Annotated in this window: 49 protein-coding genes (2 of these 49 only partly in view); 21 read left to right on the top strand and 28 right to left on the bottom strand. The window is 72.5% G+C overall.

Annotation, left to right across the window (positions count from 1 at the left end; translation table 11 throughout):
• From AMK11_RS26490 to AMK11_RS26480, 3 genes are all read right to left on the bottom strand, one after another.
• A protein-coding gene (locus AMK11_RS26490; RefSeq protein ID WP_073730572.1) for an ATP-binding SpoIIE family protein phosphatase crosses the window boundary here: on the bottom strand, positions 1-2330 show its 5' portion. The gene continues 169 nt to the left of window position 1, outside the view; only the first 2330 of its 2499 coding nucleotides appear in the window; the start codon lies at positions 2328-2330; its stop codon lies beyond the left edge, outside the window.
• Positions 2331-2468: 138 nt separating this feature from the next.
• Positions 2469-4877, bottom strand: coding sequence for an MFS transporter (locus AMK11_RS26485; RefSeq protein ID WP_073730571.1), 2409 nt, complete (start codon positions 4875-4877; stop codon positions 2469-2471).
• 159 nt (positions 4878-5036) lie between these two features.
• Complete coding sequence (locus tag AMK11_RS26480) at positions 5037-5480, bottom strand: SRPBCC family protein (RefSeq protein WP_073730570.1); 444 nt, start codon at positions 5478-5480, stop codon at positions 5037-5039.
• 184 nt (positions 5481-5664) lie between these two features.
• Between AMK11_RS26480 and AMK11_RS26475 the strand changes: the two genes are divergently transcribed.
• The 4 genes from AMK11_RS26475 to AMK11_RS26460 all read left to right on the top strand — a co-directional run bounded on the left by AMK11_RS26475 (position 5665) and on the right by AMK11_RS26460 (position 9330).
• A complete protein-coding gene (locus AMK11_RS26475) occupies positions 5665-6699 on the top strand; it encodes an Rv2578c family radical SAM protein (protein ID WP_073730569.1) in 1035 nt (344 codons plus the stop codon).
• A gap of 79 nt (positions 6700-6778) precedes the next feature.
• Positions 6779-8362 carry an alpha/beta hydrolase gene (locus tag AMK11_RS26470; RefSeq protein WP_073730568.1) on the top strand — a complete coding sequence of 528 codons (1584 nt, stop codon included), beginning with the start codon at positions 6779-6781 and terminating at the stop codon, positions 8360-8362.
• A gap of 39 nt (positions 8363-8401) precedes the next feature.
• Complete coding sequence (locus AMK11_RS26465; protein WP_073730567.1) at positions 8402-8800, top strand: RidA family protein; 399 nt, start codon at positions 8402-8404, stop codon at positions 8798-8800.
• Between the two features lie 26 nt (positions 8801-8826).
• Positions 8827-9330, top strand: a complete 504-nt coding sequence (locus tag AMK11_RS26460; protein WP_107429750.1) for a GNAT family N-acetyltransferase — start codon at positions 8827-8829, stop codon at positions 9328-9330.
• A gap of 4 nt (positions 9331-9334) precedes the next feature.
• On the opposite strand, the gene AMK11_RS26455 is transcribed toward AMK11_RS26460, so the two are convergent.
• Positions 9335-9928, bottom strand: coding sequence for an adenylosuccinate lyase (locus tag AMK11_RS26455; protein ID WP_073730565.1), 594 nt, complete (start codon positions 9926-9928; stop codon positions 9335-9337).
• A 388-nt stretch (positions 9929-10316) separates the two neighbouring features.
• On the opposite strand from AMK11_RS26455, the gene AMK11_RS26450 reads away from it, so the two are divergent.
• The 9 genes from AMK11_RS26450 to pssA all read left to right on the top strand — a co-directional run bounded on the left by AMK11_RS26450 (position 10317) and on the right by pssA (position 21190).
• On the top strand, positions 10317-12122 hold the full coding sequence (locus AMK11_RS26450; protein ID WP_073730564.1) for a 3-hydroxyacyl-CoA dehydrogenase family protein: 1806 nt from the start codon (positions 10317-10319) through the stop codon (positions 12120-12122).
• Between the two features lie 184 nt (positions 12123-12306).
• Positions 12307-13122, top strand: a complete 816-nt coding sequence (locus tag AMK11_RS26445) for a TetR family transcriptional regulator (RefSeq protein WP_079187711.1) — start codon at positions 12307-12309, stop codon at positions 13120-13122.
• A 333-nt stretch (positions 13123-13455) separates the two neighbouring features.
• Positions 13456-14793: a crotonyl-CoA carboxylase/reductase gene (gene ccrA, locus AMK11_RS26440; RefSeq protein WP_198941473.1), complete on the top strand. Its 1338-nt coding sequence runs from the start codon at positions 13456-13458 to the stop codon at positions 14791-14793.
• Between the two features lie 18 nt (positions 14794-14811).
• Positions 14812-16839, top strand: a complete 2028-nt coding sequence (locus tag AMK11_RS26435; RefSeq protein WP_073730561.1) for a protein meaA — start codon at positions 14812-14814, stop codon at positions 16837-16839.
• Entirely contained in the window at positions 16836-17798 is a 963-nt protein-coding gene (locus tag AMK11_RS26430) for an HpcH/HpaI aldolase/citrate lyase family protein (RefSeq protein ID WP_073730560.1), read from the top strand. Before AMK11_RS26435 ends, AMK11_RS26430 begins: the two co-directional genes overlap by 4 nt.
• Positions 17799-17803: 5 nt before the next feature.
• Entirely contained in the window at positions 17804-18316 is a 513-nt protein-coding gene (locus AMK11_RS26425; protein ID WP_073730559.1) for a MaoC family dehydratase, read from the top strand.
• Positions 18317-19522, top strand: a complete 1206-nt coding sequence (locus AMK11_RS26420; RefSeq protein ID WP_073730558.1) for an acyl-CoA dehydrogenase family protein — start codon at positions 18317-18319, stop codon at positions 19520-19522.
• Positions 19523-19692: 170 nt separating this feature from the next.
• Positions 19693-20349: a phosphatidylserine decarboxylase gene (locus AMK11_RS26415; protein WP_073730557.1), complete on the top strand. Its 657-nt coding sequence runs from the start codon at positions 19693-19695 to the stop codon at positions 20347-20349.
• A gap of 22 nt (positions 20350-20371) precedes the next feature.
• The gene (gene pssA, locus AMK11_RS26410; RefSeq protein WP_019328620.1) at positions 20372-21190 is read left to right on the top strand and encodes a CDP-diacylglycerol--serine O-phosphatidyltransferase; all 819 of its coding nucleotides are present in this window, start codon (positions 20372-20374) and stop codon (positions 21188-21190) included.
• 269 nt (positions 21191-21459) lie between these two features.
• Here the strand turns inward: pssA and AMK11_RS26405 are convergent, their stop codons facing one another.
• Entirely contained in the window at positions 21460-22584 is a 1125-nt protein-coding gene (locus AMK11_RS26405) for a glycerate kinase (RefSeq protein ID WP_073730703.1), read from the bottom strand.
• A gap of 160 nt (positions 22585-22744) precedes the next feature.
• Here AMK11_RS26405 and AMK11_RS26400 point away from each other — a divergent pair, with 160 nt between their 5' ends.
• From AMK11_RS26400 to AMK11_RS26385, 4 genes are all read left to right on the top strand, one after another.
• Positions 22745-23239: an NUDIX domain-containing protein gene (locus AMK11_RS26400; protein WP_073730556.1), complete on the top strand. Its 495-nt coding sequence runs from the start codon at positions 22745-22747 to the stop codon at positions 23237-23239.
• Positions 23240-23303: 64 nt separating this feature from the next.
• The gene (locus AMK11_RS26395) at positions 23304-24071 is read left to right on the top strand and encodes an SIR2 family NAD-dependent protein deacylase (protein ID WP_073730555.1); all 768 of its coding nucleotides are present in this window, start codon (positions 23304-23306) and stop codon (positions 24069-24071) included.
• 4 nt (positions 24072-24075) lie between these two features.
• On the top strand, positions 24076-24408 hold the full coding sequence (locus AMK11_RS26390; RefSeq protein ID WP_073730554.1) for a glyoxalase superfamily protein: 333 nt from the start codon (positions 24076-24078) through the stop codon (positions 24406-24408).
• 11 nt (positions 24409-24419) lie between these two features.
• Positions 24420-24863 carry an SAM-dependent methyltransferase gene (locus AMK11_RS26385; RefSeq protein ID WP_073730553.1) on the top strand — a complete coding sequence of 148 codons (444 nt, stop codon included), beginning with the start codon at positions 24420-24422 and terminating at the stop codon, positions 24861-24863.
• A 30-nt stretch (positions 24864-24893) separates the two neighbouring features.
• Here AMK11_RS26385 and AMK11_RS26380 read toward each other — a convergent pair whose 3' ends face one another.
• The 3 genes from AMK11_RS26380 to AMK11_RS26370 are packed head-to-tail and all read right to left on the bottom strand — an operon-like array spanning position 24894 to position 28880.
• Positions 24894-25376 (bottom strand): methylated-DNA--[protein]-cysteine S-methyltransferase, encoded by a 483-nt coding sequence (locus AMK11_RS26380; protein ID WP_073730552.1) that lies wholly within the window; start codon positions 25374-25376, stop codon positions 24894-24896.
• Between the two features lie 29 nt (positions 25377-25405).
• On the bottom strand, positions 25406-26890 hold the full coding sequence (locus tag AMK11_RS26375; RefSeq protein ID WP_274535685.1) for an AlkA N-terminal domain-containing protein: 1485 nt from the start codon (positions 26888-26890) through the stop codon (positions 25406-25408).
• Between the two features lie 55 nt (positions 26891-26945).
• Positions 26946-28880, bottom strand: a complete 1935-nt coding sequence (locus AMK11_RS26370) for a heavy metal translocating P-type ATPase (protein ID WP_198941465.1) — start codon at positions 28878-28880, stop codon at positions 26946-26948.
• Positions 28881-28936: 56 nt separating this feature from the next.
• Here AMK11_RS26370 and AMK11_RS26365 point away from each other — a divergent pair, with 56 nt between their 5' ends.
• Positions 28937-29299 (top strand): ArsR/SmtB family transcription factor, encoded by a 363-nt coding sequence (locus tag AMK11_RS26365; protein WP_019328613.1) that lies wholly within the window; start codon positions 28937-28939, stop codon positions 29297-29299.
• Here AMK11_RS26365 and AMK11_RS26360 read toward each other — a convergent pair.
• From AMK11_RS26360 to AMK11_RS26320, 9 genes are all read right to left on the bottom strand, one after another.
• Positions 29280-30158 carry a DUF72 domain-containing protein gene (locus tag AMK11_RS26360; protein ID WP_073730550.1) on the bottom strand — a complete coding sequence of 293 codons (879 nt, stop codon included), beginning with the start codon at positions 30156-30158 and terminating at the stop codon, positions 29280-29282. The two genes, AMK11_RS26365 and AMK11_RS26360, sit on opposite strands and share 20 nt — an antisense overlap.
• Before the next feature lie 38 nt (positions 30159-30196).
• Positions 30197-34114 (bottom strand): glycoside hydrolase family 2 TIM barrel-domain containing protein, encoded by a 3918-nt coding sequence (locus AMK11_RS26355; protein WP_073730549.1) that lies wholly within the window; start codon positions 34112-34114, stop codon positions 30197-30199.
• A gap of 184 nt (positions 34115-34298) precedes the next feature.
• Positions 34299-35894 (bottom strand): alkaline phosphatase D family protein, encoded by a 1596-nt coding sequence (locus AMK11_RS26350; protein ID WP_073730548.1) that lies wholly within the window; start codon positions 35892-35894, stop codon positions 34299-34301.
• A gap of 161 nt (positions 35895-36055) precedes the next feature.
• The gene (locus tag AMK11_RS26345) at positions 36056-36715 is read right to left on the bottom strand and encodes an ABC transporter ATP-binding protein (RefSeq protein WP_073730547.1); all 660 of its coding nucleotides are present in this window, start codon (positions 36713-36715) and stop codon (positions 36056-36058) included.
• Positions 36708-37694 (bottom strand): ABC transporter ATP-binding protein, encoded by a 987-nt coding sequence (locus AMK11_RS26340; RefSeq protein WP_073730546.1) that lies wholly within the window; start codon positions 37692-37694, stop codon positions 36708-36710. The genes AMK11_RS26345 and AMK11_RS26340 overlap by 8 nt, the downstream gene beginning before the upstream one ends.
• Entirely contained in the window at positions 37691-38614 is a 924-nt protein-coding gene (locus tag AMK11_RS26335; protein WP_073730545.1) for an ABC transporter permease, read from the bottom strand. Before AMK11_RS26335 ends, AMK11_RS26340 begins: the two co-directional genes overlap by 4 nt.
• Positions 38615-38619: 5 nt before the next feature.
• Positions 38620-39588, bottom strand: coding sequence for an ABC transporter permease (locus tag AMK11_RS26330; RefSeq protein ID WP_073730544.1), 969 nt, complete (start codon positions 39586-39588; stop codon positions 38620-38622).
• Between the two features lie 32 nt (positions 39589-39620).
• Complete coding sequence (locus AMK11_RS26325; RefSeq protein ID WP_073730543.1) at positions 39621-41249, bottom strand: ABC transporter substrate-binding protein; 1629 nt, start codon at positions 41247-41249, stop codon at positions 39621-39623.
• 163 nt (positions 41250-41412) lie between these two features.
• On the bottom strand, positions 41413-42387 hold the full coding sequence (locus tag AMK11_RS26320; protein ID WP_073730542.1) for an NAD(P)-dependent alcohol dehydrogenase: 975 nt from the start codon (positions 42385-42387) through the stop codon (positions 41413-41415).
• Positions 42388-42476: 89 nt separating this feature from the next.
• On the opposite strand from AMK11_RS26320, the gene AMK11_RS26315 reads away from it, so the two are divergent.
• The gene (locus AMK11_RS26315) at positions 42477-43130 is read left to right on the top strand and encodes a TetR/AcrR family transcriptional regulator (protein WP_338012659.1); all 654 of its coding nucleotides are present in this window, start codon (positions 42477-42479) and stop codon (positions 43128-43130) included.
• The gene (locus tag AMK11_RS26310) at positions 43127-43573 is read left to right on the top strand and encodes a glutaredoxin domain-containing protein (protein WP_073730540.1); all 447 of its coding nucleotides are present in this window, start codon (positions 43127-43129) and stop codon (positions 43571-43573) included. Before AMK11_RS26315 ends, AMK11_RS26310 begins: the two co-directional genes overlap by 4 nt.
• Here the strand turns inward: AMK11_RS26310 and AMK11_RS26305 are convergent.
• The 3 genes from AMK11_RS26305 to AMK11_RS26295 form a co-directional block, all read right to left on the bottom strand.
• A complete protein-coding gene (locus AMK11_RS26305; RefSeq protein WP_073730539.1) occupies positions 43564-44070 on the bottom strand; it encodes an O-acetyl-ADP-ribose deacetylase in 507 nt (168 codons plus the stop codon). The two genes, AMK11_RS26310 and AMK11_RS26305, sit on opposite strands and share 10 nt — an antisense overlap.
• A gap of 47 nt (positions 44071-44117) precedes the next feature.
• The gene (locus AMK11_RS26300) at positions 44118-45527 is read right to left on the bottom strand and encodes a phytoene desaturase family protein (protein WP_073730538.1); all 1410 of its coding nucleotides are present in this window, start codon (positions 45525-45527) and stop codon (positions 44118-44120) included.
• An 89-nt stretch (positions 45528-45616) separates the two neighbouring features.
• The gene (locus AMK11_RS26295; RefSeq protein WP_443333931.1) at positions 45617-46549 is read right to left on the bottom strand and encodes an AraC family transcriptional regulator; all 933 of its coding nucleotides are present in this window, start codon (positions 46547-46549) and stop codon (positions 45617-45619) included.
• A 143-nt stretch (positions 46550-46692) separates the two neighbouring features.
• On the opposite strand from AMK11_RS26295, the gene AMK11_RS26290 reads away from it, so the two are divergent.
• Positions 46693-47373, top strand: coding sequence for an NAD(P)H oxidoreductase (locus AMK11_RS26290; RefSeq protein ID WP_073730536.1), 681 nt, complete (start codon positions 46693-46695; stop codon positions 47371-47373).
• 46 nt (positions 47374-47419) lie between these two features.
• Here the strand turns inward: AMK11_RS26290 and AMK11_RS26285 are convergent, their stop codons facing one another.
• The 8 genes from AMK11_RS26285 to AMK11_RS26250 all read right to left on the bottom strand — a co-directional run.
• Positions 47420-48310 (bottom strand): GNAT family N-acetyltransferase, encoded by an 891-nt coding sequence (locus tag AMK11_RS26285; RefSeq protein WP_073730535.1) that lies wholly within the window; start codon positions 48308-48310, stop codon positions 47420-47422.
• Between the two features lie 124 nt (positions 48311-48434).
• Positions 48435-49280 (bottom strand): inositol monophosphatase family protein, encoded by an 846-nt coding sequence (locus AMK11_RS26280; RefSeq protein ID WP_073730534.1) that lies wholly within the window; start codon positions 49278-49280, stop codon positions 48435-48437.
• Positions 49281-49364: 84 nt separating this feature from the next.
• Entirely contained in the window at positions 49365-51200 is a 1836-nt protein-coding gene (locus AMK11_RS26275; RefSeq protein WP_073730533.1) for a gamma-glutamyltransferase family protein, read from the bottom strand.
• Between the two features lie 244 nt (positions 51201-51444).
• Positions 51445-52803, bottom strand: coding sequence for an MFS transporter (locus AMK11_RS26270; RefSeq protein WP_073730532.1), 1359 nt, complete (start codon positions 52801-52803; stop codon positions 51445-51447).
• A 4-nt stretch (positions 52804-52807) separates the two neighbouring features.
• Positions 52808-53743: an alpha/beta hydrolase gene (locus AMK11_RS26265; protein WP_073730531.1), complete on the bottom strand. Its 936-nt coding sequence runs from the start codon at positions 53741-53743 to the stop codon at positions 52808-52810.
• A 21-nt stretch (positions 53744-53764) separates the two neighbouring features.
• Positions 53765-54745, bottom strand: coding sequence for a carbohydrate kinase family protein (locus tag AMK11_RS26260; RefSeq protein WP_073730530.1), 981 nt, complete (start codon positions 54743-54745; stop codon positions 53765-53767).
• 19 nt (positions 54746-54764) lie between these two features.
• Positions 54765-55988, bottom strand: coding sequence for a methionine adenosyltransferase (metK, locus tag AMK11_RS26255; RefSeq protein WP_073730529.1), 1224 nt, complete (start codon positions 55986-55988; stop codon positions 54765-54767).
• A 58-nt stretch (positions 55989-56046) separates the two neighbouring features.
• On the bottom strand, positions 56047-56889 hold the end of the coding sequence (locus AMK11_RS26250) for an acetyl/propionyl/methylcrotonyl-CoA carboxylase subunit alpha (protein WP_073730528.1). 915 nt of this gene lie beyond the right edge of the window; only the last 843 of its 1758 coding nucleotides appear in the window; its start codon lies off the right edge, out of view; it ends in the stop codon at positions 56047-56049.

The raw sequence follows: 56889 nt of genomic DNA, 5'->3' as shown, positions 1-56889 counted from the left end.
CACAGCAGCGTGTCGGCGCGCACCAGGCGCAGTTCCACGGGCCGGGCGTGGGCGTGCCGCACGGCGTTGGTGACGAGTTCGCCGGCCATCAGCCCGGCGGCGTCGGCCAGTTCGGCCAGGCCCCAGTCGTGGAGCTGCTCGCGGACGGCCGCGCGGGCCCGGCTCACCTCGGCGGGGTCGCGGGCGAGGCGCCACTCGGCGACGGCGTCGGTGTCGATGCCGCCGAGCCTGGCCATCAGCAGGGCCACGTCGTCCTTGCGGCCGCCGCGGGTGCCCAGCGCGCGGATGATGGTGTCGCAGGCGTCGTCCATGGAGGCGGCCGGGTGGGCGGCGGACTCGCACAGGGCCGCCAGGCCGGTGCCGATGTCCTCGCCGCGCACCTCGACCAGGCCGTCGGTGCACATCACCAGCCGGTCGCCGGGCGCCACCGGCACCCGCACCGCCTCGAAGGGCACCCCGCCCACGCCGATGGGCGCCCCCGTGGGCAGCTCGATCAGCTCGCTGCCGCCGTCGGCCGCGCGGACCAGGACGGGCGGGATGTGGCCCGCGTTGGCGAGGTGCAGTTCACCGGCGACGGGGTCGTGGACGACGTACAGGCAGGTCGCCAGGTAGGTGTCGCCGAGCCGCTGGGCGAGGTCGTCGAGGTTGCGCAGGAGCTGGGCGGGAGGCAGGTCGAGCCCGGCCATGGTCTGCACGGCGGTCCGCAGCTGTCCCATCATGGCGGCGGAGTTCAGTCCGTGTCCCATGACGTCGCCGACGACGAGGGCGGTGCGGGCGCCGGGCAGTTTCACCGCGTCGAACCAGTCGCCGCCGACGCGGCCGAGCAGCGTGCCCGGCAGGTAGCGGGTGGCGATGTCACAGCCGGCCATGCGCGCGGGGATGTGCGGCAGCATGCTGTCCTGGAGCGTCTCCGCGACGTTCTCCTGGTACGTGTACATGCGCGCGTTGTCCAGCACGAGCCCCGCGCGGGCGGCGAGTTCGGCGCCGGTGACGCGGTCCATGTCGTTGAAGACGGGCCGCTCCGGGTGGCGCAGCAGGATCATGAAGCCGAGGACGACGTTGCGCGCCTTCAGCGGCACCAGGAGCATGGAGCGGCCGGTGATGAGCGGTCTGATGTCCCGCTTCTCGAACTGCGAGGCGATGGCGTGGCCCATCTCCTCGGTGATGCGCGGCACCAGGACGGGTTCACCGCTGGTCATGCACTGGAAGAAGGGGGTGTGCGCCGGAAAGGGCATGGCCTCGCCGACCGGTACGACGTCGTCCCAGCGGCCGGGTTCGTCGGTGTGTTCCAGGGCGACCCGGTGCCACATCGTGGTGGTGTCCGGCACGCCGTCGTCGAAGCCCTCACCGGCGACGATCTGTTCGCGCAGGTAGGTGCCGGCGACGTCGGTGAAGCGGGGGACGACGGCCCGGCTCACCTCCACGATGGTCCGCGAGAGGTCCAGGGAGGTGCCGATCCGCCCGCTGACCTCGTTGAGGAACTCCAGGCGTTCGCGGACGGCGGCGTACTCGAGGTCCTCGGCCTCCTCGCGCACGTCCTCCGGGACCGGTTCACCGGCCGCGAGGGCCCGTGCCGCCCGCTCCCGGCGCGCCCTGCGCCCGGCTCGCCGGGGCACGCCCCAGTCGGGGGTGACGGGCACCCGGTCGTGCCGGCTGAACTCCAGGACGGGGTAGCCGAGTTCCAGGACCTGGGCGACGATGCGGGCGCTCTCGCCGACGCTCATGCTGGGCATGATCTCGGGGAGGCGGCGGGCGAGTTCGTCGGCTCCGGGGAAGTCGGTGTGCAGGGCGAAGCCGGGGGCGATCCGCTCGACGGCCGCCGCGGCGGCGGTCCCGTACGGGTCCTCGCCGGGCTCGCCGGTGACGTGGTCCCGGCGCAGCGCGTCCGCGTCGGCCGCCAGTACGAGCAGGCGCTCGGGGCCGGGGCCGACCAGGGGGTAGGCCCACCAGAGCACGTCGACCCGGTCGTCGTCCGGCACGGTCAGGCGGGCGCGGCCCGCCGCCGGGTAGGACAGCCGTCCGTCGAGGGAGGACTCCAGTCCCGGTCCGAGACCGTCGTACGCCGCCCAGGAGTCGTAGGCGTCACCGGCGTCCTCGGTCCCGGGCAGCACGCCGGAGACGGGGAGCAGGTCGGGGGCGGGCCGTCCGATCGCCTGTTCCTTGCGCAGGGCGAACAGCCGCCGTGCGCCCCGGCTCCAGTGGGAGACCAGCCCGTCGCGGTCCACCACGACCACGGCCAGCGGGACACGGCCCGCCACGGGGTCGGCCCGTACGGCGCCGGGTCCGGCGCCGCGGCCGGGGGGTGTGTCCCGCTCGGTGCCATGGCTCATGGCGTCAGGCCCTCTCTCCCCACGGCTCCACGAGATCTGTGCCGCCGTCACCACCGTACGGCGGTGGCGGGTGACCATGTGCGGCAACGGGGGAATCGGTGGCGCGCGAACACACCGGCGCGCGCCCGCGCGCCGGTGTCAGTCCTCGTGTCCGAGCTGGAGGTCGCGTTCCGTACGGCCGCCGCCGGCCACCTGGAGGACGGTGGCCACGGGCGGGTAGCCGGCGGCGATGACGGTGTACTCGCCGGACGAGAGGTCGACGAACCGGAAGGTGCCGTCCTGGCCGGTGGTCAGGGTGTCCACGACGTTGCCCGCCGCGTCCAGCAGCGTCACGCGCGCGTCCTCGACGACGCGTCCGCCACCGGCGCGCACGGTGCCGCGCAGTACGGCCCCGCCGGCCAGTTCGACGTCCTGGCGGGTCTCCCGGGCCGCCTGGACGCTGACCGGCAGTGCGGCGGGGCGGAAGGCGGGGGCGCTGGCGGCGAGGGTGTACTCGCCGGCCACCAGCTCGGTGATGACGTAGCCGCCCTCCCGGCCGCTGCGGGTGGTGGAGACGACCTCGCCGTGGACGTTGGTCAGCGTGACGATCGCGTCGCGCACGGGGCTGCCGTCGGCGGTGAGCACGCTGCCGGCGAGGCGGCCGGCGCCGCCGAGCACGACGTCCAGCTCCACCGGGCGTTCGCCGACGGTCACGGAGACCGCCTGCGGCTGGTGGCCGCCGGCCGCCGCGATCAGGACGTACGACCCCGAGCCGGGCGTGGCCAGCGCGTACCGTCCGTCGTCGCCGCTGGCGCCCCGGCCGATCTGCCGGCCGCCGACGTCGATGAGGGTGAGCGCCGCGCGGGGCACGACGGTGCCGTCGGGGTGCTGCACGGTGCCGCAGACCGGGACGCCCGCGGCGTACGGCGACCTGGCCTGCGGGACGGGCGCGACGGACGGGACGGGCTGCGCGGTTTCCGGGTCGGTGACGGGGGCGTTGTGGGACACCAGGGGTTTCTCCTTGAGGAAGAAGGCGATGAGCAGGCCGAGGGCGAGGACCGGCACCAGGTAGAGGAAGATCCGCGGCATGGCGTCGGCGTAGGCCCCGATGTAGGCGTCGCGCAGCGCCGGGGGCAGGGAGTGGACGAGCTGGGGGGTGATGGCCTCCGCGTCGGGCAGCCCGGCGCCCGCCTCGGCGGGGACGCGGTCGGCCAGGGCGTCGGTGAGGCGGTCGGCGAAGAGGGTGCCGAAGACGGCGGCGCCGACACTGCCGCCGATCTGCCGGAAGTAGTTGTTGGCGCTGGTGGCGGTGCCGAGGTCGGAGGGGCGCACGGAGTTCTGCACGGCGAGGACCAGGACGGGCATCACCATGCCGATGCCGGCGCCGAGGACGGCCATCCAGATGCTGTAGTGCAGTCGGGGCGTGTCGGCGTCGAGCCGGGACAGCAGCCACATGCCGACCACGGACAGGGCGCTGCCGATGATCGGGTGGGACCGGTAGTGCCCGGTGCGGCTGATGAGCTGTCCGGAGATGATCGAGGTGCCGACGATGCCGCCCATCATCGGCAGCATCAGCAGGCCGGACTCGGTGGCGGTGGCGCCGTCGACCATCTGGAGGAAGGTCGGCAGGTAGCTGGCGGCGCCGAAGAGGGCGATGCCGATGACGAGGCCCACCAGGCCGGTGACGTTGAAGACGGAGTCACGGAACAGCCGCAGCGGGATCAGGGGTTCGGGCGCGAAGTGTTCGGCGATCAGGAAGAGGACGGTGGCGGCGACCGCTCCCGCGGCGAGGCCGAGGATGACGCCGGAACCCCACGCGTACTCGGTGCCGCCCCAGCTGGTCAGCAGCACCAGGCAGGTGGAGGCGGCGGCGAGCAGCAGGGCGCCGAGGATGTCGAGGCGGGGTTTGGCCGTCGGTTTGGGCAGCTTCAGGACCACGGCCACGACGGCCATGGTGACCAGGCCGAAGGGGACGTTGATGTAGAAGCACCAGCGCCAGGAGAGGTGGTCGGTGAAGTAGCCGCCCAGCAGGGGGCCGGCGACCGAGGCGAGTCCGAAGGCGGCGCCGATCAGGCCCATGAACCGGCCGCGCTCGCGGGGCGGCACGATGTCCGCGATGATCGCCTGTACGCCGATCATCAGGCCGCCCGCGCCGACGCCCTGCACTGCGCGGAAGGCGATCAACTGATCCATGGTCTGGGCGCGGCCGGCGAGTGCCGAGCCGACGATGAACACCAGGATGGCGAACTGGAAGACGCCCTTGCGGCCGAAGAGGTCGCCGAGCTTGCCGTAGATCGGCAGGCCGACGGTGGAGGTGAGCAGGTACGCGGTGATCGCCCAGGACATCTTGTCCAGGCCGTGCAGCTCACCGACGATCTTCGGCAGCGCGGTGGCGACGATCATCTGCTCGAGCGCGGCGAGCAGCAGCGCCAGCATCAGTCCGACGAAGACCAGCCGCACCCGGCGCGGGCTCAGCCCGGCTCCCGGCTCGGGCCCGGGTGCGGGGGGCTCGGGAGGCGTGGGTGGTGCGGTGACCGGTTCGTCCTGCACCAGAGTGATCCCGCCCATGTTCCGCTCCCCTCGTCACACCTGCTCACAATTGCCGCCTGATGCGGCAACTGCGAACAAGTGCGACGAGTTACGGAAGTACGGTGGTTTCGGGCGGAGATCACTCGAACCGGTGAGACGGCCAACGACCGCCCCGCGCCTGCCTCTTGGCTGCTTCCGCTACTTCTCGACCTCGGCCGCGAGCTTGGCGAGCATGGCGTCGTAGATGCGGGCCAGACCCTTGGGGGCGAAGGTCTTCTCGAAGAAGCCGCCGACGCCGCCGGCACCCTGCCAGGCGGTGTGCACGACCACCCGGGACTTGCCCTCGCCCGCCGGCGTGACCCGCCAGGTGGTGACCATGGAGGAGTTGCGGTCCTTCTCCACCAGCTCGCCGTCGGACGGCTCGGTGACCTCCAGCAGGCAGTCGCGGACGCGCTTGCTGGTCGCCTGGAGCTTCCAGTGCACGAGGGTGCCCTCGCCGTCGCCGCCCTCGCGGACCTCGTACTCGCTGAAGTGCTCGGGCAGCAGCTTCGCGCGGGTGCCGCTGTAGTCGGCGAGGGTGTCGAACACCGTCTCCGCGTCCGCCGCGACGATCCGCTCCGTCTCCGCCTCGACCTGCGCCATCGGGTCCCTCCAGGGCCTGGTTCTCGGGGTCGGGGCAAGCCAACCACCCCGCCGCCCGGCCACCAAATCGGGGGGCGTGAAGCGGCCCCGTGCGACTGGCCCAGAGACCGCCGGGCGACTGGTCCGCACGATCAAGGGAACAAGTGTTCTATTGTGGCGTTTGCAGCACTACCGAGGAGGCGCCATGCGCTGGGAGAACCTCACGGACTCCGACCACGCCCGGGCCGCCGACCCCGCGCTCTTCGGCGCGGACGCGGTCACCACCCGCACGTTCGACACGCCCGAGTTCCGCGGCATCACCTTCCACGAGGTGCGGGCCCGTTCGATCCTCAACCGGGTGCCGGGCGCCTCGCGCATGCCGTTCGAGTGGACGGTCAATCCGTACCGAGGCTGTTCGCACGCGTGCGTTTACTGTTTCGCCCGCAAGACGCACAGCTACCTGGACCTCGACACCGGCCTCGGCTTCGACTCCCAGATCGTCGTCAAGGTGAACGCGCCGGAGCTGCTGCGCCGCCAGCTGGCCTCGCGGCGCTGGCAGGGCGAGCACGTCGCGATGGGCACCAACGTCGACTGCTACCAGCGCGCGGAGGGCCGCTACCGGCTGATGCCGGGCATCATCGAGGCGCTCACCGAGCGTGCGAACCCCTTCTCGATCCTGACCAAGGGCACGCTGATCCTGCGCGACCTGGACCTGCTGACGCGGGCGGCACGTGTGACGGACGTGGGGATCTCGGTCTCGGTCGGCTTCACCGATCCCGAGCTGTGGCGCACCGTCGAGCCGGGCACGCCCGCGCCGGAGCGCCGCCTGGAGGTCGTACGGGCCCTCGGCGAGCGCGGAATCGGCTGCGGCGTGCTGATGGCGCCGGTCATCCCCTTCCTGAGCGACGAACCGGCCCAACTGCGCGCGACCGTGCGGGCGATCGCCGCCGCCGGCGCCACCTCGGTGACGCCCCTGGTACTGCACCTGCGGCCCGGCGCCCGGGAGTGGTTCATGGCCTGGCTCGGGCGGCACCATCCGCACCTGGTGCGCCGCTACGAACGGCTGTACGCGGAGGGCGCGTACGCCCCGAAGTGGTACCAGCGCCGGATCACCCGCCAGGTGCACGGTCTGGCGCGGGAGTACGGCATCGGTCCCACGCACGCGGGGACACCGCGGCGGATCGCGGAGCCGCGGGCGGAATCCGCTCCGAGTGAACCGGTGCAACTTTCGCTCATCTGAGGCGCACTCACCGGCCCAATTGGGTCAAGTATGAACAGAACGCGTTCATCCGGCGGCGCTCCCCGGGACGATGAACGCCATGAGACAACGCGCAGCCGCGCTGTGCGGCGCCGCCGTGATCGCCGCCGCCACGGTCGCGGCCGTTCCCGCCGAGGCGAGCGCACCGCGCTCCGGGGCCGCTCCGGTCGCCCCGGCCCTCGACTGGAGCGAGTGCGGCACGGCCGACTACCCGACGCTCCAGTGCGCGTCCCTCACGGTGCCGCTGGACCACGCCCGTCCGGAGGGGAAGCGGATCACACTGGCGCTGTCCCGCGTCCCGCACACCGCCGACGAGTACCAGGGCCCCTTGCTGGTCAACCCCGGCGGGCCCGGCGGCAGCGGACTGACGCTCGCCGGGTTCGTGGCGTCCTCGCTGCCCGGGGAGGTCGCCGCCCAGTACGACGTCATCGGCTTCGACCCGCGCGGCGTGGGCAGGAGCGAGCCCGCGCTGAACTGCCGGCCCGGCCACTTCGACCCGGTGCGCCCCGACTCGCTGCCGGCCGCTCCGGGCGTCGAGAAGGCCAATCTCGCGCGCGCCAAGTCCTTCGCCCAGGCGTGCGGCGAGAAGTACGGAGACATGCTGCCGTACATCGACACGGTGAGCGCCGCGCGGGACGTGGACGCCGTCCGCGCGGCGCTCGGCGCCGAGAAGGTGAACTACTTCGGCTACTCGTACGGCACCTACCTGGGCGCCGTCTACGCCAAGCTGTACCCGGAGCGGGTACGGCGCCTGGTCCTGGACTCCGTCGTCGACCCGACCGACGTCTGGCACGACGCCAACCTCAACCAGGACCTCGTCTTCAACGACCGCCACCGCGCCTTCCTCGCCTGGATCGCCAGGCACGACGCGGCGTACGGGCTGGGCACCGGCCCGGAGCGGGTGGAGGACGCCTGGTACGCCATGCGGACGGCGCTGTCCAAGGAGCCCGCGGGCGGGAAGGTGGGCGCCTCCGAGCTGGAGGACACCTTCATCCCGGGCGGTTACTACAACGGCTACTGGCCCTATCTGGCGGAGGCGTTCGCCGCGTACGCGAACGACGCGGACACCGGGCCGCTGGTCGAGGCGTACGAGAACTTCGGTGCCGTGGACGCGTCCGGGGAGAACGGCTACAGCGTCTACGCGTCGGTGCTGTGCCGCGACGCGCCCTGGCCGCGCGACTGGGACGAGTGGCGCGACGAGAACTGGGACGTGTACGAGAAGGCTCCCTTCATGGCGTGGAACAACGCCTGGTACAACGCACCGTGCGCTTTCTGGCCGACGGAGTCGCGAGAGCCGGTGGACGTCGCCAACGACGCGCTGCCGCCGGCCCTGTTGTTCCAGGCGACGGACGACGCGGCAACCCCGTACGAGGGCGGCGTCACCGTGCACCGTCTGCTGCGCGGTTCGCGCCTGGTGGTCGAGGAGGGCGGTGGGAACCACGGCATCACGCTGAGCGGGAACGCCTGCCTGGACCGGCACCTGGCCGCCTACCTGACCGACGGCACCGTGCCGGACGGTGCGGGCACCGGCGAGGCGGACGCGGTCTGCGCGGCGCTGCCCGCCCCGAAGCCACTGGAGTCCAAGGCGGCGTCGACGTCGTCGCGCGGGTCGACGCTGCACGGGCTGCTCGGCTTCCGGAATTAATGCCGGGGCGTTGTCAGTGCCATGGTCCACCATGGGGGCATGAGTGAGCTGACCAGGATCTCCGCCCCCGAAGGCGTCGCGCCCGCCGCCCAGTACACCCATGTCGTCCTCGGCACCGGACGGTTCGTGGCCGTCTCAGGTCAGCTCGCCCTGGACGAGGACGGCGAGCCGGTCGGTGCCGGCGACGCCGCGGCCCAGGCCCGCCAGGTCTTCGAGAACCTGCGCCGGTGCCTGGCGGCGGCCGGAGCGACCTTCGACGACGTGGTGAAGCTGACCTTCTTCGTCACGGACATGGCGCACATGTCCGCGATCCGCGCGGCGCGCGCCGAGCACATACCCGACGACCGCCTGCCCGCCGCCTCCGCGGTACAGGTCGCGGCGCTGGTCCGGCCGGAGTTCCTGATGGAGATCGAGGCGTTCGCGGTCGTGTCCTCGTGAGCGGGAACGGGCTCCTGGTACGGGAGATGACGCTCGCGGACTGCGACCGCGTGTCCGACATCCGCGTCCGGGGCTGGCGCACCGCCTACCGCGGCCTCATGCCGCAGTCGTACCTCGACGGGCTCGACGCCGCCGAGGACGCCGGGCGGCGCCGCGCGCTCTTCGCCCGGACCCCGGGCGACATGGTGAACCTGGTCGCCGAGGAGGAGGGCGGCGAGGTCGTCGGCTGGGCCTGCCACGGTCCGTACCGGGACGGGGAACTGCGTACCGAGGACGCGGAGTTGTACGCGCTGTACGTGGACGCCGCACGCTTCGGCACCGGCGTCGGGCGGGCCCTGCTGCGGGAGTCGGTGCGCCGGTGCGCGGAGGCCGGACACGGGCGCATGCTCCTGTGGGTGGTCGAGGGCAACGCCCGCGCCCGGCGCTTCTACGAGCGGGCGGGTTTCCGCGCGGACGGCGCCGAGGAGCCCTTCGAGGTCGCCGGGGCGGTGGTGCCCGAGGTGCGGTACGCCAGGGCCCTGCCCGGCTGACGGCTCACCGCTGCCCCGGGATCCGCGCCAGCGCCCGCACCGCCGCCTGGGCCAGTGCGGGGTGGGCCAGGGCGTCGTTCAGGACGGGTGCGGCCCGGTCGTCGCCGAGCGCGCCGAGCCCTTCGACGCAGGCGAGGGCCACGCGCCGGTACGGGTCGTGCGGGCGCAGCCGCCGTTGCAGCGTGGTGATCAGGGCGGGCACCGACTCGGGGGCCCGCAGCTCGACCAGCAGCCGTACCGGGTGCAGGGCGTAGGCGACCCGGAGTTCGTTGGTGGCGAGGGCGGCGGCGGCGCGGGCGGTGCGGGGGTCGCCGAGACGGGCGAGGGCGTGGGCGGCCGAGGCGCAGCGCGGCGGGTCGCGGTGGTTGAGGAGCAGCACGAGGGACTCGAAGGCCCGCCGGTCCCCCGCCATGCCCAGCCGGAACGCCGCCAGTTCCCGCGCCCACAGCGGCTGCCCCGGCTCGGTGAGCACCGCCGCCAGCTCGTCCCGGTCCCCGGTCGCCACCAGACGTGCGTACGCCGCCGGGGCGCCCGGCACACCCGATGCCGCCGACTCGGCCCGTAAACGCTCAGTGAGCGCTCGCAACTCTTCGTCCATGACACCGAGGTTAGGGGCGTCACAGCACCCTTGGGACGTACATCACGAACACCGGGGGCTGGCGCGCTCGTTACCCGCGAGTTAATCTCAGACGAGCGAGTCACCCACTCGCACAACTCCTCACGACGGTCTGGTGACGCGGCCGGCGTGAGGTGGCAGAGCAGTCGGTTCGGTACCTGATCCTCGGGTACCGCAGTGCGACTCGGCCTCGGGACAGGGCCGGTCGGCAACCGCCGCCGGGCGGGCGTGTGCACGCCCCCCGCGTCGGCACCGGGCGTGTGCGCGAGTCGGCCCGGCAACACCCGCACTTCCTCCCACACGCACCCGGTGCGCCCCTCGGCGCACCCGGGCGTGTTCCCGTCGTCACCCTCATTCCTGGAGTCCCGCGATGGCCACTCCCCTGTCCGACACCCCTCTGTCCCCGCTGCGGACCATAGCCGTCGTCGGCCTCGGCACGATGGGCACCGGCATCGCCGAAGTGCTCGCCAGGGCCGGCCGCGACGTCGTCGGTATCGACGTCGGTGAGGCGCAGGCCGCTACGGCCCTCGCCGCGCTGGAAGCCTCCACCGCCCGTGCCGTCGAGCGCGGACGCCTCACGGCACAGGAACGCGCCGACGCCCTGGCCCGCGTCCGCACCTCGACCGACCTGGCGGCGGCGGCCGACGCCGACCTGGTGATCGAGGTGGCCCCGGAGTCGTACGAGATCAAGCAGCAGATCTTCCGGGAGCTGGACGGGATCGTGCGCCCCGAGACGATCCTGGCGACCGGCACCAACGCGCTGTCCGTGACCCGGCTGGCCGCCGACTCGGCCCGCCCGGAGCGGGTTCTGGGCCTGCACTTCTTCAACCCGGCGCCGGCGATGAAGCTGGTGGAGGTCGTCTCCTCGGTGCTGACCGCGCCGGGCGCCGTCACCGCGGTCACCCATCTCGCCCTGGACCTCGGCAAGGAGCCCGTCGCGGTCGGTGACCGGCCCGGGTTCGTCGCCGACGGGCTGCTGTTCGGGTACCTGAACCAGGCGGCGGCGATGTACGAGGCGAACTACGCCTCGCGCGAGGACATCGACGCGGCGATGCGGCTCGGCTGCGGGCTGCCGATGGGCCCGCTGGCCCTGCTGGACCTGATCGGCGTGGACACCGCCCGTACCGTCCTGGAGGCCATGTACGCCGCCTCCCACGACCGTCTGCACGCGCCGGCGCCGATCCTGCGGCAGCTCAGCGAGGCGGGCCTGACGGGACGCAAGGCCGGGCGCGGCTTCTACACGTACGAGGCGCCCGGCAGCGCGGTCGTGGTGCCGGACGCCCTGACCCCGGGCACGGGGGGCACGGAGGTCCCCGGGCGTCCCGTCCGCGCCGTGGGCGTCGCCGGTTCGGGCACCATGGCGTCCGGCATCGCCGAGGTGTTCGCCAAGGCCGGCTACGCGGTGGTCCTCGCCGCCCGCAGCGTGGAGAAGGCGCAGACGGCCAAGGCCCGCATCGGGAAGTCCCTGGCCCGCAGCGTGGACAAGGGCCGGCTGACCGCCGAGGCCGCCGCGCGGACGCTGGAGCTGATCACGCCGACGGGCACCTACGACGACTTCGCCGACGTGGACCTGGCGGTGGAGGCGGTCGCCGAGGACCTGGAGGTCAAGCGGCAGCTGTTCGCGACCCTGGACAAGGTCTGCAAGCCCGGCGCGGTGCTGGCCACCACCACCTCCTCGCTGCCCGTCGTCGCCTGCGCCCGCGCCACCTCGCGCCCGCAGGACGTCATCGGAATGCACTTCTTCAACCCGGCGCCGGCCATGAAGCTGGTCGAGGTGGTCCGCACGGTGCTGACGGCGGACGACGTGCACGCCACCGTCCGGGAGGTCTGCGCGAAGATCCGCAAGCACGCCGTGGACTGCGGCGACCGGGCCGGGTTCATCGTGAACGCGCTGCTGTTCCCGTACCTCAACAACGCGGTGAAGATGGTCCAGGAGCACTACGCGACGCTCGACGACATCGACGCGGCGATGAAGCTGGGCGGCGGCTACCCGATGGGCCCCTTCGAGCTGCTGGACGTGGTCGGGCTGGACGTCTCGCTCGCCATCGAGAAGGTGCTGCACCGCGAGTTCCGCGACCCGGGCCTGGCCCCGGCGCCGCTGCTCGAGCACCTGGTGGCCGCGGGCTGCCTCGGCCGCAAGACGGGCCGCGGCTTCCGCGAGTATGCCCGCCGCTGAGGGAGTGGGCGACTGGTTCCGTACCGAGGAAGACTGGGGCGGGCTGCTCGACCCGGCCGGGTTCCCCACGCCCGGCCGGGCAGGGTCTCCCCCGCCGCCCCCGGCCGGGTCTCCCCCGCCCTCCGCGGGCGGGGGAATCCCCGGTCACGCGCATGATTGCGGGCGCATGCAGTACGTTCATGGCATGTCCCAGCCCGCCAAGTCCTCACGTACACCAGCCACGCCCGACGCGCCGGAGAGCGCGGCCGGCAGCCGAGCCGCCGCCCAGCGGCTCAAAATGCGCCGGGAACTGGCGGCGGCGGCGATGGAGCTGTTCGCGACCAAGGGGTACGAGGCGACCACCGTCGACGAGATCGCGGCCCGGGCAGGGGTCGCGCGCCGTACCTTCTTCCGGCACTTCCGCTCCAAGGAAGAGGCGATCTTCCCGGACCACGACGACACCCTGGTCCGCGCGGAGGCCGTGCTCAACGCCGCGCCCGCGCACGAGCACCCGCTCGACACGGTGTGCCGCGGCATCAAGGAAGTCATGAAGATGTACGCGGCCCGGCCGGAGATCTCGGTCGCCCGCTACAAGCTGACCCGCGAGGTGCCCACCCTGCGCGAGGCCGAAATCGCCTCGGTGGCCCGCTACGAGCGTCTGTTCACCCGCTATCTCCTCGGCCACTTCGACGAGCACGCGCACGACGACGACGCCAACGACGACCCGCTGCTGGCCGAGGTCGCCGCCTCGGCCGTGGTCACCGCGCACAACCACGTGCTGCGGCGCTGGCTCAGGGCGGGCGGGCAGGGGGACGTGGAGGCGCAGCTGGACCACGCCTTCGCGATCGTGCGCCGGACGTTCGGCACCGGCATCGGCGCCGGGCGCTCCACGGCCGCCGGCGCACGGCCGGCCGCCTCCTCGGCCTCCGTGCGGGGCGAGGTGCTGGTGACGGTCGCGCGCACCGACGCACCGCTGCACGAGGTCATGCGCACCATCGAGCAGGCCCTCAAGGAGCGCTGAGCCTCCCCTTCGCCTCTGTGACGACGGCCACCCACCGGGTGGCCGTTTTTGCATGTCAACGCCCCTTTCCCTCCCCTCACCGGCCCCCATTCGATCGATCATCGCTCATCTGTAGCGTAAAGATTTCATCTGAGTGGAACTTCTGGCACTCAGTGCCTTGCGGGGTGACACGCGGTGTCATACGTTGAAGGTGTCCGGGCTGTCCCCGCACTCATCCCCTGCGCGCCCGAACGCCTGCGTCACAGGCACTTTCACACCAACTCCCAGCAGCACCGACGTGACCCTCAGCGCCCCTCCCTCAGGGCGCTCTTCGCCGGAGGCAACACCGTGACCGTGAAGGACATCCTGGACGCGATCCAGTCGCCCGAATCCACGCCGGCCGACATCGCCGCCCTGCCGATCCCCGAGTCGTACCGCGCGATCACCGTGCACAAGGACGAGACGGAGATGTTCGCGGGCCTGGAGACCCGCGACAAGGACCCGCGCAAGTCGATCCACCTCGACGAGGTGCCGGTGCCCGAGCTGGGCCCGGGCGAGGCCCTGGTGGCCGTCATGGCCTCCTCGGTCAACTACAACTCCGTGTGGACCTCGATCTTCGAGCCGCTGTCGACGTTCGGGTTCCTGGAGCGCTACGGCCGCACCAACGACCTCGCCAAGCGCCACGACCTGCCGTACCACATCATCGGCTCCGACCTCGCGGGCGTCGTCCTGCGCACCGGCCCGGGCGTCAACGCCTGGCAGCCCGGTGACGAGGTCGTCGCGCACTGTCTGTCCGTCGAGCTGGAGTCGTCCGACGGCCACAACGACACGATGCTCGACCCCGAGCAGCGCATCTGGGGCTTCGAGACCAACTTCGGCGGCCTCGCCGAGATCGCCCTCGTCAAGTCCAACCAGCTGATGCCGAAGCCGGACCACCTCAGCTGGGAGGAGGCCGCCGCCCCGGGCCTGGTCAACTCCACCGCCTACCGCCAGCTCGTCTCCCGCAACGGCGCCGGCATGAAGCAGGGCGACAACGTCCTCATCTGGGGCGCCAGCGGCGGACTCGGCTCCTACGCCACCCAGTTCGCGCTGGCCGGCGGTGCCAACCCGATCTGCGTCGTCTCCAGCGAGCAGAAGGCGGACATCTGCCGGTCGATGGGCGCCGAGGCGATCATCGACCGCAGCGCCGAGGGCTACCGGTTCTGGAAGGACGAGCAGACCCAGGACCCGAAGGAGTGGAAGCGCTTCGGCAAGCGCATCCGCGAACTCACCGGCGGCGAGGACATCGACATCGTCTTCGAGCACCCCGGCCGCGAGACCTTCGGCGCCTCCGTCTTCGTCACCCGCAAGGGCGGCACCATCACCACCTGCGCCTCCACCTCGGGCTACATGCACGAGTACGACAACCGCTACCTGTGGATGTCCCTGAAGCGCATCATCGGCTCCCACTTCGCCAACTACCGCGAGGCCTGGGAGGCCAACCGCCTCATCGCCAAGGGCAAGATCCACCCCACCCTCTCCAAGGTGTACTCCCTGGAGGACACCGGCCAGGCCGCCCACGACGTCCACCGCAACGCCCACCAGGGCAAGGTCGGCGTGCTGTGCCTGGCACCCGAGGAGGGCCTGGGCGTGCGCGACCAGGAGAAGCGCGCCCAGCACCTCGACGCCATCAACCGCTTCCGGAACATCTGAGGGCGACGGAGGCCACACATGACTGAGCGTCAGAAGGACCGGCCGTGGCTCATGCGCACCTACGCCGGTCACTCCACGGCCGAGGCGTCCAACGAGCTGTACCGGCGCAACCTCGCCAAGGGGCAGACGGGCCTGTCGGTCGCCTTCGACCTGCCGACCCAGACCGGCTACGACTCCGACCACGTCCTCGCCCGCGGCGAGGTGGGCCGGGTCGGCGTGCCGGTCGCGCACCTCGGTGACATGCGCCGGCTGTTCCAGGACATCCCCCTGGAGCAGATGAACACCTCGATGACCATCAACGCCACGGCCATGTGGCTGCTGGCGCTCTACCAGGTCGTCGCCGAGGAGCAGGGTGCGGACATCACCAAGCTCCAGGGCACGACCCAGAACGACATCGTCAAGGAGTACCTGTCCCGCGGGACGCACGTCTTCCCGCCGGGGCCCTCGCTCCGCCTGACGACCGACATGATCGCGTACACGGTCTCCCACATCCCGAAGTGGAACCCGATCAACATCTGCAGCTACCACCTGCAGGAGGCGGGCGCCACGCCGGTGCAGGAGATCGCGTACGCGATGTCCACCGCGATCGCCGTGCTCGACGCCGTGCGCGACGGCGGCCAGGTGCCGCAGGAACGCATGGGCGACGTGGTCGGCCGCATCTCCTTCTTCGTGAACGCGGGCGTCCGCTTCGTCGAGGAGATGTGCAAGATGCGGGCCTTCGGCCGGATCTGGGACCGCGTCACGCGCGAGCGGTACGGCATCGAGAACCCCAAGCGCCGCCGTTTCCGCTACGGCGTCCAGGTCAACTCCCTCGGCCTGACCGAGGCCCAGCCGGAGAACAACGTCCAGCGGATCGTGCTGGAGATGCTGGCGGTCACCCTCTCCAAGGACGCACGCGCGCGTGCCGTGCAGCTGCCGGCCTGGAACGAGGCGCTGGGCCTGCCCCGCCCCTGGGACCAGCAGTGGTCGCTGCGCATCCAGCAGGTACTGGCGTACGAGAGCGACCTGCTGGAGTACGGCGACCTCTTCGAGGGCTCGAAGGTGGTCGAGGCGAAGGTCGACGAGCTGGTGGAGGAGGCGTTCGCGGAGATCGAGCGCATCCAGGAGATGGGCGGCGCGATGGCGGCCGTCGAGTCCGGCTACCTCAAGTCGCAGCTGGTCGCCTCGCACGCCGAGCGCCGGGCCCGGATCGAGTCCGGCGACGAGAAGATCATCGGTGTCAACGCCTTCGAGGGCACCGAGCCCAACCCGCTGACCGCCGACCTGGACACCGCCATCCAGACGGTCGACCCGGCCGTGGAGGCCCGTGTCGTCGCCTCGCTCCAGCACTGGCGGGACACCCGCTACCAGCCGCCCTTCAACCACCCGCGCCCGTGCAAGGCGCTGGAGAAGCTGAAGGAGGCAGCCAAGGGCACCGACAACCTCATGGAGGCCACCCTGGAGTGCGCCCGCGCCGGCGTCACGACCGGCGAGTGGGCCGGGGCGCTGCGCGAGGTGTTCGGCGAGTTCCGCGCGCCGACCGGGGTGTCCTCGGCGCCGGTCGCGGTCGCCGCCGAGGAGGGCTCGGCCCTGTCCGAGGTGCGCCGCAAGGTGGAGCTGACGGCGAAGGACCTGGGCGTCGGCAAGCTGCGCTTCCTGGTGGGCAAGCCCGGCCTGGACGGCCACTCCAACGGCGCCGAGCAGATCGCCGTGCGGGCCCGCGACGCCGGGTTCGAGGTGGTCTACCAGGGCATCCGGCTCACCCCGGAGCAGATCGTGGACGCCGCCCTCGCCGAGGACGTGCACGCGGTGGGCCTGTCCATCCTCTCCGGCTCGCACGCCCAGCTCGTCCCGGACGTGCTGGAAAGGCTCCGTGTGGCCGGTGCCACAGACATCCCGGTGATCGCCGGTGGCATCATCCCGAACGGTGACGCCGAAGAACTGCGGGCCGCGGGAGTGGCCGCGGTCTTCACCCCGAAGGATTTCGACATCACCGGCATCATCGGCCGGATCGTCGACGAGATCCGGAACGCGAACAAGCTCGACCCCCTGGAGGTCCCCGCATGACGACAGTCGACCGCCTTCGCCCCCGCCGCTCCTGCCTGGCGGTCCCGGGAAGCAACCCGCGCTTCCTGGAGAAGGCCCAGGGCCTCCCGGCCGACCAGGTCTTCCTGGACCTGGAGGACGCCTGCGCGCCGCTCGCCAAGCCCGAGGCACGGCACACCATCGTCAAGTTCCTCAACGAGGGCGACTGGACCGGCAAGACCCGCGTCGTGCGCGTCAACGACTGGACGACCGAGTGGACGTACCGCGACGTCGTCACGGTCGTCGAGGGCGCCGGCCCGAACCTGGACTGCATCATGCTGCCGAAGGTCCAGGACGCCCAGCAGATCGTCGCCCTCGACCTCCTGCTCACCCAGATCGAGAAGACGATGGGCTTCGAGGTCGGCCGGATCGGCATCGAGGCGCAGATCGAGAACGCGCAGGGCCTGAACAACGTCAACGAGATCGCGCAGGCGAGCCCGCGCATCGAGACCATCATCTTCGGCCCGGCCGACTTCATGGCGTCCATCAACATGAAGTCCCTGGTCGTGGGCGAGCAGCCGCCCGGCTACCCGGCGGACGCCTACCACTACATCCTGATGAAGATCCTGATGGCCGCCCGCGCCAACGACCTCCAGGCGATCGACGGCCCCTACCTCCAGATCCGCAACGTGGACGGCTTCCGCGAGGTCGCCGGCCGGGCCGCCGCGCTCGGCTTCGACGGCAAGTGGGTGCTGCACCCGGGCCAGGTCGACGCCGCCAACGAGGTCTTCTCGCCCTCGCAGGAGGACTACGACCACGCCGAGCTGATCCTGGACGCCTACGAGTACTGCACGTCCGAGGCGGGCGGCAAGAAGGGCTCCGCGATGCTCGGCGACGAGATGATCGACGAGGCCAGCCGAAAGATGGCCCTGGTCATCGCGGGCAAGGGCCGTGCGGCGGGCATGCGGCGCACGTCGAAGTTCGAGATCCCGGAGGGCTGAGGGCGATGCAGTTCGGACGCACCTACGAGGAGTTCGAGGTCGGTGCGACGTACAAGCACTGGCCGGGCAAGACGGTCACGGAGTACGACGACCACCTCTTCTGTCTCCTCACCATGAACCACCACCCGCTCCACATGGACACGAACTACGCCGAGAAGACGACGGACTTCGGCAAGAACGTGGTGGTCGGCAACTACGTCTACTCGCTCCTGCTCGGCATGTCGGTCCCCGACATCTCCGGCAAGGCGATCGCCAACCTGGAGATCGAGTCGCTCAAGCACGTGGCGCCGACCTTCCACGGCGACACCATCTACGGCCAGACGACGGTGCTCGACAAGTGGCCGTCGAAGTCGAAGAACGACCGCGGCATCGTCCACGTCGAGACCAAGGGCTACAAGCAGGACGGCACGCTGGTCTGCGTCTTCCGCCGCAAGGTGATGGTGCCCACCGAGACGTACATCAAGGAGCGCGGCGGCGAGCAGCCGGGCCGCCCCGAGCTGAAGGAACAGGGGAAGTAGATGAGCCGCCTCGCCCAGACCCACGGCCTCACGGACGTCCAGCGGGAGATCCTCTCCACCGTCCGCGACTTCGTGGACAAGGAGATCATCCCGGTCGCGACCGAGCTGGAGCACCGGGACGAGTACCCGCAGGACATCGTGGACGGGCTCAAGGAACTCGGCCTGTTCGGCCTGATGATTCCCGAGGAGTACGGGGGCCTGGGCGAGTCTCTCCTGACGTACGCCCTGTGCGTGGAGGAGATCGCCCGCGGCTGGATGTCGGTCTCCGGCATCATCAACACGCACTTCATCGTGGCGTACATGCTCAAGCAGCACGGCACGCGGGAGCAGAAGGACCACTTCCTGCCCCGCATGGCCGCGGGCGACATCCGGGGCGCCTTCTCGATGTCCGAGCCGGCGCTCGGCTCGGACGTGTCGGCGATCTCCTCGAAGGCGGTGAGGGACGGCGACGAGTACGTCCTGAACGGCCAGAAGATGTGGCTGACGAACGGCGGTACGTCGTCCCTGGTCGCCGTACTCGTGAAGAGTGACGAGGGTCACCCCGAGGGCACGGCCCCGCACAAGTCGATGACGACCTTCCTGGTGGAGAAGGAGCCCGGGTTCGGCGAGGTCCGCCCCGGCCTCACCATCCCCGGCAAGATCGACAAGATGGGCTACAAGGGCGTCGACACCACCGAGCTCGTCATGGACGGCCTGCGCGTTCCGGCCGACCGGGTGCTCGGCGGGGTCACCGGCCGAGGTTTTTACCAAATGATGGACGGCGTCGAGGTGGGCCGCGTCAATGTGGCGGCCCGTGGCTGCGGCGTCGCTCAGCGTGCCTTCGAGCTGGGTGTCCAGTACGCCCAGCAGCGTCACACTTTCGGCAAGCAGATCGCCCAGCACCAGGCCATTCAGTTCAAGCTCGCGGAGATGGCTACCAAGGTCGAGGCGGCGCATGCGATGATGGTGAACGCTGCACGCAAAAAGGACTCGGGCGAACGAAACGACCTGGAAGCGGGGATGGCCAAGTACCTCGCATCCGAGTATTGCAAGGAGGTCGTGGAGGACGCCTTCCGGATCCACGGCGGGTACGGCTTCTCCAAGGAGTACGAGATCGAGCGCCTCTACCGCGAGGCCCCGATGCTCCTGATCGGTGAAGGCACCGCCGAGATCCAGAAAATGATCATCGGCCGCCGACTGCTCGAAGAGTATCGATTCCAGGGTTAGATGTCCGGATACGGGGTGTTTTCTTGGAGAACAAGGTCACACCCCGTAGGCAGTGTTCGGCCGCCGACTCGGCTTCCTGGCTTACCCAGTTGCGGCGGAGAGCCGCTACGATCGCCGGAAAGCCGCCGTCCCCCGTCAGTGCGCGGCATCATCCGCTACGAAGGTCATCCATGCCCCACAGCCAAACCTCTGCATCTCGCGACAGCCTGGCCGGCGTACGCCTCGCGCGCGGAGCATCGCCGTGGCTTCTGCCGACCGTCGCCACCGCAGCCGTCAGCCTGGTCCGTGCCCGCCGCTCGGGCGTGGCCAAGGCCGTCGCCGTCCCCGCCACCGCGCTCGCGGCGGGGATGCTGTGGTTCTTCCGCGACCCCGAGCGCGAGATCACCCGGGGCCGGGTCGTCTCGCCCGCCGACGGAGTGGTGCAGAGCATCATGCCGTGGAAGGACGGCCGCACCCGCGTCGCCATCTTCATGAGCCCGCTCAACGTCCACGTGAACCGCGCCCCGCTGTCGGGCACGGTGACGTCGGTCGAGCACGTTCCCGGTGGCTTCGTTCCCGCCTTCAACAAGGAGAGCGAGAACAACGAGCGGGTCGTGTGGCACTTCGACACCGAGCTGGGCGACATCGAGATGATCCAGATCGCGGGCGCGGTGGCCCGCCGCATCGTCCCCTACGTGCCGCAGGGCACCAAGGTCGAGCAGGGCGAGCGGGTCGGCCTGATCCGCTTCGGCTCGCGCGTCGACCTGTACCTGCCGGAGGGCGTCGAGGTGGATGTCGAGGTGGGCCAGAAGACGGTGGCTGGGGTGACTCGAATTGACCGTGATTGATCCGCAGACCCAGGCCGGGTGGGTGCCCGAGGCCGACGAGGTGGACGAAGAGGAGGAGATGCCGCTCTCGCTCCGCCTGTCGATAGCGGACACCCTCACCCTCGGCAACGCCACGTGCGGCTTCATGGCGGTGTACTTCACCACCACCGGCATCCTCATCCCGCACCTCATGGGCAGCGAAGAGTCCGGCATGGCCCGCCACAGCGCGGCCACGGCGGTCATCCTGATGCTGTGCGCGGCGATCTTCGACCTGTTCGACGGCCTGGTGGCCCGCAAGCTGCGCTCCTCCCCCATGGGCGCGGAGCTGGACAACCTGTCCGACCTGATCAGCTTCGGGCTGGCGCCGGCGTACTTCGTCCTCGTCTACGGCATGGTCGCCGACGACGCCTACCAGCGGGTGGCGGCGGTGGGGGCGATCGTGGTGCTGCTGGCGGTGGTGCTGCGGCTTGCCCGGTTCTCCTGCGTCACCGTCAAGGACGGCACCTTCCAGGGCATGCCGTCGCCCTTCGGGGCGCTGACGGTGGTGTCGATCGTGCTGCTGGAGCTGCCCTTTGTGGCGACGCTGCTGGCGATCATCGGTACCGCGTGGCTGATGGTGAGCCGGGTCGAGTACCCGAAGCCTCGGGGGCGTCTCGCGGTGGCGATGCTGTCGTGGATCGTCCTGTCGATGGGGCTGCTGGCGGCGTGGGCGTTCGACGCGCCGAGCGGGCAGCTGCTGCTGCAGACGGGGTGCGCGCTGCAGCTGGTGATGGGGGCGGTGATCCCGCTGTTCGCCACGGCTCGCCGGGTGAACAATTTCCGTGACAATCGGCGGGAGGCGCGGGCCGCGCAGCTTCCGTGACGGTGCGTTTTCGGTGGGCCCCGAACCTGGGTTGGGTTCGGGGCCCTTTCGTTTGTGCGTCCCCGGCGTCGGTGTCGGCGTCCCTGGGGGCTTCGCCCCCAGACCCCCGGGCCTATGCCCACCACCACCCGACTCGGTGGGCTGGAAGGGTGCCGCACCCCTCAGCCCGTCCGGCGATTGAGGACGAGGCCCGTTCAGGGCCGAAAGGGGGTCTGGGGGCGAAGCCCCCAGGGTCGGGAACGGGAAGGGGCGGCGGGGGCGAAACTCCCCTAGGCCAGGAAGTCCCGCGCGATCCGTTCCGCCACCCGCTCCAGGATCGGCCCCGCCTCCGCGATGCACTTGGCCACGTCCGGCTCCACATCCGTCAGCGGATACGCCCGCCGGATCCCGGCCCGCCCCAGCACCTCCGGTGCCAGCGCCAGCCGCCCGCACACCGCGACGACGTCCTTGCCCGCCGCCCGCGCCGCCGCGGCGACGCCCGCGGGTGCCTTGCCGTGCAGCGTCTGTTCGTCCAGCGAGCCCTCCCCCGTGATCACGAGGTCCGCCCGCTCCAGCGCGGGCGCGAAGCCCAGCACGTCCAGCATCACCTCGATGCCGGGCCGGAACCGCGCCCCCAGCAGCATCGCGCCGAACCCGATGCCGCCCGCCGCACCGGCCCCCGGAGAGGCGGCGTACTCGGCGGCGCGCGCACCCACGGTCTCCGTGCCCTCCAGCACCTTCGCGAAGTGCGCGAGGGCCGCGTCGAGGGCCTCCACGTCCTGCGGCGAGGCACCCTTCTGCGGGCCGTACACGGCGGGCGCGCCCTTCGGCCCGGTCAGCGGATTGTCGACGTCGCTCGCGAGCACCAGCTCGACGCCGGACAGCCTCGCGTCCAGGCCCGACAGGTCGGCCGAGGCCACGTCGGCGAGGCCGCCGCCGCCCGGCGCGACCGGCTCCCCGTTCCCGTCCAGGAACCGCGCGCCCAGCGCGGCCAGCATCCCGGCGCCGCCGTCGGTGGTGGCGCTGCCGCCGACCCCGAACACGATCGTCCGCGCCCCCGCGTCCAGCGCGGCGCGCAGCAGCTCGCCGGAGCCGTACGTGGACGACGTCAGCGGCGCGAGGACACCCTCCGGAAGCCGATGGAGGCCACTGGCCTCGGCCATCTCCACCACCGCGGTGCCCTCGCGCAGCGCGTACGCCGCCGTCACCTCGTCACCGAGGGGCCCGGCGACCCGCACCTGGCGGCGCTCGAACCCGGCCGCGACCGCCGCGGCCACCGTGCCGTCACCGCCGTCGGCGACGGGCAGCGCCTCCACGGCGAGGTCCGGCACGACCCGGCGCAGACCGGCCGTCACCCGCTCGGCGACCTCGACGGCCGTCAGCGAACCCTTGAACTTGTCCGCGGCGACGAGCACCCGGCGGGCCCCGTCCACTGCAGCGTCAGCCACCTTGATCTCCCCTTGCTCTCCGAGCCTTGCGCACGTCAAGGCAGTCGCGCCGCTGCGACCTTAACCGGAGGACACCCGTGCCGTCATGCCCCGCCCACCACATGGAACGGCTCGTTACCCTTCACCGATGAGCACTCCTGACTACGCCGCCTACATCGCCGGCCTCCCCCGCGTCCTCGCCGGTGCCGCCGCTGTCCTCCGGGACGCCGAGGGTCGCGTACTGCTCGTCGAGCCGAACTACCGCGAGGGCTGGACGCTGCCCGGCGGGACCATCGAGTCGGAGGACGGGGAGACGCCGCGGCAGGGCGCGCGGCGCGAGACCGCTGAGGAGATCGGGCTGGACGTCCGGCTCGGACGGCTGCTCGTGGTGGACTGGTCGCACGGGGCGGACCGGCCGCCGATCGTGGCGTACCTGTACGACGGCGGCGTGCTGACCGACGACGACCTCAAGGCGATCCGGTTGCAGGAGGAGGAGCTGCTCTCCTGGCGGCTGGTGCCGCGCGAGGAGCTGGGCGACCACCTGCTCGGTTCCCTGCACGGCCGGGTCCTCGCCGCACTGGACGTACTGGCGGAGGGGGCGGGCACCGCCGAGCTGGAGAACGGCCGCCGGGTCGACGGGTGACGGCGCCTACCGTGCCGGAACAATCCGCTCGCCCGCCGCACCCTGGCGCCCTACCCTCGACCGCATGACCGGCAAGCCCCTCGTCGCCATCCTCAGCGGTGCCGGCGTCTCGACCGACTCCGGCATCCCCGACTACCGCGGGCCCAAGGGGCTGTGGCGCAGCGACCCGGAGGCCGAGAAGCTCGTCACGTACGAGTACTACATGGGCGATCCGGAGATCCGGCGCCGCTCCTGGCGGATGCGGCGGGAGACCGGGGCGCTGCGGGCCGAGCCGAACGCCGCGCACCGCGCGGTGGCCGAACTGGAGCGCTCCGGGGTGCCGGTGCGGGTGATCACGCAGAACGTGGACGGGCTGCACCAGCTCGCCGGTCTCCCCGCCCGCAAGGTGCTGGAACTGCACGGCACCGCGCTCAGCTGCGTGTGCACCGTTTGCCACGTGCGGGGGCCGATGGCGGACGCGCTGGCCCGCCTCGACGCGGGCGAGGACGATCCGCCGTGCCTGGAGTGCGGCGGCATCCTGAAGCCGGCGACCGTGATGTTCGGCGAGCGTCTCGACCCGGTGGTGCTCGGCGAGGCGGTCGCCGTCACCAAGGCCTGCCAGGTGTTCGTCGCCGTCGGCACCAGCCTCCAGGTCCAGCCCGCCGCCGGGCTGGCCGGTGTGGCCGCCGACCACGGTGCGCGGCTGATCGTCGTCAACGCCGAGCCGACGCCGTACGACGATCTGGCGGACGAGGTGGTCCGGGAGCCCATCGGCACCGCCCTGCCCGCGCTGCTGCGCGGGCTGGTCGCGGGGAACGACGGGACGGAAGAACGGGACGCGACGGGTGCCTGATCACGTGGACGAGGAGGCGATCCCGGTCCTGCGCGTGGCCGACGCCGCCGCGGCCGTGCGCTGGTACGCGCGGCTGGGCTTCGCCGCGCAGTGGGAGCACCGCTTCGAGCCGGGTCTGCCGGCCTTCGTGGAGGTGGCACGCGGGCGGGTGCGGCTGTTCCTGTCGGAGCATGCCGGGGACGCCCGGCCGGACACGCTGGTGTACCTGCGGGTGACCGACGTCGACGCGGTCGCCGCCGAGTTCGGCGTGCGGGTCGGGGAGGTGCCCTGGGCGCGCGAGGTCGAGTTGCGCGACCCGGACGGCAACCGCCTCCGTGTCGGCACTCCGAGCGGATGAGGTGACCGGCCGTGCCGTCCGAGCTCTCGCCCCGTCTCGCGGCGATCGTGGACGCGCTGCCGCTGACGCCCGCGGCGCGGGTGCTGGAGATCGGGTGCGGGCCGGGGGCCGCCGCGCGGGCCGTCGCCGCGCGGCTGGTGTCGGGGCACGTCGTGGCCGTCGACCGTTCGGCGCGGGCGGTCGCGCAGGCGGAGGCCGGGTCGGCCCGCGAGATCGCCTCGGGCCGGATGAGCGTGCGGTGCGTCGCGGCGGAGGACTTCGTGCGGGAGCCCGGTGAGGGGCCGTTCGACCTGGTGTTCGCCGTCCGCGTCGGGGCGCTCGACGGCCGTCACCCGGAGGCCGGACGGCGGGTCCTGGAGCGGGTCGCCGCCGCGCTGGCGCCGGGCGGCCGGCTGTTCGTCGACGGCGGGGACCCGCTGCGGGAGATCGCCGTCCGGCCCCGCCCCGCCCACTGAGCCGGACGGAGCCCTCGGGGCGCCCGGTGGCTAGAACAGCGCCGTCCCCCGTTCGAAGTCCAGCAGCCGCCGCTTGCGTTCCAGGCCGCCGCCGTAGCCGGTCAGGCTGCCGCTCGCGCCGATGACGCGGTGGCAGGGGACGATGATGCCGATCGGGTTGCGGCCGTTGGCGAGGCCCACCGCGCGGGAGGCGGCCGGGTTGCCGAGGGCGTCGGCGAGTTCGCCGTAGGTGCGGGTCTCGCCGTAGGGGATCTTCCGGAGCTGGTCCCAGACCGTGCGCTGGAACGGGGTGCCGTTCAGGCGCAGGTCGAGGGTGAAGTCCTTCAGTTCGCCGGCGAAGTACGCCGTCAGTTGCTCCTCCACCCGCGCGAACGGGCCGTCGTCGGCCGTGCCGAAGGTCTCCTCCGGTGGGCGGTGGCGCTGGTCGGTCATGTAGAGGCCGCACAGGGCGCCGTCCTCGGCGACGAGGGTGAGGGCTCCGTAGGGGCTGTCGATCACGGTGTGCTGTTTCACGTGGGTTCCTCGTACGGGCTCGCGGCGGCTTACACGGGCAGGAAGTTGATCGGGTGGTCGTCGGTCGCCCACAGGTACTGGACGGCGTACGCCCGCCAGGGCCGCCAGGCGGCCGCGCGGGCGGTGAGCGCCGCCGGGGTGGAGGGCAGGCCGAGTTCGCCGGCGGCGCGGCGGATGCCGAGGTCGGTGGAGAGGAAGGCGTCGGGGTCGCCGAGGGCGCGCATGGCGATGACGTCGGCGGTCCAGGGGCCGAAGCCGGGCAGGGCGAGGAGCCGGGCGCGGGTCTCGGTCCAGTCGGTCTCGACGCCCAGGCTGAGCGAGCCGTCGGCCAGATGGGAGACGAGGGTGGTGAGGGTCGTGCGACGGGTGCGCGGCATGGCCAGGGTCCCGGGGTCCACCGAGGCCAGCGCCGTCGGGGACGGGAAGAGGTGGCTCAGGCCGCCCTCGGGGTCGTCGACCGGGTCGCCGTGCGCGGTGACCAGGCGGGCGGCGTGGGTGCGGGCGGCGGCGGTGGAGACCTGCTGGCCGAGCACGGCCCGTACGGCGAACTCCGCCTCGTCGACCGTGCGCGGCACGCGCCGTCCGGGGGCCTTGTCGACGAGCGGCGCGAGAAGCGGGTCGGCGCGCAGCCGGCCGTCGATGGCCGTCGGGTCGGCGTCGAGGTCGAGCAGGCGGCGGCAGCGGCTGACGGCGACGGTCAGGTCGCGCGGGTCGCTGAGGGTGAGGCGGCAGGCGATGTGGTCGGGGGTCGGAGTGAGGGCCACGATGCCGTGACCGTACGGGAGGCGCAGAGTGCGCCGGTACGCGCCGTCCCGCCACTCCTCCACGCCGGGTACGGCGGTGGCGGCGAGGTGGCCGAAGAGGTTGTCGGGGTTGAGGGGGGTGCGGAACGGGAGGCGGAGGGTCAGCGTGCCGGGCGCGTGGTCCGCCGCTCGGTTCTTCGGGGCGCGGGTGCGCAGTTCGCTCGGGGAGAGGGCGTAGACCTCGCGGACCGTGTCGTTGAAGGTGCGGATGGAGGAGAAGCCCGCCGCGAAGGCGATGTCCGCCATCGGCAGCGCGGTGGTCTCGACGAGCAGCCGGGCGGTCTGGGCGCGCTGAGCGCGGGCGAGGGCGAGCGGGCCCGCGCCCAGTTCGGCCAGGAGCTGGCGTTCGACCTGGCGGGTGCTGTAGCCGAGGCGGGCGGCGAGGCCGGGCACGCCCTCGCGGTCCACGACACCGTCGGCGATCAGGCGCATGGCGCGGGCGGTGAGGTCGGCGCGCTCGTTCCACTCCGGGGAGCCGGGGCTGGTGTCCGGGCGGCAGCGCTTGCACGCCCGGAACCCGGCCTGCTGGCAGGCCGCCGCGCTTCGGTAGAAGGTCATGTTCGCGGGCTTGGGCGGCACCACCGGGCAGCTGGGCCGGCAGTAGATGCGGGTCGTCAGTACGGCGGTGAAGAACCAGCCGTCGAACCGCGCGTCCTTCGACTGCACGGCGCGCACGCAGCGCTCGGTGTCGGTGTGCATTCCCGTCTGCATGCGTCCAGGATGGCCCGCCGGCCGGGTGAGGGCTGGCGGGAATCCGACATGAACGTCACGCTTCCTGGGCTCCTGCGGATCGCCTCGGCCGCCAGGCCGACTCGCGCAGCAGCCGCAGCCCGTTCAGGCCGACCAGCACGGTCGATCCCTCGTGGCCCGCGACGCCGAGCGGCAGCGGGAGGTGTCCGATCAGGTCCCACAGGACGAGAACGGTGATGAACGTACCGGCGATGACCAGGTTCTGTACCACCAGTCTGCGCGCGCGCCGGGAGAGGTCGACGACGGCGGGTACGGCCGCCAGCTCGTCCCGCACCACGACCGCGTCCGCCGTCTCCAGGGCGAGGTCGGAGCCGGCCCGGCCCATGGCGACGCCGGCGTGCGCGGCGGCGAGGGCGGGCGCGTCGTTGACGCCGTCACCGACGAAGAGCACCTTGCGGCCGGTCCGTTCCAGGTCCCGTACGGCCTCGACCTTGTCCTCGGGCAGCAGGCCGGCGCGGACGTCGGTGATGCCGGTCGCGTCGGCGACGCGGGCGGCGGCGGGCGCGTTGTCGCCGGTGAGGAGGGTGGGAGGGGTGCCGGTGAGGGCGGTGAGCGCGGCGGTGGCCCCGGGGGCGTCGGCACGCAGGCGGTCGGTGAGGGCCAGGGTCCCGACGGGGGTGCCGTCGCGGGTGACCCGGACGGTCGTCTCGGCACCCTCGGGGGTCTCGGCGCGGCCGACGTGCACCTCGTGGCCGTCGACGACGGCGGTGACGCCTCGGCCCGGAGTCGCCGTGAAGTCCTCGGCGGGGGCGATGCGCAGGTCGCGGGCGCGGGCGGCGGCCACGATCGCGCGGGCCAGCGGGTGCTCGCTGGGGTGCTCGGCCGCCGCGGCGAGGGCGAGCAGGGCGTCCTCGTCCAGGCCGGTGCCGGGCTGCGGGCGTACGGCGGTGACCTCGGGGGTGCCCTCGGTGAGGGTGCCGGTCTTGTCGAGGGCGGCGGCGTCGGTCTCGCCGAGGCGCTCCATGGCGACCGCCGACTTCACCAGGACACCGTGCCGGCCCGCGTTGGCGATGGCGGAGAGCAGGGGCGGCATGGTCGCGAGGACCACCGCGCAGGGGGACGCGACGATCATGAAGGTCATGGCGCGCAGCAGGGCGTCCGTGAGGTCGGCGCCGAAGGCGAGCGGGATGCCGAAGACCGCGAGGGTGGCGACCACGATGCCGACCGCGTAGCGCTGCTCGATCTTCTCGATGAACAGCTGGGTCGGCGCCTTGGTGCGGGACGCCTCCTCGACGAGGGTGACGATGCGGGCGATGACCGAGTCGGCGGGGTCCCGGTCGACGCGGACGCGCAGGGAACCGGTGCCGTTGAGGGTGCCGGCGAAGACGTCGTCGCCGGGGCGCTTGAGGACGGGGACGGACTCGCCGGTGATGTTGGCCTGGTCGACCTCGCCCTCGCCGCCGAGGACCGTGCCGTCGGCGCCGATCCGCTCCCCCGGCCGGACCAGGAGGACGTCGCCGACGGCGAGGCCGGCGGTGGGGACGGTCTCCTCGCGGTCGCCGGTCACCCGGGTCGCGGTGGTGGGCGCGAGGTCGAGCAGGCCGCGCACGGAGTCGGCGGTGCGGGCGGTGGCCAGGGCCTCCAGGGCGCCGGAGGTGGCGAAGATGACGATCAGCAGGGCGCCGTCGAGGACCTGTCCGATGGAGGCCGCGCCGAGCGCCGCGACGATCATCAGCAGGTCGACGTCCAGGGTCTTCTCGCGCAGCGCCCGCAGGCCCTCCAGGGCGGGCTCCCAGCCGCCGGCGGCGTAGGCGACGACGTACAGCGGGCCGTACGTCCAGGCGGAGGCGCCGCCGAGGTCGAGGGGCAGGGCGAGCAGGAACGCGACGAGCGAGACGAGCGCCCAGCGGGCCTCGGGCAGGGCGAGGATGCGGGTGCGGCGGCGGGGCGCCCGGCTGACGGGCGCGGGGACGGGTGCGGGGGCGAGCGTGGTGGACACGCGGCACACCATACAGGAACAGATGAAGACTCATTCATGCGTTCATGTGGGGTGAGTAGGATGAGCGCATGGGTCACGGAGCCGCCACCACCGCGCAGGACGCCGCCGCACGCGTGCGCCTGGACGCGGACAACGTCGCCAAGGTCGCCACCACACTCCAGGCCCTGTCCACCCCCTCCCGGCTGCTGATCCTGGCCCGCCTGCGCGAAGGCCCGCTGCCCGCCACCGAGTTGGCGGCCGAGGTCGGGATGGAGCAGTCGGCCTGCTCGCACCAGCTGCGGCTGCTGCGCAACCTCGGCCTGGTGGTGGGTGAGCGGCGCGGCCGTTCGGTGGTGTACGCGCTGCACGACGACCATGTCGCCGGGCTGCTCGACCAGGCCGTGTACCACGTGGAGCACCTGCGGCTGGGGATCAGCGACGCGGCGGAGTGAGCAGCTCCCGCATGGTTTCGGCGGCGCGCACGGCGGCGTCGGCGCAGCAGTTGTTGAAGAGCACGTGCAGCTCGTCGGTCTGTGCGGCGGCACGGCGCAGGCGGGGCGTCCAGGCGCCCAGTTCGGCGGCCGAGTAGTCGTACCGGAAGCGGTCCTCCTTGCTTCCCCTCCCCCACGCCGTGCTGCGCCCGTGGAAGCGCACCACGGCGAGGGACCGCCGGGTGACCGGCACCACGGGCGGCAGCGACGACGGCAGTCCCCGGGCCATGTCGGTGCCGACGGCCGAGGCGCCCAGCGCGGACAGCAGGGCGTGGGTGGTGTCCGCCCGTTCCGCCTCCCACCACCCGGGGTGCCGGAACTCCACGGCGATCGGCCAGCCCTCCGTACGCCGTGCGCACGCTTCGAGCGCCGCCTCGGCCGGGGAACCCGGCGAGAACCACGGCGGGAACTGGAACAGCACGGTGCCGAGCCGCCCGTCCTTCCGCAGCGGCTCGACCGCCTCGGCGAAACGTCCCCACACCTCGTCCAGCAGACCGTCACCCGCCTGCCCGCACCTCAGCCGCCCGGCGCCGGCCCCGCGCAGGTCGGCGGGCAGTGCCTCCGGGCGGGTGGGGTGGCCGGTCAGCAGTGAGAAGGCCTTGACGTCGAAGCGGAAGCCGTCGGGCGTGCGCTCCAGCCACAGCTCGCTGTTGCGCCGGCTCGGCAGCGCGTAGTACCCGGCGTCCACCTCGACGACGGGCAGCCGCGAGGCGTAGTGCCGCAACCGCCCCTCGGCGTCCCGCCGTCCGCGCGGGTACCAGCCACTCGCGACCAGCTGCCGGTCCGTCCAGGAACACGCTCCGACCAGTACGTCACCCATGAGGGCCCGGTTACCCGGGCCCCGGGCCCAGGGAACCGCTACTCGGTCGCCGTGGGCCGCCGCGATGCCGCCGTCGCCTCCTTCACGTTCCGCAGCGGGCGCAGCCGGTAGGTGTAGGAGTAGTCCCGGTCGGCGAAGAGCTTGAACTCGTCGTGCGTGTGCGCGCCCCAGCTGTTGTCGCCGCCGACCCCCATCTGGCGGTGGCTCAGCCGCAGTACGACCGCGTCCCTCGGCGTGAGCTGGTAGTCGTGCCGCACCCCGCCGGAGAGGTCCTCCGGGGTGAAGTGCGAGGCGTTGACCTCCAGCAGCGGCTCCCCGGAGGCGAGCAGGCCCACGCCGTGCCGGTCGGTGAGGGCGACCCAGCGGACGTCGGTCTTGTTGCCGTTCTCCTGCGGGCGGATGTAGGGCGTCCACTGCTCGGCGACGGTCCCGGAGTGGAGGCCGACGTCGGTCCCGGTGTTGCGGTCCCAGTGGTTCTCCTCTGGCCCGCGGCCGTACCAGTGCATCCGGTCCAGGCCGCGCGGCAGGAACAGCATCGTCCCGACCTCGGGGATGTAGGGCAGGTTCGCGGCGCCGGGGTGCAGGGTGTTGTCGACCTTGATCTCGCCGTTGCCGAACACCGTGTACGTCGTGGTGTACGCCGACTCCACGGTGGTGGGCAAGGTGCCGCCGACCTTGATCTCGACCGCCCGCCCGTCCAGGTCCCGCACGGTGACGTCCGTGACCTCGCGCCGGGCACCCGCGTCGCGCCAGGTCTGGTTGCGGGTGTGCTGGCCGTTGCCGTGGTCGTTGTCGGTGGGCGCCCGCCAGAAGTTGGGCACCGGCCCGGAGGTGATCAGCCGCCTGCCGTGCGCCTCGTACGCGGTGATGGTGCCGGTGCGCTTGTCGACGGTGACCGAGAAGTCGCGGCCGTCGACGTCGACCTCATCGTCGCGCTCCCGGTGGCGCAGGGACGGCACCCGGTCCAGGGGCACGGGGGTCACGGTGGGGACGTCCGGGTCGAGGGCGAGCTGCTGCCGGGCGACCTCGAAACCCGCCTTCGCCCAGGGGGTGTCGTCCTTGGTGGTGAAGGACAGCTCCAGGAAGTACTCGGTGCCCGGCGCCGGGTCGCCCGGCAGCCGTACGGGCACGGTGATGTCCTTGCGGGACAGCGGCTCCACGTCCAGCTGGTCCCGGGTGAGCCGCCCGCGCCGCACGGTCTTGCCGTCGGCGACGAGTGCCCAGTGGCCGTCGAACTCGCGGAGGCTGGTGAACAGGTACTCGTTGACGAGGCTGACCGCGCCCGCGCCGCCGGACCGCTTCTCGACGCCGACCGCCTGGTAGACGCGCTTGACCTCGGCGGCCTTGCCGGTGTGGCCGCGGTCGGCGAGGACGACGCCGTCGGCGACGAAGTTGCCGTCGTTGGGGTTGTCGCCCCAGTCGCCGCCGTAGGCGAAGAAGTTCTTCTCCTTCGTCCGCTCCCTCTCCACCTCGACGGTCTCCGCGTCGAACCAGAACCGCACCCCGTCGTCGTCGGACTCCCGGTCCGTGTCGGCCAGTTCGCCGGCGGTCAGCGCGCGGGCGTAGACCCGGGCCCGGCGGATGGTGCCGCTGAACTCGCGGACCTGGTTGTCCGAGTCGGTGGCGAGGGAGAGGGAGGCCGTGTTGTCGGTGGGCCGCCGGTCGGTGGTGCGGGTCGCCCGGCGCTCGCCGTCGACGTACAGGGTGAGGGTGCCGGAGTCCGCGTCGAAGACGCCCGCGATGTGGTGTTCGCGGCCGGTCCAGTCCTCGGGCACGGTCCACGTGGCGGTGATCCACTGACCGCCGGAGTGGATGAAGAACTCCAGGGTGCGGCCGTTCTGCTTCAGGGCGTACTGGGTGTCGCCCTTGGCGATGATCGGCTGGTGGTAGCCGGTGAAGTGCGGGGTGGCCCAGGCCTCCAGGGTCAGCGAGCCGGTGAGGTCCAGGCTCGCGTCGCGGGCGAAGACCGTGCCGCCGGACAGGCCCTTGCCGCGCTCGAAGGTGCCGGAGGCGGCGAGGATCTCACCGCGCAGCCCGGCGGGCCCCTCCTCGGTCAGCAGGGTGCGCCGCGGGACGGGCCAGGTCAGCGATTGGTCGACGAAGTCCCAGATCCAGCCGCCCTGGAGCACGTCGTACGAGCGGACGACGTCCCAGTACTTCTTGAAGTTGCCGTTGGAGTTGCCCATCGCGTGGGCGTACTCGATCATCACGTACGGCCGCGTGTCGGAGGTGTCCCTGGCCCGCTGCTCGACGCGCTGCGGGGAGTCGTACATCTCGGAGCGGATGTCGCTGACGCCCGGGCGGTCGTCGCCCTCGTACTGGATGACGCGGGTGGCATCGTAGGAGCGGATCCAGTCGTGCATGGCGGTGAAGGTGGAGCCGCCGCCCGCCTCGTTGCCCAGCGACCAGATGACGACCGAGGCATGGTTCTTGTCCCGGTGGACCATGTTCTGGGCGCGGGCCACGCAGGCCTCGGTCCACTCGGGGTGGTCGCCGGGGTACTCGTCGCGGATGCCGTGGGTCTCCAGGTTGGTCTCGTCGACGAGGTAGAGGCCGTACTCGTCGGCGAGTTCGTACCACAGCGGGTTGTCCGGGTAGTGCGAGGTGCGGACGCTGTTCATGTTCAGCCGCTTGATGATCGCGATGTCCTCGACCATGTCCTCGCGGGTGAGCGCGATGCCGCGGTCCGGGTGCATCTCGTGGCGGTTGGTGCCGCGCAAGGAGACGGGCTTGCCGTTGATCCGCATCAGCCCGTCCTTCAGGGCGAACTCCCGGATGCCGACCCGGTGGGACAGGGTCTCGACCACCTTGCCGGCCGGGTCGCGCAGGCGCAGGACTGCCGTGTAGAGGTGCGGGTGCTCCGCCGACCACAGCTTCGGCTCCGGTACGGCCTTCGCCGCCCGTACGGTGACGTCCTGGCCGGCGCCCGCCCCGGTGAGGTCGGCGGGCTGCTCCAGCGGCCGGGACCAGACGGCGTGGCCGCGGGCGTCGTACAGCTGGGTCTCGACGGTGTACCGACCGGCGTCCTTCGCCGCATCGCCGTACGCCCGCACGCTCGCGGTGACCGCCAGCTCGGCGGCCGTGTACGTGTCGTTCAGCGGGGTGTCCAGCTTGAAGTCGCGCAGGTGCACGGCCGGGATGGAGTAGAGGTGGACCGAGCGGAAGATACCGCTCAGCCTGATCATGTCCTGGTCCTCCAGCCAGTCGCCGTCGGCGTAGCGGTAGACCTCGACGGCGATCTGGTTGGTGCCGGGCTTGAGGTGGTCGGTGATGTCGTACTCGGACGGGGTGAACGAGTCCTCGTCGTAGCCGGCCAGCTCGCCGTTGATCCACACGTAGTGGGCGGACTTGACGCCCTCGAAGTGGAGGAAGGTGCGGCGGCCCTTCCAGTCGCGGGGCACGGTGAAGGTGCGCCGGTACTGGCCGACCGGGCTGTAGCGGGTCGGTGCGGTGGGCGGCTGCGGTTCCTCGCCGCGGCCGTTGGCGCCCCAGTACGGGTAGGTGATGTTGAGGTAGATCGGGTAGTCGTGGCCGTGCAGCTGCCAGACGGACGGTACGGGGATGGTCCCCCAGTCGCCGTCGTCCAGGTCGGTGCGGTGGAAGTCGGCGTCCCGGTCCTCGGGGCGGTCGGCGTAGGCGAACTTCCACGTGCCGTCGAGGCTGAGCCGGTACGGCGAGTCGGTGCGGTCGGCGGCGAGGGCCTGGCGCACGTCGGCGTACGGCATGAGCGTGGTGTGCGGCGGCTCGGTGCCGACCCGGAAGACACCGAAGTCGTTCCACTCCGGCGTCCCCTCGGCCGCCGCCCGCCGGCCGGCCGCCTGGGTGGCGACGGGGTTTCCGGAGAGGGCGAGCGCGCCGAGGACGGCGGCACCGCCCTCCAGGAGGCGGCGGCGGCTGACGAGCGGCCGGGGGCGGGGGGCCGGGAGTCCGGCGGGTGACACGGGCGAGTGCGGCATGACCGTGGCCTTCCGTGGGCTTCGGGGGCGGCTCAACGCACGGTGCTGTGAAAGCAGTTGACGTGGGGGTGGTCCACAACTGCCGGTGACGCAGCGACTACTGAGTCAGGCACACCCTAGAACCCGAACACAACCGAATCAATTACCCCGTCGGACTTTGTTGGTTCCTGATGGAGGTCGGCGCTCAGGCCTCCTGGACGCCGGGCACGCCCGCCTCGATCACGAACGACTTGTCGGTGCGGACCGGGGCGCCGGGCCGGGTGACGTAGTCGACCACGCGGTAGTCGGCCGTGTACTGCCGCTTGGAGACGGAGCAGCGGACGTAGCCCCGGCGGCTGCTGTAGTACTTGGTGTGCGGGTTCTCGTCCCAGTACACCTGGCCGGGGTCGTGGGTGGCCGAGCCGTCGCCGCCCGAGGTGATCGACGTGGTGACGAACTCGCTGCCCAGCAGCCGGGTCTCGGGGCGCTCGAAGTCGCGGCGCAGGTCGTTGGTCCAGTTGTTGTGCACGTCGCCGGTGAGGACCACGAAGTTGTCGACGCGGCGCTCCTCGACGTAGCCGAGGACCCGGTCGCGGGAGGCGCGGTAGCCGTCCCAGCCGTCGTTGTAGCCGCCGTCGTCCGGGCCGGCGACGGCGTCCCAGTTCGCGAAGTAGATCTGCTGCGGGACCACGTTCCAGGTGGAGCGGGACCGGGCGAGGCTCCGCTCCAGCCAGGCGTGCTGCTCGTCGCCGAGGATGGTGGCCTTCGGGTCCCACTGGTCCGGCCCGGAGACCTGCCACTTGTCGCCGTAGGGCTGATTGGTGCGGTACTGGCGGGTGTCCAGCACGCTGAAGGTCGCGGTGGACCCGTACTCCAGGCGCCGGTACAGCGGCAGCGCCGTGTCCACCGGCTTGCGGAAGCGGCGCAGCGGCATGTGCTCCCAGTAGGCCTGGTAAGCGGCCCGGCGGCGGGCGGCGAAGTGCGCGGTGGTGTCGTTGCCCTGGCCGGCGTCGTTGTTCTCGGGGCTCAGGTCGGCGTAGTTGTTGTCGGTCTCGTGGTCGTCCCAGGTGACGACGAAGGGCGCGGTGGCGTGCAGCAGCCTGAGGTCGGGGTCGGTCTTGTACTGGGCGTGGCGCTGGCGGTATTCGGCGAGGGTGTTCATCTCGTCGCCGTGGTGGGTGCGCACCTTGCCGTTGACGCCGGCGGCGTACTCGTAGAGGTAGTCGCCGAGGTGGAAGACCACGTCGGGGCGCTCCTCGGCCATGTGCCGGTACGCCGTGAAGTGGCCCTGTTCCCAGTTGGCGCAGGAGGCGAAGGCGAAGTCGACCGTGGGCGAGGTACCGGGGGCCGGGGCGGTGCGGGTGCGGCCGACGGGCGACACCGCGTTTCCGGCGCGGAAGCGGTAGTAGTACTCGTGGTGCGGGCGCAGGCCCCGTACGTCGGCGTGGACGGTGTGCGCCTCGGCGGGCACGGCGTGCTCGACGCCGCGCCGGACGACCTTCCGGAAGCGCTCGTCGAGGGCGATCTCCCAGCGCACGGCGACGGGGCGGTTGGGCATGCCGCCGTCCTCGTCGAGGGGCTTGGGGGCGAGGCGGGTCCACAGCACCACGCCGTCGGGGAGCGGGTCGCCGGATGCGACGCCGAGCTGGAACGGGTCGCCCGGGACGCGTCCCGGGGTGGCGGAAGCGACGGGCGCGGCACCGGTGCCGAGCAGCACCGCACCGGCGCCGGCGGCACCCGCGATACCGAGGAAGCCCCTTCTCTTCAGCGAGTTCGGGGAGCTGGTGCGCGGCGGGGTCATCGAACCTCCAGTGGACGGACGGCCGGACGACAACCAGGCAAACGGCGCCGGGTGAACCCCGGCTGCTGTGCTCGTGGACCGCGCTTGACCGATGCATGTCGAGCGGAGGCTCGGATTCTGGCCCAGGGAGGGCGGGGCAGGGGGCGGGACAGGGGTGCGGGTCAGGGGTGCGTCAGGGTGTCCCACTCGACGGTGCGGTCGCACCAGCGGTCGAGGAGGACGCGGTCGTGACCGACGGTCAGCAGCCCCGCCCCGGTCTCGGCGCGGTAGTCCTCCACGACACGGACCAGCGCGGCGGTGGTCGAGGCGTCGAGCATCGCCGTCACCTCGTCGCACACCAGCCAGCGCGGGCGCAGCACGAGGGCGCGGGCGAGACAGGCGCGCTGCAACTGTCCGTCGCTGACCTCGTGCGGGCGCCTGCCGAGGAGGTCGGCGGTGAGCCCCACGGTGGCGGCGAGTTCGGCGACCCGGCCGGCGGCCTCCTCGCGCCGGCCGGTGGCGCGCAGCGGCTCGGCGATCAGGTCGGTGAGCGCGAGGCGGGGGTCGGCGGAGAGCCTCGCCTGCTGGAAGACGACACCGAAGGCGGTGCGCTGCGCGCGCGGGGCGCGGTGGCGCCAGCGGCGCACGGGGGTGCCGTCGACCACCAGGGCACCGGAGTCGGGGTGGTGGAGCAGGGCCGCGACGCGGGCGAGGGTGGACTTGCCGCAGCCGCTGGGGCCGAGCAGCCCGACGGCCTCGCCCGGCTCGACGGACAGCGAGACGTCCCGGAACACGGGCGCGTTCCTGGCGTATCCGGCGGTGATGGCGCTCAGTTCAAGCACGGTCGGCGGCCTCCGTGAGCGCGGCGTGCGGGTGGTGGCAGGCGACCGTGGCGGTCAGGGGCGGCAGGGCGGTGCAGGCGTCGGTCGCGCGGTCGCAGCGGGCGGCGAAGGCGCAGCCGTCCGGGAGGTCGCCGAGTTCCGGCGGCAGGCCGGGGATGGGGGTGAAGGCGCGGTCGGGCAGGGCGTCGAGCAGGCCCCGGCTGTAGGGGTGGCGGGGGCCGGGGGCGCCGAAGAAATCCGCGGCGTCGGCGAGTTCGACGATGCGACCCGCGTACATCACGGCGATCCGGTCGGCGATGCGTTCGGCGGCGGCGAGGTCGTGGGTGATCATCAGCAGGGCGCGACTCTGGTCGTCCGTCTTCTTGTCGACATGTCGCCGCAGCTCGTCGACGGTGCGGTCCACGAGGTCCCGGTCGAGTCCGGTGGTCGGCTCGTCGGCGAGCAGCAGCGGGGCGTCGCCGACGAGGGCCAGGGCGGTGGCGGCGCGCTGGGCGAGGCCCCCGGAGAGTTCGTGCGGGTGGTGGTCGAGGTGGTCCACCGGGAAGGCGGCGCGCTCGGCGGCGGCCTCGGCGGCGGCGCGCAGGGCGGTGCGGCCGCGGACGTCGGTGAGCTGCGCGACCGTCTCCTCCAGCTGGGAGCGGATGGTGCGTACGGGGGTGAGGTGGGCGGCCGGGCTCTGCGGGACGAGGCCGATGAGCCGGCCCCGTACGGTGCGGGCGAAGGTCCGCTCGTCCGCGGTGAGCAGGTCGAGGTCGCCGAGGCGGGCGGCGCCGGCGGTCCGGGCGTTGCCGGGCAGCAGGCCCAGCAGGGCGGAGGCGAGGACGGACTTGCCGCAGCCGCTCTCGCCGATCAGGGCCAGGCACTCGCCGGCCGCCACGTCGAAGTGCGCGTCGGTGACGGCGGCGACACGGCGCCCGCCCGGCATCAGGAAGCGCACCGACAGACCGCGCACCGACAGCACGGGGGCTCGCTCGGTCACAGCATCAGCTCCGATCGGCGACGGGGGTTGATCCGCTCCCGCCAGGCGCCCGCGAGACCGGCGACGGCGAGGGTGGGGACGATGAGGAACAGGCCCGGGAAGAGGGTCGGCCACCACTGCCCGGCGAGCAGCGAACCGCGCGCCTCCTGGATGAGGTTGCCGAGGCTCGCGGTGTGCGTGGGCAGTCCGAGGCCGAGGAAGGACAGCGCCGACTCGTGCCACATGGCGTGCGGCACCATCAGTACGGCGGCCAGCGCGGCCTGGGGCAGCACCCCCGGCAGCAGGTGCCGTACGGCCACCCGCCAGCGGGAGGCCCCGCCGGAGACGGCCGCGTCGACGTAGGGGCGCGAGCGCAGGGACAGCACCTCGGCGCGGACGATGCGGGCGGTGGACAGCCAGTGGGTGAGGGCCACGGAGATCACCACGGGCCACACGCCCGGCCGGAACATCGCGACGATGAAGATGCCGAGCAGCAGGTGGGGCACGGAGGAGATGGTGTCGACGACGCGCATGACGGCGCGGTCGACCCAGCCGCCCAGCGCCCCCGCGGTGGCGCCCACCGCGGTGCCGACGACCGTCGCCGTCAGGGCCGCGGCGACCCCGACGAGCAGCGAGACGCGCAGGCCGTAGACGCAGCGCAGCAGCAGGTCCCGGCCCACGTCGTCGGTGCCGAACGGGTGGGCCCAGCTGGGCGCCTGCAGCTTGGCGGCGAGGTCGACGGCCTGCTGGTCGAGCTGCACCAGCGGCGGCACGAGCAGCACCGCGAGGACCGTCAGCGTCAGCAGTGCGGCGGAGACGCGCAGGCGCAGGGTGCGGGTGGAGCGGCGGTCGGTGCCGCGGGCGCGCCACAGGGGGCCGGTGCCGGGGTTCTTGTCGGCCTTCTCGGACCTCTCGGCCTTCTGCGCGGCGATGTCAGTCATCGGAGTCACATTTCACTGAGCTTCACCCTCGGGTCGAACAGTCCGTAGAGCAGGTCGGCGAGCAGGTTGCCGGCGAGGACGGCGGCGGTGGCGAGCACGGTCAGGGCGGCCAGCAGCGGGAAGTCGACGGCGGTGGCCGCCTCGACGGTGGCCGCGGCGATGCCCGGCCAGCTGAAGACGGTCTCCACCAGCAGGGCCCCGGTGATGAGTTCGGGAACGCGGGAGCCGATCAGGGTGAGCACCGGCAGCAGGCCGGAGCGCAGGGCGTGCCCGAACAGGACGGTGCCCTCGCCGATGCCGCGCGCCCGCGCGCCGCGCACCGGGTCCTCCGCGAGGGCGTCGCCGACGCCCTGGCGCACGTACAGCGTGAACCACGGCAGCTGGGAGACGGCGAGCACGCCGGCGGGCAGCACGAGGTGGCTGGCGACCTGCCCCGGGGTGACCTGTGCGCTGGCGGTGTCCGTCAGTCCGCCCGCCGGCAGGACGTCCCACTGGAGGGCGAACAGCCACACGGCGAGCAGCGCGATCCAGAAGACCGGCGCCGCCTCCAGGACGTACGCGAGGGAGGTGACCGCCCGGTCGAGCATCGAGCCGGGGCGGCGGGCGGCCAGCACACCGAGGAGCGTGCCGGCCAGGACGGCGACGGCGAAGGCCACGGCGCACAGCAGGGCGGACCAGACGAGGCGCTCGCCGATCACCTCGGCCACCGGCTGCCGCATCACCGGGGAGTGGCCGAGGTCGCCGGTGAGGGCGGCGGTCAGCCAGTCCCACCAGCGGACGACGAACGACTGGTCCACACCGAGGTTGTCGCGCAGCCGGTCCAGGGTCTCCTGGTCGGCGCGGAGCGCGGCGGTACCGGCGTACGCCTTGACGGGGTCGAACGGGGAGGCGGCGGCGATGGCGAAGACGCCGAAGGTGACGACGAGGACGGCGGGGACGGCGAACAGCGCCCGCCGGCCCGCCAGCCGTGCCATCGCTCCCCAGGGCAGCCTCCGGGGGGATCGGGTCACTTCTTCGGCTGCCAGTCCTCGAGGTTCCACCAGGGCCCGCTGGCGAAGCCGTGCTCGTGCGGCTCCAGCTGCGTGGTCAGCCCGTCCCAGCGGTCGGCGAGGACGTAGAGGTGGTCGATGTGGGTGAGGAAGGTGCAGCCGGGGTCCTCGACCAGGGCCTGCTGGACCTTGTCGTAGGCGGCCGCGCGCCGCTGAGGGTCCTGGGTGCGGCGGCCGGCGTCCAGCGCCTCGTCCACCACCGGGTTGTCGTAGCCGGCCATGTTGTTGAAGCCGTCGTAGGCAAGGGAGGAGTGCAGCATCGTGTAGAGGCCGAAGTCCGGATCGCCGACGCTGCCGAGGCCCGCCAGGACGGCGTCGTGCTTCATCCGCGGCTCGATGACCTCCCAGGTGGCGCCCTCCACCTTGACCTCGATGCCGGCCTTCTTGGCGTCGGAGGCGTAGGCGAGGGCGTGGTCCTGGCGGACCTTGTCGCCCGTGGGGTAGTAGAGGGTGAAGGTGGCCCGCTGCCCGTCCTTGGCGCGGATGCCGTCGGAGCCCGTCTTCCAGTCGGCCTCGTCCAGGATGCGCTTGGCCTTGGCGAGGTCGTGCGGGCGCTCGATGCCGCGGTCGTACCAGGGGTCGTCGACGGGCAGCGGCCCGTACGCCGGCCGGCCCGCGCCGTTCAGGATCTGGTCGACCATGGCCTGGCGGTCCACGGCGGCGTCCAGGGCGCGCCGGATCGCGCGGTCGCCGGTGACCTTGTTCTCGGTGGGCAGGGTGACGGCACGGAAGTCGTACGACCGCGCCTGGTAGGTGCGCTTGTCGTCGTCCTTCTCGAAGGTGGCGGCGAGGTTGGGCGGCAGGACGGCGCCGTCGAGGTCGCCGGAGCGCAGCCGGGTGGCGCGCACGTTGTCGTCGGCGACGATCGCCATGGTGAACGACTTCACCGCGGGCTCGCCGCCCCAGTAGTGCGGGTTGGCCTTGAAGGTGAGCTTCTCGCCCTTGCTCCAGTCGGTGAGGACGTACGGCCCGGTGCCGACCGGCTCGGTGTTGAAGTCGCCGGTGTTGGGGTCCTGGCCGCCGGCGACGTGCTCGGGGACGATGGGCAGCACCGTGCGGGCGGCGAAGGGCGCGTACGGGTACTTGAGGGAGAAGACGACGGTGTCGTCGCCCTTCGCGCGGACGTCCTTGACGGCGTCCAGCTCGCTGCGGGCGGTGTTGTTGGTCTTCTCGTCGAGGACGGTGCGGTACGTGTAGACCACGTCCTCGGCGGTCAGCGGTTCGCCGTCGCTGAACTTCACGCCGTCGCGCAGGTCGTACGTGTACGTCTTGCCGCCGTCGGTGATCTTCGGCAGCGCGGTCGCGAGCGCGGGCTTCAGCTTCAGGTCGGTGTCGCGGGCCAGCAGCCCGTCGAAGATCTTGGAGTTTCCGTCCTTGCCGTAGCCCAGCAGCGGGCTGAGGGTGTCCGGCTCGGAGGCCACCCCGATCACCACGGACTCGGACGCCTTGGCGTCGCCGCCCGCCCCGCCGTTCCCGGGCGCGGAGCACGCGGTGACCCCCGCGGCGAACGCCGCCACGGCGGCGGCACTCCGTATCCGACGGGTCCGACGGGTCCGACGGGTCCGACGCGTTCGACGGGTTGTCATGTCTCCCCCACATTTGTTGTTGGTGCGGGGTTATTGCACATCAGTCGCAATAGAAGCGTCAAGCCAGGTGGGGGAGCGTGCGGGGCGCGCGGGCGGGCTCCTCGCGCGTGAGGGCACCCTAGGGCCTGTCGTCGCCGGGCAGGCGGGAATTTGACGACAGGACCTAGGGCCTGTCGTCACCACGCGAACGACCCATGTCCACGACGTACTTTCCGTGCACGCCTCCCGCCTCGAGCCCGCGGTGGGCGTCGGCGATGTCGTCCATCGGCAGGGCCGCGTGGACCACGGGCCGGAGGTCCCCGTTCTCGACGCGCCGGGTGAGTTCCGCCAGGCGCTCGGGAGGCGGGTTGTTGCTGAACAGCTTGATCCGCCGCGGCCGGAGGGCGGCACGCAGTCCGGTGGTGAGCATGGAGGCGACGACGCGGTCCGGGTCGAAGGCGAGGGCGATCATGCGTCCGTTCCGGGTGAGCCGGGCCTGGTAGGCGCCGAGTCCGGTGCCCACCAGGTCGACGATGACGTCGAAGCGGCCGAGGCCGTCCGGCCGGGTCGCGCGGTAGTCGAGCACCGTGTCGGCGCCCAGTGCGGCGACCCGGTCGAGGTTCCGGGCGCCGGCGAGCGCGGTGACGTGCGCACCGAGCGCCTTGCCCAGTTGCACGGCGAGGCTGCCGACGCCTCCGGCGGCACCGCGGACCAGGAGCCGCTCGCCGGGAACGAGGCGGGCCTTGTCCGTCAGCGCGGTGAGCGCGGTGGTGCCCGACACCGGGAGGGCGGCGGCTTCCAGCAGGCCGATATTCCCGGGCGCCGCGGCGAGCCGGTCCGCGGGAACGGCGACGTACTCGGCGGTGGCACCGAAGGTGAAGTGCGGCATGACTCCCCACACCCTGTCCCCGGGCTGGCGACCGCGCACCTCCGCGCCCACCGCCGCGACCCGGCCGGCGAAGTCGCCGCCCGTACCGCGGGGGAAGGCGGTACGGGTGATGCCGCGCATCCGGCCCGCGCGGAAGGCGGTCTCCCCCGCGTCCACGCCGGCCCCGTACACCTCGACCAGCACCTCCCGCCGCCCCGGGACGGGCTTCGGCACCTCGGCGACGTGGAGCACGTCGGGCGGGCCGAAACGGTCGTACTGCACAGCACGCATGCGGTTCTCCTGACTCTCCGCGGTCCCCACGCCAGAAACGGGGTGGGCCCCCACTTATGCCGGGTACGATAACCGGAGCGGCACCCCGTTTGGCAATCCTGGAGGTCATGGTGGTCGGCAGCAGGGCGCGAGGTCCCATGCGCGCGGACGCCCGGCGCAACTACGAACGCATCGTCGTCGCGGCCGAGGAGATCTTCACAGCCCACGGCGCCGACGCCTCCCTGGAAGAGATCGCCCGCCGCGCCGGGGTCGGCTCCGCGACCCTGCACCGGCACTTCCCCTCCCGGCGCTCGCTCCTGGAAGTCGTCTTCCGCGACCGCGCGGAGGCACTGTGCGCCCGGGCACGGGAGCACGCGGCGCACGGCGAGCCGGGCATCGCGCTCTTCGCCTGGCTGCGGGACTTCACCACGTATGCGGCGGCCAGCCGCGGTCTGGTCGGGTCGTTGCTGCGCGACGGCCGGGACGCCGACCTGCTGGAGGAGAGCGACGGCTGCGCGGCGATGATCACCGCCACGGCCGGTGAACTGCTCGACCGGGCCCGGCAGGCGGGCACCGTGCGGACCGGCGTCCGGGCCGATGATCTTCTCGCGCTGGTCAGCGCCATCTCGCTCGCCTCGCACGAAGGCGAAGGCGAAGGCGATGACGGATCGCAGGCGGGCCGGCTTCTGGACCTCGTGATCGAGGGGGTGCGCACCCCGCGCGCGCCCGCCGCCGCGGCGTCTGCGTCTCCTGCGGCGTCATGATGCGCGCCTGGATCCCGCCGACGCTGCTCGCGCTCTGCGGCTCGGTCCTCGCGACCGGTCTCTTCCTCAAGGGGGACACCGGCACGGCCGCCGTACTCCTGCCGGCGTTCCTGGCGCTCTCAGCCGTGAACTCGCCCCTGATCTTCCCGAGGTCGATCGGTGCGCGGGAGGCACGACGCCGCAGCCTGGCCGACGGCCGGCCAGTCGTCTACTGGCGTCCTGGCTGCACGTACTGCCTACGGCTGCGCCTCCGGCTGGGCCGCGGCGCCCGCCGGTTGCACTGGGTCGACATCTGGCGCGACCCGGACGGAGCCGCGGTGGTGCGGGCCGCCAACGACGGCAACGAGACCGTGCCGACGGTCGTCGTGTCGGGCCGGCCGCACACCAACCCCGATCCGGCATGGGTGCGCGAACAGATCTCCGGCAGCGGCCCTCAGCAGTGACGGGCGAACGCCTCGTACGCCCGGTCGTCGAAGAGCACGAACCTCACCTCTTCGACGGCGGTCGGCGTGTGCCGCACCGTTTCGACGGCGATGCGGGCCGCGTCGTCCATCGGCCACCGGTACACGCCGGTGGAGATCGCCGGGAACGCGACCGTACGGGCGCCCAGTTCGTCGGCCACCCGCAGCGACTCCCGGTAGCAGGAGGCGAGCAGCCCGGGATCGCTGCCCGAGGCCTGGTGCACCGGGCCGACCGTGTGGATCACCCAGCGGGCGGCCAGGTCGCCCGCGGTGGTGGCGACCGCCTGGCCGGTGGGAAGGCCCTTGCCGTACTGCGAGGCGCGGAGCCTGCGGCACTCCGCGAGGATGGCGGGGCCGCCGCGCCGGTGGATGGCGCCGTCGACGCCGCCTCCGCCGAGGAGTGAGGAGTTGGCCGCGTTGACGATCGCGTCGGCGCTCTCGCGGGTGATGTCACCCTGGACGAGGGTGATGGTGGTCATGTCCGGTGTCCGGTCATGGGGGGTCTCCGATCGGCTCCGGTCCGCGGTCAGGTCTGCCGCAGTCTGCGCCAGACGGCCTTCGCCGCGTTGTGCCCCGACATGCCGTGGACGCCGGGGCCCGGCGGGGTGGCCGACGAGCAGATGTAGACGGCCGGGTGCGGGGTGGCGTACGGGAACAGGGACAGCTTGGGGCGCAGCAGGAGCTGGAGGCCGGAGGCGGCGCCGGCCGCGATGTCCCCGCCGACGTAGTTGGCGTTGCGGGCGGCCAGTTGGGGCGGGCCGGCGGTGGCGCGGGCCAGGACCCGGTCGCGGAAGCCGGGCGCGAAGCGCTCCAGTTGGCGTTCGATGGCGTCGGTGAGGTCGCCGGTCCAGCCGTTGGGGACGTGTCCGTACGCCCAGAAGACGTGCTTGCCCTCGGGGGCCCGGGTGGGGTCGGCGACGCTGGGCTGCGTGGTGATGAGGAACGGCGCGTCGGGGGCGCGGCCCTCGCGGGAGGCGGCGTTCAGCGCGGCGCCGACCTCCGCGCTGCTGGCGCCGATCTGCACGGTGCCGGCGGTGCGGGGCTCCTCGGCGGTCCACGGGACGGGGCCGTCCAGGGCGTAGTCGATCTTGAAGACACCGGGCCCGTACCGGTAGCCGGCGTAGTGGTTGCCGAGGCCGGCGATGCGGGCCAGGGCGGTGGGCGAGGTGTCGAAGACGTAGGCGCGGGCCGGCGGCAGGTCGTCGAGGCGCTTGACCTCGTAGTCGGTGTGGACGGTGCCGCCGAGGTCCATGAGGTAGGCGGCGAGGGCGTCCGAGATGGCCTGGGAGCCGCCGCGGGCCACGGGCCAGCCGCGGGCGTGCGCGGCGAGGGCGAAGACCATGCCTATGGCGCTCGTGGCGAAGCCGCCGAGCGGGGCCATGACGTGCGCGACGAGCCCGGCGAAGAGGGTCTTGGCCTTGTCGTCGCGGAAGCGGCGCATCAGCCACGTGGACGGGGGCAGGCCGGTCAGGCCGAAGCGGGCGAGGGTGACGGGGTCGCGGGGCAGCGCGGTGAGCGGCAGGGACATGAAGTCGCGGGCCAGGGTGTCCCAGTGGGGCAGGAAGCGCTCGACGAGTCTGCGGTAGGCGCCGGCGTCGCGCGGTCCGAAGGAGGCGGCCGTCTCGCCGACCGACCGGGAGAGCACGGCCGCCGAACCGTCCGGGAAGGGGTGCGCCATGGGCAGCGCGGCGTGCAGCCACTGGAGTCCGTACCGCTCCAGGGGCAGGTCGCGGAAGGCGGGTGAGTTGATCCCGAGCGGGTGCGCGGCGGAGCACGGGTCGTGCCGGAAGCCCGGCAGGGTCAGTTCCTCGGTGCGGGCTCCACCGCCCACGGTGCCCTGGGCCTCGAACACGGCCACGGAGAAGCCGCGGCGGGCCAGCTCCACGGCAGCGGTCAGCCCGTTCGGCCCCGCTCCCACCACGACCGCATCGAGCATCGACGGCACCTTCGGACCCCTTCGTCAGCCGATGGCCACTGGGGATCAGGATATGCCCGGGGTCCGACAGCCCGCGGTCGCGGGTGGGCTCACGCCGCCGCGGCGGCCCGGAACCCGCTGGGGCTCAGTCCCCGGTGGCGTTTGAAGGCGGCGCTGAAGCCGAAGGCATCCGCGTAGCCGATGGACTTGGCGATCTCGGCGATGCCGAGGTCGGTGTCGGCCAGCAGCGCCTCGGCGTCGGCCATGCGGCATTCGGTGAGGTAGGCGAGGGGCGGCCGGTCCATCACCTGGGTGAAGCGTTTGGCGAACAGCGCCCGGGAGACACCGGCCCGCGTGGCCAGCGACGCCACCGTCCAGGGCTCGGCGGGCCGGTCGTGGAAGGCCTGGAGGGCGGGGCCGAGGACCGGGTCGGCGAGGCCGCGGTACCAGCTGGGCGCGGCGGCGCCGGCCTGGTCGAACCAGTTGCGCAGGGTGCACACCAGAGCCCAGTCCAGGAGCCGGTCCATCAGGGCCTGGGAACCGGCCGTGCGCTGGGCGGCGTCGGCGGCGGCCGCCTCCAGCCAGGCACAGACCTCGACGTCCTCGTTGATCACCAGGACGGGCGGCAGGGCGCGCAGGAGCCGTTCGTGGCGGTGGCCGGAGGCGCGGTAGGCGCCCACGATCAGCGCGGTCGCACCGTCCGGGTCGGTGCCCCAGCGGATGCCGCCGAGTTCCTGTGCCGTGCATTCGGCGTCCGGGGTGAAGCATGCGATCTCGTACTCGGCGTGCGGGCGGTGGACGGTGTCGGCACGGTCCGCGAGGCAGAAGGGTGCGGGACCGCGCACGACGGCCGTGTCGCCCACGCCGACGGCCCGCTCGGTGCCGTCGGGCAGCAGCAGGGTGCCGCCGCCGCGCAGCACGCTGACCATGGTGAGCGGCGCGCCGTCGGCGAAGCGGACGGTCCAGGGCGCCGTCAGCACGGCGTGGCTGACGACCGAGCCCTCGGCCCGGATGCCGCTCAGCAGAGAACTCAAAGGATCCACGGAGCACATCGTAGACGATCTCCTATGTTTCGGAGAGTTTCTCCCATGGATCATCTACGTGACCGCGGCTGTACTGGACTCGTCGAACTGATCGAGAACGACCTGATCGAGAACGAACCGATCGCGGACAGCCGGGAGACACCGTGACGCAGCACAGCAGTGACGCCAGGACGGCCCTCGTGGTCGTCGCCCACCACCGTACCGACTCCCTCACCGCGCACACCGCCCGTCGCACCGTCGGCCGGCTCGAAGCCGCCGGGTACCGGGGCGACCTGCTCGACCTGCACGCCGAGGGGTTCGACCCGCGGATGACCGTGGCGGACCAGCCGGACTGGGGCAACCGGGAGAAGCGGTACTCGGACGAGACGCACGCCCACATGCGGCGCATCCTCGCCGCCGAGGTCGTCGTCGCCGTCTTCCCGGTGTACTGGCAGAGCGTGCCCGCCATCCTCAAGGGATGGATCGACCGCGTGTGGAACTACGGGTTCGCCTACGGCCGCAGCAAGCCCCGCCTCGCGGGCAAGCGCATCCTGTGGCTGGGACTGGCCGGCGCCCCCGCCGACGACGTTGTCGTGGAGGGCATGCGGTCCGTCCTGGAGGCCAACCTGAGTGAGGGCATCGCCTACTACTGCGGCTTCTCCCGCTCCACCGTCGGCCTGCTCACCGACGCGGAGGAGCGCCCGCAGCGCATCGACGCCGAGGGCAACCTGCTGGTGGGCGACGCGGTCGCGGGCGCCGAGCGGGAGGCGCAGTACGCCGACTTCGACCGTCGCGCGCGGGAGTTCGTGGAGAAGTTCCTCGCCGAGGAGACGGTGGCGGCCTGACGGGACCGGTGCCCGGCCGGTGGCGGCCGGGTACCGGCTTCGGCCGTCACAGGTCGAGCTGGTACTCCAGGGCCTTGCGGGTGGGGACGTAGCCCAGGGCGTCGTTGATGCGCCGCATGTGGGTGTTGTCGTCGGCGGTGTCGGTGACCAGGCCGGCGAGTCCGGGGTGCCGGGTGCGGGCGAGGCGGATCGACTCGGCCTTCATCCAGCGGCCGAGGCCGTGGCCGCGGTGCTCGGGCAGTACGCCGGTGCCGTAGTGGAGCCCGTCGCCCTTGCCGTCGCCCGGCACGACGAGCTCCGAGAAGCCGGCGATCGAGCCGTCGGCCTCGTCGACGGCGACCACCGTGGTGAGCAGGTCGCCGCGGTCGGCGACGGCCTTGGCGGCGGCCAGGACCCGCTCGACGTCCCAGACCACGACGCCGTAGTCGGTGTCCCCCATCGGCATGTCGTCCAGCGCGCGGCGGGAGGCGGCGAAGGTCCGCGCGAGCTCGTCGGGGACGGTGCCGCGCCATGACAGGAGGCGGTAGCCGGGGTGCGGCCGGTCGGCGATGGCGTGGATCGCGTCGGTCCGGCCGGCGTCGAGCTCGTCCAGGGCGAGCCGGGCGTAGGTCAGGCCCAGCACCTCGCGGAAGCCGCGCGCGGCGAGGAAGTGGTCGCCGGGCGTGTCCGCGTCGGCCTGCGCGACCACCGACCGCCGGCCGTCCTCCCGCGCGGCGGCCACCGCGGTGTCGAGGAGCCGGGTCCCGGCCCCTCGGCGCCGCTCGGCGGTGTGCACGTGCAGCGTCAGCTCGGCCAGGTGTTCCTGGCCTTCCTTCGTGAACAGGCGCAGGAACTCGTACCCGAGCGGGGCGCCGTCGTCCCCGCAGGCCAGCCACGCGAGGCGATGGCTGGACGGGGTGCGGTCGGGGTCGGCGAGGGCGGTGACGTGTATGGGCAAGGTGACTCCGGTCCGTCCGGTGATGACTGCCTGGGCCGACAGTCGATCACGCGACGGGGCACCGGGGCACGGGGATTTGCCGATACGCCGATCTGCCGTGCGGAGGGAAACTTCTCCCCGGTGGTCAGGCCTCGCCCGCCAGCAGTGCCACCACCCGGCGGGCCGTGGCCGCGTCGCGGGCCGCGGTGAACGGCAGCTCGTTGCCGCCCGTGACGCGGAAGGGCTCGCCGGTGCGGGTGAGGTGGGTGCCGCCCGCCTCTTCCACCAGGAGCAAGCCGGCCGCGTGGTCCCACGCCGCTTCCCAGCTGAACGCCGTGGCGTCCAGCTCACCGCGGGCCACGGCCAGGTACTCCAGGCCCGCCGAGCCGCAGGGGCGGGGGGCCACGCCCGGGGTGCGCAGGCCGAGCAGGGCCTGCTTCTGCTCGTCGGTCGTGTAGTCCGGGTGGGAGGTGGCGACGTCGAGCTCGCGGCCGGGCTCGGGCGGTCCGGCGTGCAGGCGCTCGCCGTCCAGGAAGGCGCCCTGGCCGCGTACCGCCGTGGCCAGCTGGTCGGGGACCGGGGCGTAGGTCCACGAGGCCCGCACGACACCGTGGTGGGCGAGGGCGACCAGGGTGCAGAAGCCCGGGTCGCCGTGCACGAACTGCCGCGTCCCGTCGACCGGGTCGACGATCCAGACCGGCGCCTCGCCGCGTATCGCCTCGTAGGAGGCGGGGTTGGCGTGCACCGCCTCCTCGCCGACCACCACCGAGCCCGGCAGCAGTGCGGACAGGGCGTCGGTGAGGAAGAGCTCGGCCTGCCGGTCGGCGTCCGTGACCAGGTCGTGCGGTCCGGCCTTCTCGTCGATCTCGTGGGACGCCAGCCGGCGCCGGCGCGGCATGATCTCCTGGGCGGCGGCCTTGCGGACGGCCTCCGCCACGTCGTCGGCGTGCCGGGCGAGAAACTCGTCGATGGTTTCGTTGTTCTCGATCATGACTCCATGAGAGCACGCGCCACTGACAATCCCCACCCGGGTGGTGTACTCCGGGTGGAATCGGCGCGAACAGGCGGTGCGGGGTCAGCGCCCGACCGCGTACCCCTGCATGCCGCGCGGGTTCGCCGCCGCCGAGAGCACGCCCGTCCCGGGGTCCCGGGCGACGGCGCACAGCCGGCCCTCCGACCAGGCCCCGCCGACCGTCACGTCGTGCCCGCGGCGCCGCAGCTCCTCGACGACCTCGGCCGGCGTGCGGGACTCCACGGTGACGCTGCCCGCCCGCATGCCGCGTGGGAAGAAGGAGCCGGGGAAGCTGTCGTTGTGCCAGTTCGGGGTGTCGATGGCGCCCTGGAGGTCGAGGCCGCCGCGCACCTGCGCGCGCAGGGCGACCGCCAGGAAGAAGTGCGTCTGCCACTGGTCCTGCTGGTCGCCGCCGGGGGTGCCGAAGGCCATCACCGGCACCCCGTCGCGCAGCGCGACGGAGGGCGTGAGCGTGGTGCGCGGCCGGCGGCCCGGCGTGAGCGAGTTGGGCAGGCCCTCCTCCAGCCAGGTCATCTGCAGCCGGGTGCCGAGCGGGAAGCCCAGTTCCGGCACGACCGGGTTGGACTGGAGCCAGCCGCCGCTGGGCGTGGCCGAGACCATGTTGCCCCAGCGGTCGACTATGTCCAGGTGGCAGGTGTCGCCGCGGGTGCCCCCGTCGGCGGCGACCTCCGGTTCGCCCGGCACCGGCGACGTCGGGCTCTTGGCCACCGTCGGCTCCCCGACGCCCAGGGCGTCGAGGCCCTCCCCCTCCACGGCCGCCACGCGCGCGTGCGCGCTGAGCCGCGGAACGCGCCCGCCCGGACTGCCGGGCCGCAGCTCGTGGGAGGCCTTCTCACCGACGAGCACCCGCCGTGCCGCGTTGTACTCGGGCGACAGCAGGTCGTCGAGCGGCACCGCGTCAGCGCCGTCCGCGTCCCCGTACCAGGCCTCCCGGTCGGCCATGGCGAGCTTGCAGCCCTCGATCAGCAGGTGGACGTAGTCCGCCGAGCCGTACCGCGGCAGCTCGGGCGGGAGCAGCGCCAGCTGCTGGAGCAGGACGGGGCCCTGGCTCCAGGGGCCTGCCTTGCACAGGGTCCAGCCGTTCCAGTCGTACGTAGCGGGAGCCTCGTAGTGCGCGGACCAGCCGGCGAGGTCGGCGGCCGTGAGGGTGCCGGTGTGGCGGACGCCGCTGGTGTCCATGGTGGGCCGGCCGGCCTGCCGTACGAGGGCGTCGGCGACGAACCCGGTGCGCCAGACATCCCGTGCCGCGTCGATCCGCGCCTCGCGGTCCCCCGCACCGGCGGTCTCGGCGAGCAGCCGCTTCCAGGTGGCGGCGAGAGCGGGGTTGCGGAAGGGCACGCCGGGGCGGGGCGGGCGGCCGTCCGGGAGGTAGATGTCGGCCGAGGAGGTCCACTCCGTCCCGAAGAGCTCCCGCACGGTCTCGACGGTCTCCGTCATCCGCTCCACGGGCGGGTGCCCGTGTTCGGCGTACCCGATGGCGTACTTCAGTACGTCGGGGAGCGGCTTGGTGCCGTGGTCGCGCAGCAGCGTCATCCAGGCGTCGAAGGCGCCGGGGACCGCGGCGGCGAGCGGGCCGGTGCCGGGGACGAGGTCGAGGCCGAGCCCCTTGTAGTGCGCGATCGTCGCCCCGGCCGGTGCCACGCCCTGTCCGCACAGCACCCGCACCTCGCCGCCCGCCGGTGCGAGCAGGATCGGCACCTCCCCGGCGGGCCCGTTCAGGTGCGGCTCGACGACGTGCAGCACGAAGGCGCCGGCCACGGCGGCATCGTAGGCGTTGCCGCCGTCCTCCAGCACCGCCATCGCCGACTGCGAGGCCAGCCAGTGGGTGGAGGAGACCATGCCGAAGGTGCCTTGGAGGGTGGGACGGGTGGTGAACATATGGCCTCTCACCTCGTTGTTTCCGTGTCGCGGCCCAGAGGATGGGCAGTCAGGACGGGGCCTCTCCCGCTCCCCCAGAAGGCTATCGATCGCCCTGCACCCCTTCTGCCCAGCCTCCGGCATGAAGTGGGCGTAGTGGTCGAGGGTGATGGTCGGCGACGACTCCTTCCGGCCCGGCCGCATACGCAGGTCGACGACGGTGTTCGGTACAGATCATCGCCGACGAAGCCCCCGCGCGTGACGGCTACTCGATGGCCCGCCCGCGCGAGCTCGTCGAGCGCGAGATTCGCTCTTCCGCGCCCCCGTCTCCCCCCTTCACCTCCACCGTGCCGTTTTCCGGACGCGCCCCCACGGCGATCGGGTCGGCCGCGACCGCGTTCCCAGGCCGCTCGCCGAATGCGCGGGTGCGCCCGGCGAGCAGCAGACACAGGGCCGCGGCGACCGAGGCGAGCCCGCCCCCGTACAGCGCGCTGCGTGCACCGAAGTCCGCGGCGAGCCGGCCGACGAGCAGGGCTCCCAGGGGAGTGGTGCCCTGGAGGATCAACGTGTAGAGGGCGAGGACGCGCCCCCGGTACCGTGGGTCGCAGCCGAGCTGGACGCGGTGGTTCGCGGCCTGGGCGAACCAGATCGACGCGAAGCCGGTGAGCGCGAGGAGGACGACCGCCTCCCCGAAGCCCGCGGCCCAGCCGGTCGCCGTCTCCAGGACGCCGAATGCGAGCGCGGCGCCCGTCACCGTACGGCTGGAGGGTCTGCCCCGGCGGGCGGTAGTGGCGAAGGCGGCCAGCAGGGAGCCGGCCGCGAACGCTGTGGTGAGCAGCCCGAACGAGGCCGCGTCCGCGTCGAAGACGGTGCGGGCGAGCAGCGGGATCGTGAGCTGGAAGTTGAGCCCGAACAGACTGACCAGTGCGACGAGCAGCAGACAGAGCAGCAGGTCGGGGCGTGAACGGGTGTACCGGAGCCCGTCGACGACCCGTACCCGGCCCTTGGGCGGCCCGCCCCGCAGCAACTCGGCCGGGCGCATCATCCGCAGCGCGGTCACGGTGGCCAGATAGCTCGCGGCGTTCAGGACCATCACCGGCCCCGTCCCCCAGGCGGCGATGACGAGACCGGCGAGGGCCGGGCCGATGACCCGGGCGAGGTTGAAGTACGCGGCGCTCAGCGCCGACGCGTTGGGGACCAGCTCCGGACCGACCATCTCGCTCACGAACGACATGCGGGTCGGCACCTCGACGGAGTTGACCGTCCCGAGGCAGAACGCGAACAGATAGAGATGCCACAGTTCCAGCGCCCCGGCGAGGACCAGGGCTGCGAGGACGACGGCGTACGCGCCGGAGGCAAGGTTGCACAGGGTGAGCAGCAGCCGTTTGTCGTACCGGTCGGCGAGCCGTCCGCCGTACAGCGTGAGCACCAGCATCGGCGCGAACTGGAGCGCGGTCACCACGCCCAAGGCCGTGGCGGAATCGCCCGTCATGGAGAGCACGAGCCAGTCCTGCGCGACGACCATCATCCAGGTGCCGGCCACTGAGACGATCTGACCGGCGGCGAAGAGCCGGAAGTTGCGGACGGCCAGGGAACGGAAGGTGGTGCGGAGTCGTTCGCGCATCGGATCAGGAGACCGCCGCCGGCCGCCGGGCGGGCGACGCCTCGCGGGCCACGAGACAGGATTCCAGGAAGGCGAGCGCGCGCAGATGGTAGGCGCGGGCCGCCCAGCCGAGGCTCACGTTGTGGCCGGCGTCCGGCTGCCGCTCGACGAGGACCCGCGGCGCGGCGGAGAAGGCACCGGCCAGTTCGGCCAGGGATGCCTCGTCGTGCCGCCACCACGCCTCGTACTCGGCGAAGGTCAGCCGCACCGGTACGCGGACCCGCGGCGCGATCTCGTGGAAGCGCCGGGGCCACATGGCGGCGTCGGCCCTTTCCTGTGCCGGCATGGGTGCGACGAGTGCCCCGCTCGTACGGAAGGTGTTCGGCGGGTAGAGCCGCAGCGGGCCCCAGTGCTTCGCCCACTGGCGCCGGGCGGGCGCGCTATGCCCCGGGGAGTCGGGAATGTCGTGACGCTCGACGGCGTAGAGATGGCCGCAGCCCGAGATGTCGACGCCCAGCAGATCATGACCGGTCAGGTCCCGGCCCTCCAGGTCGGCAGCGGCGGTCAGCGCGACCTTGCCGCCGTAGGAATGGGCGAGCAGGAAGAACCCGGCGCCGACTTCGTACCGGGAGGCGAAGTCACGCAGGGCCGCGCGCAGCGCCCTGCCCTGCGCGGCCAGGGGCTGCCCGGCGGGGAGTTCGGGGGCCGAGCGGCGGTATCCGGGGCGGTCGACGGCGAGGACGGTGTAGCCGAGGCTCGCCCCCAGGGTCAGCAGGGACAGCTGGGGGCTGGCCTGGCCGTCGAAGTAGCCGGCGTTCATGCCGCCGCCGTGGACGGCCACGACGACCGCCCGGGCACGGGTGTGCCCGGGCTCGCTGAGGAGGCCGGAGAGGGCGACCCCTCCGGCGTCCAGGGTGATCTCGCGTACACCGCAGGAGAGTTGCGGAGCCCTCGTCGTCATGTTCGTCTCCTCGGGGTCGGGTCAGAGCGAGGGAAGGTGGGGCTCCAACTCGCGTACGGCGTCCGAGCCGTAGGACGCCTCGATGCTCGCCAGCATCTCGGTGGCGGACAGCTTGTACTCCTGCGTGCCGACGACCTGGAGCACCACGGTCGCCAGGGCGCATCCGAGCCGGGCCGCCGGCTCGTACGACAATCCCCCGGCCACGCCGGCGAGGAAACCGGCGCGGAAGGCGTCGCCGACCCCCGTCGGCTCGCCGACGGCCGTGGTGGGGACGGCGTCGACGTGCAGCCAGGGCTGGCCGGACCGGCCGATGTCCACCCCGGCCGCGCCACGGGTCAGCAGCCAGACGCCGGCCTGGCGCAGTACCTCTTCCTCCGTCCAGCCGGTGCGCTCCTGGAGCAGGGCCGCCTCGTACTCGTTGGTGAACAGGAAGCGGGCGCCGCGCACCAGGCGGCGGGCCTCCGGGCCGGACAGCCGGGCGAGCTGCTGGGAGGGGTCGGCGGCGAACGGGATGCCCAGACGCCGGCACTCGCGGGTGAGAAGGAGCATCGCGCGGGGGTCGTTCGGGCCCACCAGGGCCAGGTCCAGCCGCCCGGTACGCTCCTGGACGGATGTCAGGGTCGCGTGGACGGCCTCAGTCATGGCGCCGGCGTAGAACGTCGCGATCTGGTTGTGGTCGAGGTCCGTGGTGCACACGAAACGGGCGGTGTGGAGGGTTTCGCTGAGATGGACGTGGGCGGTGTCCACGCCGTTGTCGCGCAGCCAGCTGCCGTACTCGGCGAAGTCCTTGCCGGCGGCCCCGACGAGTACGGGGGCGACGCCGAGGCGGGCGAGGCCGAGGGAGATGTTCGCGGCCACTCCCCCGTGGCGCACTTCGAGGCTGTCCGCGAGGAAGGAGAGCGAGACTCGGTCGAGCCGGTCGCCAAGGAACTGCTCGGTGAAGCGGCCCCGGTAGGCCATGAGATGGTCGGTGGCGATCGAGCCGGTCACGGCGATGCGCACGGGTGGGGGTCCTTCCGAGTCAGTTCTTCGCAGCCTTCTTCAGCTCGTCCACGCGGTCGGTGCGCTCCCAGGTGAAGTCCGGCAGCTCGCGGCCGAAGTGGCCGTAGGCGGCGGTCCGGGCATAGATCGGGCGGAGCAGGTCGAGGTCGCGGATGATGGCGGCCGGGCGGAGGTCGAAGACCTCGTCGATCGCCTTCTCGATCTTCACGGTCTCGACGGTGTGGGTGCCGAAGGTCTCGACGAAGAGGCCGACGGGCTCGGCCTTGCCGATGGCGTAGGCGACCTGGACCTCGCAGCGGGAGGCGAGGCCGGCGGCCACGACGTTCTTGGCGACCCAGCGCATGGCGTAGGCGGCGGAGCGGTCGACCTTGGACGGGTCCTTGCCGGAGAAGGCGCCGCCGCCGTGGCGGGCCATGCCGCCGTACGTGTCGATGATGATCTTCCGGCCGGTCAGGCCGGCGTCACCCATCGGGCCACCGATCTCGAATCGCCCGGTCGGGTTCACCAGCAACCGGTGGCCGTCGGTGTCGAGCTTGAGACCGTCCTCGTCCAGTTGGTTCAGCACGTGCTCCACGACGAACTCGCGAACGTCGGGCGTCAGCAGCGACTCCAGATTGATGTCCGAGGCGTGCTGCGAGGAGATTACGACCGTGTCCAGGCGGACGGCCTTGTCACCGTCGTACTCGATCGTGACCTGCGTCTTGCCGTCCGGGCGCAGGTACGGGATCGTACCGTTCTTGCGCACCTCGGTCAGCCGGCGCGACAGCCGGTGAGCGAGGTGAACCGGCAGCGGCATCAGCTCCGGTGTCTCGTCCGACGCGTAACCGAACATCAGCCCCTGGTCACCAGCGCCCTGCTTGTCCAACGCATCACCCTCGTCACCTGCGGCGGCACGCTCGACCCGGGACTCGTACGCCGAGTCGACACCCTGCGCGATGTCCGGGGACTGCGACCCGATCGACACCGACACGCCGCAGGACGCACCGTCGAAGCCCTTCTTCGAGGAGTCGTACCCGATCTCCAGGATCTTGTTCCGGACCAGGGTGGGGATGTCCACCCATGCCTTGGTGGTCACCTCACCGGCGACGTGCACGAGACCGGTGGTGATCAGCGTCTCGACGGCGACACGGGAGGTGGGGTCCGCACGCAGAAGCGCGTCGAGAACGGTGTCGCTGATCTGGTCGGCGATCTTGTCGGGGTGACCCTCGGTCACGGACTCCGAAGTGAACAGACGTGTGGCCATACGGATTCCTCGTGGTGTGGCGGCGGGCGGACGTTGACATCCGGAGCTTGGCGGGGGGTCAGTCCTTGATTTCGCAGATCGGGGCGCCGGTGGTGAGTGAGACGCCGACCTCGGCGGTGAGGCCCTCGACGGTGCCGGTGCGGTGGGCGTTGAGGGGCTGCTCCATTTTCATGGCTTCCAGGACGACGATGAGTTCGCCTTCTTGGACGTGCTGGCCCTCCTCGACGGCGACCTTGACGATGGTGCCCTGCATCGGGGAGGCCAGGGTGTCGTCGGAGGCGGTCGGGCCGGACCTCTTCGCGGCGCGGCGCTTGGGCTTGGCTCCGGCGGCGAGCCCGTTACGGGCCAGGGACGTGCCCAGCGAGGACGGCAGGGACACTTCGAGGCGCTTGCCGCCGACCTCGACGACGATGGTCTCGCGGCCGGTCCCGTCCTCCTCCGCCTCCACCGCACCGGCCGGGGCGTAGGGGGCGATGGTGTTGACGAACTCGGTCTCGATCCAGCGGGTGTGGACCGTGAACGGGACACCGGTGAAGGCGGGGTGGGCCACGACGGCCTGGTGGAAGGGGATGGCGGTGGCCACGCCCTCGACCTTGAACTCGGCAAGCGCGCGGGCGGCGCGCTGGAGGGCCTGGTCACGGGTGGCGCCGGTGACGATCAGCTTGGCCAGCAGACTGTCCCAGGCCGGGCCGATCACACTTCCGGTCTCCGCACCCGCGTCCAGGCGGACACCGGGACCGGCGGGCGGGGCGAAGGCGGTCACGGTGCCGGGGGCGGGCAGGAAGTTCCGGCCCGGGTCCTCGCCGTTGATCCGGAACTCGAAGGAGTGTCCGCGCACCGCCGGGTCGCCGTAGCCGAGGGCCTCGCCGTCGGCGATCCTGAACATCTCCCGGACCAGGTC

The organism is Streptomyces sp. CB02414 (assembly GCF_001905385.1).
In the GTDB taxonomy this organism is placed as follows: Bacteria; Actinomycetota; Actinomycetes; order Streptomycetales; family Streptomycetaceae; genus Streptomyces.
Note: the sequence above shows the minus strand (reverse complement) of the source record. Positions and strands in the feature narration are given on the sequence as shown.

What these genes read in the sequence shown, in the direction of transcription:
- AMK11_RS26485 (WP_073730571.1), bottom strand. Translation starts at nt 4,877, where the DNA reads ATGGGCGGGATCACTCTGGTGCAGGACGAACCGGTCACCGCACCACCC.
- AMK11_RS26480 (WP_073730570.1), bottom strand. Translation starts at nt 5,480, where the DNA reads ATGGCGCAGGTCGAGGCGGAGACGGAGCGGATCGTCGCGGCGGACGCG.
- AMK11_RS26475 (WP_073730569.1), top strand. Translation starts at nt 5,665, where the DNA reads ATGCGCTGGGAGAACCTCACGGACTCCGACCACGCCCGGGCCGCCGAC.
- AMK11_RS26470 (WP_073730568.1), top strand. Translation starts at nt 6,779, where the DNA reads ATGAGACAACGCGCAGCCGCGCTGTGCGGCGCCGCCGTGATCGCCGCC.
- AMK11_RS26465 (WP_073730567.1), top strand. Translation starts at nt 8,402, where the DNA reads ATGAGTGAGCTGACCAGGATCTCCGCCCCCGAAGGCGTCGCGCCCGCC.
- AMK11_RS26460 (WP_107429750.1), top strand. Translation starts at nt 8,827, where the DNA reads ATGACGCTCGCGGACTGCGACCGCGTGTCCGACATCCGCGTCCGGGGC.
- AMK11_RS26455 (WP_073730565.1), bottom strand. Translation starts at nt 9,928, where the DNA reads ATGGACGAAGAGTTGCGAGCGCTCACTGAGCGTTTACGGGCCGAGTCG.
- AMK11_RS26450 (WP_073730564.1), top strand. Translation starts at nt 10,317, where the DNA reads ATGGCCACTCCCCTGTCCGACACCCCTCTGTCCCCGCTGCGGACCATA.
- AMK11_RS26445 (WP_079187711.1), top strand. Translation starts at nt 12,307, where the DNA reads ATGTCCCAGCCCGCCAAGTCCTCACGTACACCAGCCACGCCCGACGCG.
- AMK11_RS26435 (WP_073730561.1), top strand. Translation starts at nt 14,812, where the DNA reads ATGACTGAGCGTCAGAAGGACCGGCCGTGGCTCATGCGCACCTACGCC.
- AMK11_RS26430 (WP_073730560.1), top strand. Translation starts at nt 16,836, where the DNA reads ATGACGACAGTCGACCGCCTTCGCCCCCGCCGCTCCTGCCTGGCGGTC.
- AMK11_RS26425 (WP_073730559.1), top strand. Translation starts at nt 17,804, where the DNA reads ATGCAGTTCGGACGCACCTACGAGGAGTTCGAGGTCGGTGCGACGTAC.
- AMK11_RS26420 (WP_073730558.1), top strand. Translation starts at nt 18,317, where the DNA reads ATGAGCCGCCTCGCCCAGACCCACGGCCTCACGGACGTCCAGCGGGAG.
- AMK11_RS26415 (WP_073730557.1), top strand. Translation starts at nt 19,693, where the DNA reads ATGCCCCACAGCCAAACCTCTGCATCTCGCGACAGCCTGGCCGGCGTA.
- AMK11_RS26400 (WP_073730556.1), top strand. Translation starts at nt 22,745, where the DNA reads ATGAGCACTCCTGACTACGCCGCCTACATCGCCGGCCTCCCCCGCGTC.
- AMK11_RS26395 (WP_073730555.1), top strand. Translation starts at nt 23,304, where the DNA reads ATGACCGGCAAGCCCCTCGTCGCCATCCTCAGCGGTGCCGGCGTCTCG.
- AMK11_RS26375 (WP_274535685.1), bottom strand. Translation starts at nt 26,890, where the DNA reads ATGCAGACGGGAATGCACACCGACACCGAGCGCTGCGTGCGCGCCGTG.
- AMK11_RS26370 (WP_198941465.1), bottom strand. Translation starts at nt 28,880, where the DNA reads ATGGTGTGCCGCGTGTCCACCACGCTCGCCCCCGCACCCGTCCCCGCG.
- AMK11_RS26365 (WP_019328613.1), top strand. Translation starts at nt 28,937, where the DNA reads ATGGGTCACGGAGCCGCCACCACCGCGCAGGACGCCGCCGCACGCGTG.
- AMK11_RS26360 (WP_073730550.1), bottom strand. Translation starts at nt 30,158, where the DNA reads ATGGGTGACGTACTGGTCGGAGCGTGTTCCTGGACGGACCGGCAGCTG.
- AMK11_RS26355 (WP_073730549.1), bottom strand. Translation starts at nt 34,114, where the DNA reads ATGCCGCACTCGCCCGTGTCACCCGCCGGACTCCCGGCCCCCCGCCCC.
- AMK11_RS26350 (WP_073730548.1), bottom strand. Translation starts at nt 35,894, where the DNA reads ATGACCCCGCCGCGCACCAGCTCCCCGAACTCGCTGAAGAGAAGGGGC.
- AMK11_RS26335 (WP_073730545.1), bottom strand. Translation starts at nt 38,614, where the DNA reads ATGACTGACATCGCCGCGCAGAAGGCCGAGAGGTCCGAGAAGGCCGAC.
- AMK11_RS26330 (WP_073730544.1), bottom strand. Translation starts at nt 39,588, where the DNA reads ATGGCACGGCTGGCGGGCCGGCGGGCGCTGTTCGCCGTCCCCGCCGTC.
- AMK11_RS26325 (WP_073730543.1), bottom strand. Translation starts at nt 41,249, where the DNA reads ATGACAACCCGTCGAACGCGTCGGACCCGTCGGACCCGTCGGACCCGT.
- AMK11_RS26320 (WP_073730542.1), bottom strand. Translation starts at nt 42,387, where the DNA reads ATGCGTGCTGTGCAGTACGACCGTTTCGGCCCGCCCGACGTGCTCCAC.
- AMK11_RS26310 (WP_073730540.1), top strand. Translation starts at nt 43,127, where the DNA reads ATGATGCGCGCCTGGATCCCGCCGACGCTGCTCGCGCTCTGCGGCTCG.
- AMK11_RS26305 (WP_073730539.1), bottom strand. Translation starts at nt 44,070, where the DNA reads ATGACCACCATCACCCTCGTCCAGGGTGACATCACCCGCGAGAGCGCC.
- AMK11_RS26300 (WP_073730538.1), bottom strand. Translation starts at nt 45,527, where the DNA reads ATGCTCGATGCGGTCGTGGTGGGAGCGGGGCCGAACGGGCTGACCGCT.
- AMK11_RS26280 (WP_073730534.1), bottom strand. Translation starts at nt 49,280, where the DNA reads ATGATCGAGAACAACGAAACCATCGACGAGTTTCTCGCCCGGCACGCC.
- AMK11_RS26275 (WP_073730533.1), bottom strand. Translation starts at nt 51,200, where the DNA reads ATGTTCACCACCCGTCCCACCCTCCAAGGCACCTTCGGCATGGTCTCC.
- AMK11_RS26270 (WP_073730532.1), bottom strand. Translation starts at nt 52,803, where the DNA reads ATGCGCGAACGACTCCGCACCACCTTCCGTTCCCTGGCCGTCCGCAAC.
- AMK11_RS26265 (WP_073730531.1), bottom strand. Translation starts at nt 53,743, where the DNA reads ATGACGACGAGGGCTCCGCAACTCTCCTGCGGTGTACGCGAGATCACC.
- metK (WP_073730529.1), bottom strand. Translation starts at nt 55,988, where the DNA reads ATGGCCACACGTCTGTTCACTTCGGAGTCCGTGACCGAGGGTCACCCC.